This window comes from Azospirillum sp. P4_B5 (assembly GCF_056402275.1).
On record NZ_JBFUHT010000012.1, the window covers coordinates 1 to 56081 of the forward strand.

Sequence of the window (56081 nt, forward strand, 5' to 3'; positions counted from 1 at the left end):
GCGCTCCGCGGCGCCCGCCGCCCTGCCGCCCGAGGCGCCGCGGCCCGATGCCGACCTGGAGCGGCTGGAGAACCTGCAACTGGACCGCCAGGGCGAACCGGTCTGGTCGGTCGCCCGCACGGAAGGAGCGCAGATGCTGTGGGGCCAGGACTGCGTCGGTCCCGGCGACTCGCAATGGATGGTCGAATCCGTCCGCTCCTTCGGGCTGAACCCGGCCAAGAGCGTGCTGGACCTCTCGGCGGGGCTGGGCGGGCCGGCGCGCGGCATCGTCGACAGCTACGACACCTGGGTCACCGGCCTGGAGATGTCCCCCCTGCTGGCGAAGCTGGGGATGGAGCGGTCCAAGGCGCTGGGCGTGTCGAAGAAGGCGCCGATCGGCCATTACGACCCGGAGCATTTCAACCAGGCGGGCTCCTTCGACCTCGTGCTGGCCGACCGGGTGATGCACCGGGTGCGCGACAAGGAGAACTTCCTCGACCGCGTCTGCGACTGCGTCAAGCCGAAGGGCGGTGTGCTGTTGTTCGATTATGTGATCGAGGGCACCCCGTCCTCCTGGGAGAGCTGGAACGGCTGGCGCGACTCCGAACCGCTGGAGGTCTATCCCTGGTCGGCCACCCGCATGGCCGACGAGCTGACCCAGCGCAACCTGGACCTGCGCATTTCCGAGGATCTCACCCAGTTCCACCGCCGTCAGGCCGTGGAGCGGGTGCGCCGGCTGGGCGAGGCGCTGAAGACCGCGGTCCCCGAACCCCGCGTGCTCAAGGCGTTGGCCTGCGAGCTGGCGCTGTGGTGGTCGCGCCTGCGCGTGCTGGGCAGCGGGCTGCGCTTCTGCCGCTACGTGGCGATGCGCCCGACCTAAAAGCTCCTAATCGCAGGCCCGTGGTTCGATCTTGCGTTCCACCGCGAAGCGACGGGCCGACTCCGTCACCAGCTTGCGGATCAGGGCGCGGCGCGGCTCGATGGGGCCGGAGACGTCCAGCCAGCGCTCCCCGTCCCATTGCTGCACATGCAGCGGCACGATCCCCTCATGGTCGGCGCAGGTGATGCGCAGCGGCTGCATGAAGCCGTCCAGCCCCAGCGCGGCCAGCCGTTCGGCGGTCAGGTCCAGATGGTCGAAGCCCCAGGCCACCTGCGCCCCGGTCAGCGGCTTGCGCCCGTATTTGCCCTGCGCGGTGCTGATGGCCTCGACCAGGACGGCGGCGTTGAAGACCCCGCGGTTGTAGAGCACCGTGCCGATCTGGCCGGGATCGCCGGCCCCCAGCCCGCGGGCGTGGACCTGCTCGCGGATGGCGCGAATCACCGGCAGGTCCGCCCCGGCGGCGTGGTAGGCGACCGCCTTGTAGCCGACCGCGGCGGCGCCGACCGGCCGGACGTCCAATTCCGACCCGGCCCACCAGACGCCGATCATGCGGTCGGCCGGATAGCCGGCGGCGGCGGCCTCGCGCAGGGCGGTGGAGTTCTGCACGCCCCAGCCCCACAGGATCACGTAATCGGGCCGGTAGTGGCGGGCGATCTGCGTCCAGACGGCGCGCTGGTCCAGCCCCGGCGGGGCGACGGGGAAGCTGCGCATCTCGAAGCCCAGCGGGCCGCGCAGCGCCTCCAGCATGGGCAGCGGCTCCTTGCCGAAGGCGCTGTCATGGTAGACGTAGGCGATCTTCCGCCCGCGCAGCCGCTCCGTCCCGCCCAGCTCCGTGGCGCCCAGCTCCGTTGCGCCCAGCTCCGTTGCGATGTGGCTGATGGCGGCGTCGATGCCGGTCCAATAGCTGGCCGGGGCGTTGACCGCGTAGGGGAAGACCCGCCCGTCGGACACGTCCGCCCGCCCGTAGCCGGAGGAGAAGACCGGAATGCGGTCGGCGGCCCCGCGCTCGATCAGGGCGTAGGTGATGCCGGTGGACAGCGGCAGGACGGCGGCGGCGCCGGTCGGCCCCTTGGCCTTCAGCCGTTCGTAGCACTCCACGCCTCGGTCGGTGTTGTAGCCGGTGTCGCACTCTTCCCAGGCGATGGGCACGCCGCCGATGCCGCCGTCGCGCTGGTTGACCAGCGTCAGATAATCGGCCACCCCGTCGGCCAGCGGGATGCCGTAGGGCGCGTAGGGGCCGCTGCGGTAGACGAGGTGCGGGAAGAATTGCGCCCCTTGCGGCGACTCCGGGGCGGCCTCGGTCGGGGTGCACAGCACCACCACCGCCAGGGCCGCAACCGCCAGGGCTGGGGCGCGCCATGCCATTCCGTTTCCTCCACCCGTCGCACGCCGGGCCATTCCGCCCGTCCGCGTGGTTTTCGTTTCCCGCGATTCTAGTACGGACCGGCTCCTTTTCGCACGAAGAGAGCGCAGCCCCCACGCTTCCGCTTCCCTGCCTCTCGGAAGGAGCCCTTTGAAGGGGGGCGGGACCGGCACTAAATCAGGCGGTTGAGGCATGCGGAAACCATGGCCGCCGCCCGGCCAATCCGCCAATAACGCGAAGGAGGGGTACCGTGACGACGTTCACCGGTCAGGATTCGCTGAAAACCCGCCGCTCCCTGTCCGTCGGGAGCAAGAGCTACGATTATTTCAGCATCAAGGCCGCGGAGGACGCCGGACTGGGCGACCTCTCCCGGCTGCCCTATTCGATGAAGGTGCTGCTGGAAAATCTCCTGCGCTTCGAGGACGGGCGCACCGTGTCCACCGACGACGTGAAGGCGGTGGCCCAGTGGCTTCACGACAAGCGGTCCGACCGTGAGATCGCCTACCGCCCGGCGCGCGTGCTGATGCAGGATTTCACCGGCGTGCCGGCGGTCTGCGATCTGGCGGCGATGCGCGAGGCGATGGCCGCGCTGGGCGGCGATCCCAAGAAGATCAACCCGCTGGTCCCGGTCGATCTGGTCATCGACCACTCGGTGATGGTCGATTTCTTCGGCAGCCCCTCCGCCTTCGAGAAGAACGTCGAGCTGGAGTTCGAGCGCAACCTGGAGCGCTACGCCTTCCTGCGCTGGGGTCAGAAGGCCTTCGACAATTTCCGCGTCGTGCCGCCGGGCACCGGCATCTGCCACCAGGTGAACGTCGAGTATCTGGCGCAGGGCGTATGGACCGACAGCGACCCGGCGGGCAAGCTCGTCGCCTATCCCGACACGCTGGTCGGCACCGACAGCCACACCACCATGGTGAACGGGCTGGGCGTGCTCGGCTGGGGCGTCGGCGGCATCGAGGCGGAGGCGGCCATGCTCGGCCAGCCCATCTCCATGCTGATCCCCGAGGTCGTCGGCTTCAAGCTGACCGGGCGGCTGAAGGAGGGCACGACGGCCACCGACCTCGTGCTGACCGTCACCCAGATGCTGCGCAAGAAGGGCGTGGTCGGCAAGTTCGTGGAGTTCTTCGGGCCGGGTCTGGATCACCTGACGCTGGCCGACCGCGCCACCATCGGCAACATGGCCCCGGAATACGGCGCCACCTGCGGCATCTTCCCGATCGACGCGGAGACCATCCGCTACCTGACCTTCACCGGCCGCGACGCCGACCGCGTGGCGATGGTCGAGGCCTACGCCCGCGCCCAGGGCATGTGGCGCGACGCCGGCACGCCGGACCCCGTCTTCTCCGACACGCTGGAGCTGGACATGACGACGGTCGAGCCGTCGCTGGCCGGCCCGAAGCGTCCGCAGGACCGCGTGCCGCTGTCCCAGGCGGCCCAGAGCTTCGGCGGCGATCTGGTCGGCACCTTCAAGGCGGAGGACGCCGACCGCTCGGTTCCCGTGCAGGGCTGCGGCTACAACCTCGACCAGGGGGCGGTGGTGATCGCCGCCATCACCTCCTGCACCAACACCTCCAACCCGGCGGTTCTGGTGGCCGCCGGCCTGCTGGCCCGCAAGGCGGTGGAGAAGGGGCTGAAGTCCAAGCCCTGGGTCAAGACCTCGCTGGCGCCGGGATCGCAGGTGGTCACCGACTATCTGGCCAAGGCCGGGCTCCAGCCCTACCTCGACCAGCTCGGCTTCAACATCGTCGGCTACGGCTGCACCACCTGCATCGGCAACAGCGGCCCGCTGCCCGACCCCATCGCCGCGGCGGTGGAGGAGGGCAACCTCGTGGTCGCCGCGGTGCTGTCGGGCAACCGCAACTTCGAAGGCCGGGTGAACCCGCACACGCGGGCGAACTATCTGGCCTCCCCGCCGCTGTGCGTCGCCTACGCGCTGGCCGGCAACATGAAGATCGACCTGGCCAAGGACCCCATCGGCACCGGCCATGACGGCCAGCCCGTCTATCTGAAGGACATCTGGCCGACCAACCAGGAGGTTCAGGACGCCATCGACGCCTCGCTGTCGGCGGAGATGTTCCGCAGCCGCTACGGCAACGTGTTCGAAGGGCCGGCGCAGTGGCGCGGCATCCGGACCGCCGAGGGCCAGACCTACGAGTGGCAGGCGGGCAGCACCTACGTGAAGCTGCCGCCCTTCTTCGCCGACATGCCGAAGACTCCCGACGCGGTGAGCGACGTGCGGGGCGCCCGCGCGCTGGCCGTGCTCGGCGACAGCATCACCACCGACCACATCTCCCCCGCCGGGTCGATCAAGAAGACCAGCCCGGCCGGCGAGTATCTGCTGAGCCATCAGGTGCGCCCGCAGGACTTCAACTCCTACGGCGCGCGGCGCGGCAACCACGAGGTGATGATGCGCGGCACCTTCGCCAACATCCGCATCCGCAACGAGATGCTGGCGGGCGTGGAGGGCGGTGAGACCCGGCACTATCCCTCGGGCGAGCAGTTGCCGATCTACACCGCGGCGATGCGCTACGCCCAGGAGGGCGTGCCGCTGGTGGTCATCGCCGGCAAGGAGTACGGCACCGGCTCCAGCCGCGACTGGGCGGCGAAGGGCACCAAGCTGCTGGGCATCCGCGCGGTGATCGCCGAGAGCTTCGAGCGCATCCACCGCTCGAACCTCGTCGGGATGGGCATCCTGCCGTTGCAGTTCAAGGACGGGCTGACCCGCAACGACCTGGCGCTGGACGGCACGGAGACCTTCGACATCGACGGCATCGAGCAGGACCTGCGCCCGCGCAAGGACGTGACGATGACCATCACCCGCGCCGACGGTCAGACCCGGCAGGTGCCGCTGCTGCTGCGCATCGATACGGTGGACGAAGTCGAGTATTACCGGAACGGCGGCGTGCTGAACTTCGTCCTGCGCAATCTGGCGAAGTGAGGCCGGTAAAACTTTCGAAGACTTACAATGCGTGGAATCTCGACTGATTCTTGACTTGCATCCGAAAAAGAGGTAACTGAATCGAAGCGGTCGGGGGTGATTCCTCGACCGCCTTGATTCTGGGGAGCAATCCCCTCCGCAACCCGGCCAAAGGCGTGGCGTTCCTGCCAATGCCGCGGCGACGGACAACATGGGTTGGTTTCGCGCGATGCCGAACCTTGAGCATGTGATGAACGATCCGGATGCGCTCAAGGACTCTGTCGAGCGCATGATGGCCCATCAGGGCAGTCGTGGCGAAGTCCGCATCAATCATGGCATCCGGACGGCGCAGGAGTTGGAGGATTGGGTGCGCCAGTCCACCCACACGCCTGAAGACATCAATGCCTATCGCCGTCTGTTGGGGTTGGATTCGGACGCCAATGGCTGATCTCGCTTTACCGGAGTTTCCCTTCACCGATGAACTCCGGCGAAGGATTTTCACCGAATATGTGACGTTTCTCAGCGAGGCGTGCCGTGTGTTCGGCATGCCGCTCAGGCATCTGGAATACAGCGACCGGGAACTGGCGTTGGCCGTTGCGGAGGCGGAGATCGACCTGCGCGCGATGCTGGCGCGGCGCTCGAAGACGCATGGCATCACGCCCGGCAAGATTGCCGGCGTCCTGGCCTTCCGGCTGAGTCGGTTCAAGATCGTGCATTTCGATCCGGAGGGTTGGGACAATCCCAACCTGTATATGATCCAGGAAATGGCTGCGGTGTTCCTGGTGAAGCGCCTTTTCGTAAGGGGCACGATTCCGGAAATCAGCGTCCTTGAACTCAGCTATCAGCTTTCCCGGCGGCATGCCAATCAGGAAACCGCCGGATTGTTCTTCGATGCTTTCGCGACGGACGCTCGGCACGCGGCCTGAGACTGGTCCTCACTCTCCGTAGGTTTGATCGGGCGCGCGCAAAACCTCCTGAATGCTCTGCACGAGCAGGATGCTGCCGTGGGTCGAGAAATGCCCCTGGTCCAGGAAGTAGAAGCCCTGGTCGTCCCTGATCCGGCAGAGCGGAAGGGACTTGCAGGGATCGGGATCGCAGAAATAGTCGGAGGTGTCGACGAACTGCGCCCCCTGCGTCGCGGTGATCAGCGGCTGGTCGGCGGCTTGGCCGGTGATCGAATAGGCCCGCTCCGACTTCATGAAATAGGTGTGGTCGTAGGGGTTGCGGAAGCGGAACACCGGGCTCTGCCCCAGCACGACGATGCGGATGCCCCGGCTCAGCAAAGCCACCACGGTGTCATGCAGGCGGCGGAGATCGAGGGCGTTGGTGTCCATGTACCATTCCCACCGCGCCGCCATGATGACGATGCGGATGCCGTTGCGGTCGATGATCTCATCGACGCGGCTGTTGAAGTCCTGGCAGTTCGGACGGGCGTTGACGGACAGATCCTTGATGGGCGGGCAGCCGGATGCCGTGTATTGGACGATGTTGAAGGGCAGGGTGTCGGCGATGTTCTGAAGCCCCGGCACATAATGGGCGGCGAAGGAATCCCCCCAGAGCAGGGCGGTGGGCGCGTCCGCCTTCAGGGGGCCTATCCGGCAACCCTCCATGCCCGGCCACGCCTCGGGGGGCTGGTCGGTTTCGAGGAAGCAGGTGTGTTCCTTGTAGAGTTCCCGCCCTGAGATGTCCTGCGGCGCGTAGTCGGTGAAGCGCTGCGGCAGCCCGTTGGACAGATGGCCGAGCAGCCCGACCCCCACCAGCCCCGCCATGGCCCAGCCGGTCCGGGCGAAGACCGTGGACGGCCGGCGCCCCGACTCCGCCCCGGGATCCGCCCTGGGCTTGCGGAAGGGAATTTCGATCAGCCGCCAGGACAGCACGGACACCGCGGCGATGATCGCGAGAAGGACCAGCGTCTCCCTGGTGGACAGGTCCCGCCCCTTGTGGAAGCGCGCGAAGACCATCAGCGGCCAGTGCCAGATGTACATGGAGTAGGAGATCAGCCCGATGAAGACCATGGGGCGCAGGGTCAGCACCGTCCCGACCGCCGTCGGGCCGCCCCGCCCCGCGTGGATCACCAGCGCCGCCCCCAGGCAGGGCAGCAGCGCGGCGTAGCCCGGGAAGGCCGTCGCCTCCGTCAAGGCGAATACGCTGGCGACGATCAGAGCGGCGCCGAGCACAGAGGCCAGTTCCCGCGCCGCCCGGCCGCGGAAGTCCGGAACGGCACCGAAGGCGAGAAGGGCGCCCAGCAGCAGTTCCCACAGCCGGGGCGGCAACAGGTAGAAGGCCGCCACCGGATGATCCCGCACCAGGAACACGCTCAAGGCGAAGGACGCCGCCGCTGCCGCCCCCAGAACGGCAATCCATACCGAACGCCCGTACGGGAGCAAAGCCAGCAGGGCGAGGGGAAAGACGATGTAGAACTGCTGCTCCACCCCCAGCGACCAGGTGTGGAGAAGCGGGTTCATCTCCGCCGCGCTTTCGAAGTAACTGGATTTCAGATAATAGACGATGTTGGACGAAAACAGCGTGGTCGCCGCGAGATTCTGGGAAAAGCTCTTCAACTCCTGGGGTGACAGCAGGATCAGCGCGAGCACCGCGGTGACCGCCAGGGCCGCGAACAGGGCGGGAAGGATTCGGCGGATGCGGCGGACATAGAACTCGGCCAGGGAAAAGGTGCCGCGCTGCGCGTCGTTCAGAACGATCGAGCCGATGAGATATCCGGAAATCACGAAGAACACATCGACGCCGATGTATCCGCCGCTGAACAGGGAAAACTTCGCGTGGAACAGCAGAACCGAAAGGATCGATACCGCGCGAAGGCCGTCGATGTCGGGGCGGTACGTCATGGAACCCGCAATGCTTGGGTGGAACGGAAACGTGGGTCGGCGATCCCGAACCCGGTTCTACGGCGGGAGGCGAGCGGCGATGAGCGTGGGGATGTTCGGCTGCGTGAGGGACGGCAGCGTGCTTGCCCCCTGACAATCCAATGATGTGGAAAAGACGTCGCGCTATGAGCGTAAGATTGGCATTGTTGTCGCGTGGATTGCTTTAATGTTTTTAGGGTCCTTGATAAGAAAGTGCTCTTGAATTCGATGATATGTCATCGAGGCGGAGCGTTGAAGTGAATTATTGAATGAAATCCTTAGGGCGTCGGCACTTTGAATGGTCTAACAAGAATTCAAAGATAATCGGTGACCGATAGGGATAGAGAAAACAACCGTTATTGCGGGGGGGCGGCGGTCCGTCGGGTTTTTAGAATGTCTTTGTATGCGCGGTAAGATTGCCGGTCACGGCCCCGTCCTCTCCGCCCAGCCCGCCGCCCGAGCCGCCGCCCGAACCTCCGTCAGGTAACTGCGGCTGACCGGCACGCGCCGGCCGTTGCGCAGAACCAGCACCAGCTTGCCGTCCGGCTTGCGCTCCACCCCAGCGACGGCCGCCGCGGCGACCCAGTGGGAGCGGTGGACCTGCATGCCGTCCATCCCGGCCAGTTCGGCGATGGCGTCGCGCAGCCGCATCAGGATCAGGTCGCTGCCCGCCTCTGTGTGGACGCGGACGTAATGGTCCTCCATCTCCAGCGCCAGCAGGTCCCGGCCGAGCCGTGCGGGCAGACGGGCGAGGAAGGCGGGCTCCGCCCGCTCCGCCGGGGGTGGCGGTGCGTTGTCGGGAAGGGGCGGGGAAGGGAGAGCCGCAGGGCCGGCGAGAAGCCCACGGTCCCGCAGCTCAAGCCAGACCGGAATGGCGGACACCAGCAGGGTGACGAGGACGACATAGACGAACAGCTCCGCCAACCCCAGCGGGCTTAGAAAATCCATCCCGCGCAACGTCTTTTCAAGCAGCGCCACGGTCAGCGTCATCAGCGCCGCCACCGCCAGGATCACCCCGGCCACCATGGCGCGCCACGCCCCCGCCCGCTCCCGCAGCCGATGGCCGGCGGCCAGGGTCAGAAGCTCGAAGGCGAGACCGCCCAGCCCGATCAGCCCGCACCAGTAAGCCAGCCGCTGCGCCAGCGTCAGATCCGCGAAGGTGCCGAACGGACCCAGCAGGGTCAGCACCAGCGCGGCGGCCAGCAGCAGCGGCAGGCGCCGTCCCAGCAGCCGGCGGCGGTAGGGTGTGCGGGGCTGCCCCGCCGCGGGAGTTTCCGCCGCAGGAACGTTCATTGCCGGCGTGTCCGTCGCTTCACGCATCGCGAAACGCCGGTTCCGGCGTTTCGCGAAGCCGCACCCCACCGGTCCCGCAGCGGCGGTGGCCCGCCACCCGCCCGTTCAGGCATGGAAGGGGCCGCCGGTTCGGAAAGGCGACGGTTCGCCCACGGCGAAGGAAAGGGACAGGAAATGGGAGCCGCATGTCGGATCGGAATGGGGTTGGTCGGCGCGATGGCGTTGACCCTCGCGGCGGCGGGAGTCTGCGCGGGGGAGCTTCGCGCAACCATCGGCAACGTCAAGCCCCAACAGGGCAAGCTGTGGGTCGCGCTGTATGACGGCGCCGATGCCTACCGGGTGGAACGGCGTTTCGCCGGACAAATCCTGGAGGCGTCGGGGACGCAGGTGACGGCGGTCTTCGCCGGGCTGCCGGCGGGACGCTACGGAGTCGCGGTGTTCCAGGATCGGGACGGCGACTCGGTGCTCACCACCAATCTGCTGGGCGTGCCGGGCGAACCCTACGGCTTCAGCGGCGGGGCGATGGGCGGCACCTTCGGCCCACCGGCCTTCGATGCCTTTGCCCTGGCGGTGCCGGACCGCGGGACGGTGACCGCCATGGTGCCCCTGACGGACTGAGCCGCCGTTCCGGACAGCCGGAGCGGTGCCGTGGAAAACCTCTCAAGTGCTGGCGGAGCGGGCGGACTGTTCCAGCGACTTGATGTGGGACAGGCCGGGCAGGATTTCCGACTTCACGAATTCCATGCGCCGGTTCGGGCCGCCGCCGCCGCGGGCGAAGCGGGCTTTCCACAGGTCCATCTTCACCGCCAGACCGCACAGCACGCCGCCGATGGTGACGTGGTGGGACGCGATCAGTTCGCGGATGGAATGGAAGGTCTCGGCGTTGATGTCGCGCCAGAAGTCCTTGGACCGGTTGTCGAAGCTCTCGAACCGCCCGGTGATCGAGGTCGAGATGTCGGTCAGGTCGCGGCTGATCTCATCGAGCATGCGCATCTGCCGGGCGTCGCGCTTGACTTCGGTGGAGCTGCGGATCTCGGCCATCCAGGAGAGGAAGCGCTGGATCTCCGGGACGATGTCGTCCAGGCATTTCTTGAAATAGGCCAGCGACAGGAAGATGTCGCCGTATTCCTCAAGAAATTGCGGGATTTCGCCAAGCTCGATGTCCAGCCGGTCGGCCATCATGCGCAGGTTGCGCAGCGCCTCGTCCCGGTTGGGGTTGGAGAACATGCCGATGATGTCCTTCACGTCCTGGACCTGCATGTCCTCGGACCCGTAGACATATTCGACCAGCGGGCGCGTGAAGACGCGCATGTAGTTGGTCAGCTCCTCCTTCTTACGCTCGGACAGGGTCAGCGACTCGACGCTGTTGACGTCGATGTTCATCCGCCGCAGTTCGATGCGGGAGGTGTAGACGTCGAAGCTGGAGGCGGCGGCGATCTTCTCGATCTTGACGAGGTCGCGCTCCACCTCCTCCTTGTAGGACTCGAAATAGGCGGTGAGGTGGCGCGGCGAGACCTGCCCGCTGCCGGTCTGGACGTCGTGGAACATCTCGACGACGGTCTGCAGCCGCACGTTCTTGATCAGCCGGGCGTGCTGAAGACCCGGCGTTTCCAGCGGGATGGCCGACAGCGGCATGATGTGCAGCGCGTCGCGGGCCTCGTCCTCCCACTGCCTGCGCCGGCCTCCGCCCTGGGGCCGGGCCGCCTTGTCGCCCGCAACCTCGGCCACGGCCTCGCTGCTGTCTGCCCCGTCGTTCAAAGCAATCTCCCCGCAAGCCGGCGCCCATCCGCCCGCTTGGCCACTTTCGAGGTCCCCCTCAAGGATAGCGGGTTGAGGGGGGCAGGCAAGGGTTGAAGGGGGCGTCCCGGAGGAATGTCATAGCACCGCTCGTACAGAAACGAAAAGGGCCGGTCCGCGGTGGACCGGCCCTTTTGCAACCTTCCGTGGGGTTTTTCGGCCGGAGAGGTTTCGGCGAAACCTCCGGGCGTCATCAGCAGGACGCCCCGGGTGTCAATGGACGCTCAGCGGCTCCATGTCGTTCTGGCGGACGGTGGCGAAAGCCACGTCGCGTTCCGGAAGAACCGTCAGAGGCGTGCCGTCGGCGGCGTGGACGGAGAAGGCCGGGGCGTCGTCGACGGTCACCGGCCGCACATAGGCCACATGGTCCAGCCCGAAGGTGGCGAAGTCCTGGGGCGACAGTTGGCGCAGGAAGGCCGCGGCCTTGTCGGTATCGAAGCTGTTCATGACGCAGTCCTTTGGACGAATCGGTCGAGGAGGTGTGTGGGGCGGGCAATCGCGCCGGTTGGACGCTGAAACCGGTCAGGCGTCGCCGCGGTCGGGCGCGACGTCGATGGTCTGCGGTCCGGCGGTGCCGCTGGCGGCCTGGGCGGGCTGCTCGATCTTGATGGTGCGGACCTTCGGTTCCGGCAGGGGCCGTTTCAGATCGATGTTGAGCAGGCCGTTGTCGAGCGAGGCGCCGACCACCTCGATCCCCTCCGCCAGCACGAAGCTGCGCTGGAACTGCCGGGCGGCGATGCCGCGGTGCAGGTAGATGCGCGAGCGGTCGTCGGTCTGGCGGCCCCGGATGACGAGCTGGTTGTCCTCGATCTGGACCGACAGGTCCTCGGAGGTGAAGCCGGCCACGGCCAGCGTGATGCGCAGGCCCTCGTCCCCGATCTGTTCGATGTTGTAGGGCGGATAGCCTTCCGCGGAATTCTTGGCGATGCGGTCCAGCGTGCGCTCGAACTGGTCGAAGCCCAGGAGCAGCGGACTGTTGAAGAGCGAAAGACGTGTCGTCACGGCGCATCCTCCTCGAGAGGCGAGCGAGTTGCACATTGGGCCCGTTTCCGGCGCCCGGCTGGCTGGCGGCCCGAAAGGGAAGAATCGGCGCCGCTCCGTCATAGATTGGGGTAGGCCGCCCGGCGGTCAAGGTTCGCCGTTGCGGCAAAGCGCCCGCGCCCTCCGGCGGGGCAACCGGTGGCTCGGAGTCAGACGAGGGGATTGGCGGCCGGTGCTGTGAAGACGAAGCGCCGGCTGGACCAGTAATTCCAGGCGAAGGTGACGGCGGTCGCCGCGATCTTCGCGGCCAAGGGCGGAACGGTGGGCACCAGCAGTCCGACCACCAGCGTGGACAGCCCCAGCCCGACGAGGTTGAAGGCGAGGAACAGCGGCAGGCGGCGGGCCAACGGCGCCGCCTCCCGGTGCAGGCGGAAGGTCCAGCTGCGGTTCAGCAGGAAGCTGCACAGCACCCCGGCGCCGTAGCCCACGGCGTTGGCGGCCAGCACGGGCGCGCCGGCCAGCGACACCAGAGTCAGGAACAGCGCGAAATCCACCGCGGTGTTCAGCAGGCCGACCACGGCGAAGCGGATGGCCGTCCAGGGGACGGCCCGTCCCCGGCTTCCCGTGCCGCTCAACTGTTTGCCCCGCTTTTGGCCTCGATGCGGGAGAAGGCTCCGGCGGCCGCGGCGATGCCGGTTCCCAGATGCACCACGACGGGGTCCGGCACGGCCTGCACGCCGGCTTCGGCGGCCGCGGCCTGGGCGGCGGCGTGGGCGGCGACCTGGGCGGCCATGGCGTCCGGATGGCGGGCGATGCGGTCCACCACGAACAGCGGCCGCTGTTTCGTCTCCATGTAGAGCCGTCCCAGATACTCGCCCAGGACGCCGAGGATCAGCAACTGCGTGCTGCCCAGCACCAGCGAGACGACCATCACGCTGGTCCAGCCGGGAACCGTCGCGTGCTGGGCCCAGCTCACCAGCGCGTAGCCGAGCGCCAGCAGCGCGCACAGCGCGAAGAAGAAGCCGACGTAGGAGGCGGCGCGCAGCGGCTTGATGGAGAAGCTGGTGATGGCGTCCACCGCAAAGCGGATCATCTTGCCCAGCGGGTACTTGGTCTCGCCGACGGCGCGGGCCTGCCGGTCGTAGGGCAGCGGCTCCTGCTTCAGCCCGATCCAGCTCACCATGCCGCGGATGAAGCGGTGCTGCTCCGGCATGGCGTTCAGCACCTCCAGGGCGCGGCGGCTCATCAGGCGGAAGTCGCCGGTGTCCTTGGGGATCTCGATGTCGACCAGCCGGTCGAGCAGGCGGTAGAACAGCGCCGCCGTGCCCTTCTTGAACCACGTCTCGCCGTCGCGGGCCATGCGGGTGCCGTAGACCACGTCGGCCCCGGCGTCCATCCGGGCCATCATCGTCGACAGCAGCTCCGGCGGGTCCTGCAGGTCGGCGTCGATGATCAGGATGCGCTCGCCCCGGCAGACGTGGAGGCCGGCGGTCAGGGCGAGCTGGTGGCCGTGGTTGCGCGACAGCCGGACCCCGGTCACCGCCGCGTCGCCGCGCACCAGATCGGCGATGCGGCCCCAGGTGCCGTCGCGCGACCCGTCGTCCACCAGGATCAGCTCATAGCTCTCCCCGACCTCGGCGCGGCAGGCCGCCGACACCCGGCGGTGCAATTCGCCGATCCCCTCGGCCTCGTTGTAGCAGGGAACCACCACGGACAACCGCGGAGTCCCGGCAACGGCGTGCTGCATGAACCTTCTCCCGTCACCGCCTCCCGTCCGCGCCCCCGGCCCGATGGCCATCCTGCCGATGCTTTTCATGGCGTGAAACCCGAGGGAGAACCCCTTCGGGCGAGAGCGCAGTCTTCGGGCGACACCGGCGCGGTACCGCCGGCATCCCGCTTCCGCAACGGGATTGCAGGCCCTTTTGCCCCGTCGGAATTCGGTACTAACCCGGTCATGCCCCCGCCGCGCCGCGCCGACCGGCGGAAGTCCCCGGAACGTCACAGGCCTACGGCATTTGCGACGATTGCCGGTGCGAACGGGGTGCCTCGAAAGGCTTGGTGCGGTGCGGAACGCGGGGCTTTTCCCACCCCGGGGCGCCGCCGCTTCCCCACCCCGTACGGCGATGCCGGGCGGGTTGCCTCCGTCGGGCTGCCCAGAACGGGCGACCACCTCCGGCGCGGCACGTCCCTTGCGTGAACGCGGCGAGCGGGCGGAGCGAAACGGAGCGACATCCGCCCGTATGCCGAGAATGCGTCGCACGATGCGAATCCGCGTCGCGCCGCGCAGGCAAAATGCAAAACGGGACCGCCAGGGGGTTGTGATGGCCGGTGGGTTTGCGATGAACATGGTGTCTAGCGAATTGCTGGTCGGGCTGGCGCAGAACATCGGGCTGTTCGCGGTCGTGGCGGTCGTCTTCCTGCAGATCCGCGGCCGCGCCGCCGGCTGGCCGGCACCGGCGGCCAACGCCTTGCTGGGCCTGATGTTCGGCGGGGTGGCGGTGCTGGGCATGGCCGATCCGGTGCGGGTGGCGCCGGGCGTGTTCATCGACGCCCGCAACGTGATGGTCGGGCTGGCCGGTCCGTTCGGCGGCGCTCTGGCCGGGGCGGCGGCGGCGGCGGTGTCCGGAGCCTTCCGTTTCTGGCTGGGCGGGCCGGGAGCGTTGGCAGGGGTGACGTCGCTGGTCGGGGCCGGGCTGATCGGCATGCTGGTCGGGGCGGTGGCGCGACGGTCCGGGCGGTTCGGCAATCGGCATCTGGCCGCGCTGGCCCTGCTGGTGACGGTGATGGCGCCCCTCGGTTTCCTGCTGCTGCCGCCGGACATGGCCTACCGCATGTTCGAAACGACGCTGGTGCCGTTGAGCCTCGGAAACTTCTTCGGCACGCTGGCGCTGGGCACCTTCCTGCGCAAGGAGCAGGAGCGCTGCGATCTCCAGATCGCCCTCACCGAAAGCCAGCGCCGCTTCGCCGCGACGGTGGCGAACCTGCCGGGCGGCGTGTATCAGCGGGTGCTGACGGTGGACGGCCGGCTGCGCTTTCCCTATTGCAGCCCCGGCTTCTTCCAGGTGATGGGGCTGCCGCCGACCGAGCGTGTGACGCTGGAGGCGCTGAACCGCATCCTCCACCCCGAAGACCGCCCGCGCCTGTTCGCCTCGATCCATGCCTCCGCCGAGACGCTGGAGCCCTGGAGGCTCGAATACCGGATCCTCTGGCCGGACGGCGACATCCGGTGGATCAGCGTCTCCAGCCGCGCGGCGCGGCGCGACAACGGCGACATCGTGTGGGACGGCATCGTCACCGACGTCACCGAGATCAAGCGCAACGAGCAGGCGCTGATCCAGGCCCGCCTGGAGGCCGAGGCGGCCAGCCGCGCCAAGGCCGAGTTCCTGGCGACGATGAGCCATGAGATGCGCACCCCGCTGAACGGCATCCTGGGCTTCGCCCGTCTTCTGCTGGACGAGAACCTGACGCCCCGGCAGCGCCATCACGCCCACCTGGTGCGCGACGCCGGGCGGTCGCTGCTGACGGTGATCGAGGATGTGCTGGACTTCTCCCGCATCGAGGCGGGGCGGCTGGCGCTGAACGACACCTCCTTCGCCGTCCGCGACCTGATCGCCAACTGCGCGGCGGTGTTGCGGCTGGAGGCCGAGGCGAAGGGGCTGACGCTGCACGTCGCCGTGGCGCCCGACGTCCCGGACTGGCTGCGCGGCGATCCCGACCGGCTGCGGCAGGTGGTGCTGAACCTGCTGGCCAACGCGGTGAAGTTCACCGAGCATGGCGACGTCGGCCTGACCGTCGTGAAGACCGCCGACACCCCCACCGGTCCGCATCTGACGATCAGCGTCGCCGATACCGGGATCGGCATCCCGCAGGATCGGCAGGACCAGCTGTTCCAGCGTTTCAGCCAGATCGACCGGTCGCGCGGGGGCACCGGTCTTGGCCTTGCCATCAGCCGGCGGCTTGTGGAGATGATGGGCGGAACGGTCGGGGTGCAGAGCCAGGCGGGGGTCGGCTCCACCTTCTGGCTGTCGCTGGTGCTGCCCGAAGCCGATCCGCCCGCCGGGAACGACGCCCCCTGCGCGGCGGAACTGCTGGTCCACCGCCGTCCGGCGCGCATCCTGCTGGCCGAGGATCTGGCGATGAACCGGGAGCTGATCACGGCCATGTTGCAGGGGGCTGGCCACCGCGTGGACGCCGTCGCCAACGGGCGGCAGGCGGTGGAGGCGGTGTGGCGCGGCGCTTACGATCTCGTGCTGATGGACGTGCACATGCCGGAGTTGGACGGTCATTCCGCCACACGGGCGATCCGCGGCCTGCCGCCGCCGGTGGGGACCATCCCGATCCTGGCGATGAGCGCCAGCGCGCTGCCCGACGAGGTTCAGCGCTGCCACGACGCCGGCATGAACGGCCACATCGCCAAGCCGGTGGACCGCGCCGCCATGCTGGACGCGATCGACGGCGTGCTGGGCTGGGCCATCCCGGGCGGCCGGGCCGCCGAAGCAACCGACGGCGCGGCGGGAAGGGGCGCCATGCCCGAGACCTTCACGGTGGTGGAACCGACCCCGCTCCGTCAGCCGCTCGACCGTGTGATGCTGGCCCGGCTGTCCGACGAATTGGGGGAGGAGGCGTGCGCCCGTCTGGTCGCCGCCTTTCTCGACGAGCTGCCGCAGCGGATGGGCCGCCTGCGCGAGGGCCGCGAGTCCGGTTCCCCGCTGACGGAAGCGCAGGCGCTGATCGCACCGTCGGCCAATCTGGGGCTGGTCCGTCTGGCGTCCGCCTGCCGTGCGCTCAGCGCCGCCCTGCGCGCCGGTCGCCGGCACGAGGCGGAGGAACTGGCCGGCAGCGTTCTCGACGCCGCGGAGGAAGGGGCGGAGGCTCTGCGCGACGTGCTGTCCCGTGGCCGGGAGAGCAGCCGTTTCAAGTCCCTTGCGAAGGATATCGTCCAGACGCCATAATTCCCATGTGCGGCAACTTTCTCTCCTCCGGCGTGCGCCGGATCTGGCGGACACCGGCAATGGACGAAGCTTTTCTGACGGGGGAGGGCCCCGCCGCGGCCCCCCGCACGCGGCTGCGGACCCTGTTGACGACCATTGTCGGAGTGATCGCCCTGTTCGGAGTCGGCCTGTGGGGGGGCGCCACCTGGGCCGACCGCGACGAGGCGGTGAGCCATGCCCGTGACCGGACGCTGAACGCCGCCCGCCTGCTGCACGAGCATGTGCGCCGCACCGTCGCCACCGGCGATCTCGTTCTGCAGCGTGTCGACGACCGGCTTCGCGCGCGGGAGGTGGAGGCGGTCGGGCGCGACCTGCCGCTGTGGCAGGAACTGCGCGTCATGTCCGACGCCATGCCGGAGGTCAGTTCCATCTGGATTCACGACGCCGCCGGCAACGGGCTGCTGACCACGCGCCAGTTCCCGGCGCCGCCGATGAACAACAGGGACCGCGCCTTCTTCCAGGCCCACCGGAACGGCGAGACGTTCCACATCGGCGGGATGATCCGGGGCCGGCTGTCCGGCCGGCCGACCTTCACCATCAGCCGCCGCATCGGGACGGTGGAGAATTTCCAGGGCGTCGCCAACATCGCCCTGGACCTCGATTATTTCCGCTCCTTCTTCGACGGGCTGAACATCGGCCGCGGTGGCGCCGTCGCCGTGTACCGCGAGGACGGGACTCTGCTGTTCAGCCTGTCGGGCCAGGACACCGCCGCATCGCTGTCCGCGGCGCCCCCCGACATGCCTCCGGTGACCCGGCCGATGGACGAGGCGCCGCGGGCCATCGGCGGCACGATCTTCAGCCAGTCTCCGGTGGACGGATCGGAGCGGATCGTCGCGAACCTGCGGGTTCAGGATCTGCCGCTGATCGTGCAGGTCGGCGTGTCGCGGGACGAGGCGCTGACGCCCTGGCGCGAGCGCACGATCCACGGCGGCCTGCTGGTCCTGCTGGCGGTGGCCGCCTGCGCCGCGCTGGCCATGGCGGCGGCGCGCAGCCTGTCGCGCGAGGAGGTGGGGCGCCGCCGGCTGGCCGAGACGAACGCCGACCTGGACGCCACCGCCCGCAGCCTGGAACAGGCCAACCGCGCCTTCGCCGGGGCCAACCGCCGGCTGAACCTGATCCTGCAATCCGCCTCGGAGGGCATCTGCGGCGTGGATCGGGACGAGCGGATCACCTTCGCCAACCCCGCCGCCTGCGCGCTGACCGGCTACACCAACGAGGAGATGCTGGGCCGCAGCCTGCATGTGCTGCTGCACCACACCCGCGCCGACGGCACGCCGGCGCCGACCATCGACTGCCCGGTCTTCGAGGTTCTGCGCACCGGCGAGGCGCGGGGCGGCTCGGAGGACATCTACTGGCGCAAGGACGGCACCAGCTTCCCGGTGGAGTTCGCGGCCTCCCCCATGCTGGAGGACGGCCGGGTGGAAGGGGCGGTGGTCGTCTTCCACGAGATCGCCGAGCGCAAGCGGGCCGAGGAGGCGCTGCACCAGGCCAAATCCGTGGCCGAGGCGGCCAGCCGCGCCAAGAGCGAATTCCTGGCCAACATGAGCCACGAGATCCGCACGCCGATGAACGCCATCCTGGGGCTGGTCCATCTGCTCCAGCAGACCGACCTGTCGACGCGCCAGCGCGACTACGCCCAGAAGATCCGCGTGTCGGCGCAGTCGCTGCTCGGCATCCTCAACGACATCCTGGACTTCTCGAAGGTGGAGGCCGGCAAGCTGGAGCTGGAGCGGGTGGAGTTCCGCCTGGACGACCTGTTGCAGAATCTGGCGGTGATCGTCGGCGCGGCGGCGCAGGACAAAGACATCGAGGTTCTGTTCTCGGTCGGGCCGGAGGTTCCGCTCGACCTCGTCGGCGACCCCTTGCGCCTTCAGCAGGTGCTCATCAACCTCACCGGCAACGCCATCAAGTTCACCGAGGCGGGGGAGGTGGTGGTGTCCGTCCGCGCCGTCGAGGTGACGGAGGAGCAGGCGGTCCTGACCTTTTCCATCCGCGACACCGGCATCGGCATCGACGCGGAGCAGAAGGAGCGGCTGTTTCAGGCCTTCAGCCAAGCGGACAGCTCCACCACCCGGCGTTACGGCGGCACCGGCCTGGGATTGGCCATCTGCACGCGGCTGGTCGCCCTGATGGGCGGCGTCATGGATGTGACGAGCGAACCGGGCCAGGGCAGCGATTTCCATTTCACCGCCGTCTTCGGGAACGCCGTCTTCGGGCAATCCGCTTTCGAGAACGCCGGGCGGGCGAAGGAGCGTCCGCCGCGGTTCCGCGCCGCGCCGCGCGGCCTGTCGGTGCTGGTGGTGGACGACAATCTCACGGCGCGCGAGGTGCTGGGCGAACTGGTCGTCTCCTTCGGTTGGCGGGCCTCGCTCTGCGCGTCCGGGGCCGACGCGATCGCGGAGCTGGAGCGTGCGACCGCCGCCGAGCAGCCCTACGACATCGTGCTGATGGACTGGAAGATGCCGGGGATGGATGGGCTGGAAACCTCCCGCCGCATCCGCGACGACGGGTTGGTGAAGGCGCCGGTCATCATCGTGGTGTCCGCCTTCGGGCGCGAACGGATGGGCGCCGTGCCGGGGGGTGCGGGAACGCAGGATCTGGGCCTGAGCGGCGCGCTGGTGAAGCCGGTCACCGCCTCCTCGCTGCTCGACGCGGTGATCGACGCCTTTGGGCGCGGTGCGGAGGACGACTCGGCGGAAACCTTCCGGCTGCATCCCTGCGCCCCGGTCCCCGCCGGCCTTCTCCGCCCGCCGCATCTGCGTCCCCTGTTCGGGCACCGCCTGCTGCTTGTGGAGGACAACGGCATCAGCCAGGAGGTGGCCCGCGAGATCCTGGAACGCGCCGGCGCCCGCGTGACCCTGGCCGGCAATGGGCGCGAGGCCGTCGCCCGCGTCGAAGAGGCGAATCCGCCCTTCGATCTCGTCCTGATGGACGTGCAGATGCCGGAAATGGACGGATTCGAGGCGACGCGCCGGCTGCGCGCCCGGCCAGCCGGACAGGGGTTGCCGATCATCGCGATGACCGCCAGCGCGCTGCCGTCCGACCGGCAGCGCTGCCTGGACGGCGGCATGGACGACCACATCGCCAAGCCGATCGACGTGGAGCAGCTGTTCTCCGTGGTGACCCGCTGGCTCGGCCAGCCGGCGACGACCGGCATGCCGCTGCTGCCCAAGGCTGTGCCGTCCTATGCCCGTGGTGCGCTTCCCGCCGAATTGCCGGGCATCGACGTGAAGGACGCGCTGCACCGCCTGGACGGCGATGTCGGGCTGTTCCGCAAGTTCGTCACCGAGTTCGCCCGGACTTACGGCGGTGCGGCGGATGGCATCGCCGCCGCCCTGGCCACCGGCGACCTGCCGCGGGCCAAGGCGCTGGGGCATGAGCTGAAGAGCCTGGCGGGCAACATCGGCGCGCGGACGCTGTCCGCCGCCGCGGACGCGGTGCAGATCGCCGCCTTCCGCGGGGACGGGGCGGCGGCGGCGACGCAGTTGCCGGTTCTGCGCGCGGAGCTGGAGGCGGTGCTGGACTCCGCCGCGCGGCTGGCCGTGGCGCCGGGGCACGCTCCCGGCCACGGTCCCGGCCTCCCCCCTGGCCGTGACGGTCCGGCGATGGACATCGCGACGCTGGAGCCCATGCTGGAGCGCTTCGCCCGCCTGCTGCGCGACAGCAACTTCGCCGCCGCGGAGGAGTTTTCCGTCCTGGCACCGCCGCTGGCCGATTGGATCGACCCGGCGGCCATGAAGGCGCTCTCGTCGGCCGTCGACGGTCTCGATTTTACAAAGGCTCAAGGAATCTTGCGCAGGATCACCCAGGATCTCGGCCTATCCCTTCCAGCCGACTGATCCGCTTCACATCCGGAACCGTTTTTTGGGAACCGACCTCCAGGAACCGAACATGACCGACGCGCGCTCCAAGATCCTGGTGGTCGACGACATTCCGTCGAACGTGCATGTGCTGAGCCGCATCCTGAAGGATGACCACGACATCTATTTCGCGACCGACGGGGCGAAGGCGTTGGAGTTGGCGCAGTCCCGGCGGCCCGATCTCGTTCTGCTGGACATCATGATGCCGGGCATGGACGGCTACGAGGTCTGTTCCCGCCTCAAGGCCGATCCGATCACCCGCGACATCCCGGTCATCTTCATCTCGGCCAAGAGCGAGGTGGAAGACGAGACTTATGGGTTGGAGGTCGGCGCCATCGACTTCATCTCGAAACCGATCAGCCCGCCCATCGTCAAGGCGCGGGTGCGCAACCATCTGCTGCTGAAACGGCAGACCGACCTGCTGCGCACCCTGTCCTTCGCCGACGGCCTGACCGGGATCGCCAACCGCCGCCGATTCGACGAGGTGCTGCTGCGCGAATGGCGGCGCTGTGGACGCGTGCAGCTCCCGCTGTCGCTGATCATGCTCGATGTCGACCAGTTCAAGCCCTACAACGACCATTACGGCCATCAGGCGGGCGACGAGTGCCTGCGCGCGGTGGCCCAGTTCCTGGCCGAGCAGGTGATGAGGCCGGGCGACCTGATCGCCCGTTACGGCGGCGAGGAATTCGTCTGCCTGCTTCCCGAAACCGATGAGGACGGGGCGGTCCAGGTCGCCGAGCGCCTGCGCCAGACGGTGGCCGACCGGCGTCTGCCCCACGCGGTGTCCCACGTCGCCGACCACGTCACCATCAGCCTGGGCGTCGCCACCGCCCGGCCGACGCTGGACGACACGCCGGATCGGCTGACACAGCTTGCCGACGGCCTGCTCTACGAGGCCAAGCGCGCCGGCCGCAACCGTGTGTGCAGCGGCGGTGTGGAGGTTGCGGTATAAGGGGCCGACCTGAGGCATCACGGGGGCAGCCATGCGTTCGGCCAGAGCCGGAGACGACCGCGCGACCGGGAACCGGCGTCCTTCTTCAGCGATTCCCCTCGATGTACGCGGGCGCGGCTTTTCCAGCCGTGCCGCCCTGCCGGTCATGGAAGGCTGGATCGACGCCGCCGTCGACCCTCTGCCGCCGCGCGCCGTGGCTCTCGCCGACCTCGCCGCCGCGCTGGCGGAGGGAGTGGTTCTCGCCGAGCCGGTGACCGCGCCAGGGGATTGGCCGCCCGCCGACCGGGCCGCCCGCGACGGGGTGGCGGTGGCCTCCAGCGACACGCTGGGCGCCGGCTCCTACAACCCGGTTCCGCTGCCGGGCGCCGTGACGGTCGCGGCGGGCGAGACGATGCCGTCGGGAACCGACGCGGTCCTGCCCGTGGAGGCCATGCAGGCCGATGGTCCCTTCGTCGAGGCGCTGGGCAGCGCCGCCCCGGGCGACGGGGTGGAGCGGCAGGGGGAGGGGCTGCGCGGCGGGACGGTCCTGCTGAAGGCCGGGCATCGCTTGCGCCCGCAGGACCTCGGATTGCTCACCGCGCTGGGGATCGGCACGGTGCGTGTCGGCGCCCGACCGCGGGTGCGGATCGTGCTGGCCGGGGGGCCGCGGTCCGGACCCGAGACGCTGGGCGCCATGCTGACCGCGCTGGTGGCGCGCGATGGCGGCGTGGCGGAGTTGGTGGGGCCGCTGCCGGCGGACCGCGCCGTCCTGGCCGCCGCCTACGCGGCTCCCGGCGCCGACCTGCTGATCTCCGTCGGGCGCACCGGTGTGGGGGAGGATGACGTGGCCCCGCTGGCGCTGGCCGAGGCGGGGCAACTCGCTCTGCACGGCGTGGCCCTGCGTCCCGGCGATTCGGCGGCGCTTGGGACGGCCGGCGGCGTGCCCGCCGTGCTTCTGCCCGGTGAACCGATGGCCTGCCTGACGGCCTATGAGCTGCTGGCTGGCCGGGCGGTGCGCCGTCTGGCCGGTCGGGACTCCGCGCTGCCGCATCCGGCGGTCCCCGCCGTGGCGGTGCGCAAGCTGGTGTCGGAGATCGGTTGCACCGAGCTGTACCGCGTGCGCCGGACGGCGGATGGGATGGTCGAGCCGGTCGCCTCCCCGCACCGGCCGGGTCTGGCCGGGGCGGTGCTGGCCGACGGCTTCGTGCTGATCCCCGCGGACAGCGAGGGTTTTCCCGCCGGGGCGACCGTGACCCTGCGCTGTTTTGACGGTATAAGTCTCTGAACGGCATCGAGCGAGGGGGGAAGGGCGTGTCCAACCAGGACATCCGGCGATTCGGCATCCGGCGTTTTGTCGCCCAGGCGGCCCGGCAGGAGCAGTTTTTGGAGGTGGTGGGCCGCGACGAGGCCGAGGCGCGGTTCCGCCGCCATCTCGACCTGACGCCCAAGGGCGCGGAGACGGTGCCGCTGGGCGCCGCGCTGGGCCGCGTGCTGGCCGCCGACGTGGTGGCGGAGGTCGATGTTCCCGGCTTCGACCGGTCCTCGGTGGACGGTTTCGCGGTGCGCGCCGCCGACACCCAGGGGGCGGGCGAGGACACGCCGGTCGTGCTGCGTCTGAACGAGGAGGTGCTGTCCGCCGGGCGCGTCCCGGTGCTGACCGTCGCCCCCGGCACGGCCACCGTGCTCGCCACCGGCGGCATGCTGCCGCGCGGCGCCGACGCCGTGGTGATGGTCGAGCACACCGAATCGCATGAGGACGACGACGCCCTTCTGGTGGAGATCCGCAAGCCGGTGGTGCCCGGCGCCTTCGTCGCCGCCGCCGGGTCGGACATCGGGCGCGGCGAGACGGTGATGCGGCGCGGGCAACTGCTGACCTCCCGCGAGATCGGCGTGCTGGCGGCCATCGGGCGGGCGGAGGTCTCGGTGGTCCGCCGCCCCCGCGTGGCCATCCTGTCCACCGGCGACGAGATCGTCGCCCCCGGCGAGCCGATCCGGCCCGGCGCCGTCTATGATTCGAACGCCGCCATCCTCGCCGCCGCGGTCGAGGAACTGGGCGGGGAGCCGGTCCGGCTGGGCATCGCCCGCGACGACGAGGCCGAACTGGCCCAGCTGGTCGAGCAGGGGCTGGCCTGCGACGCGCTGCTGCTGTCGGGCGGAACGTCGAAGGGGGCAGGCGACCTGTGCCACCGCATCGTCAGCCGTCTGACCGACCCCGGCATCGTTGCGCACGGCGTCGCGCTGAAGCCCGGCAAGCCTCTGTGCCTCGCCGTAACGAAGGGCAAGCCGGTGGTGATCCTGCCCGGCTTCCCGACCTCCGCCATGTTCACCTTCCACGAGTTCGTCGCCCCGGTGCTGCGCGCACTGGCCGGCCTGCCCCCTGCGGCGAAGGAGAGCGTGGATGCGACGGTGCCGATGCGGCTGGGATCGGAACGGGGCCGAACCGAATATGTGATGGTCTCGCTGGTGCGCGGGGCGGACGGCGGGCTGGCGGCCTATCCGTTGTCCAAGGGCTCCGGCGCGGTGACCGCCTTCAGCGCGGCGGACGGCTTCATCGCCATCGACCCGCAGGCCGAGGCGGTGGAGGCCGGCACCCCGGTGTCGGTCCAGCGCATCGGGCGCGACACCCGCCCCGCCGACCTGATCGTGATCGGCAGCCATTGCGTCGGGCTGGACGCCATCACCGGCCGGCTGGTCGGGGAGGGGTTGACGGTCAAGGCGCTCAACGTCGGCTCGATGGGCGGCCTCGCCGCCGCCCGGCGCGGCGAGTGCGACGTCGCGGCCATCCACCTGATGGACCCGAAGAGCGGCGAGTACAACCGTCCCTTCCTGACCCCGGCGCTCGGCCTCGTGACCGGCTACCGCCGCCTTCAGGGCATCGTCTTCCGCAAGGGCGACGTTCGTTTCGAAGGCAAAACGGCCGAGGAGGCCGGTCTGGCGGCGGCGCAGGACCCCGATTGCATCCTGGTCAACCGCAACGCCGGCAGCGGCACCCGCATCCTGACCGACCGCCTGCTTGGCGCGGCGCGCCCCACCGGCTACTGGTCGCAGGCCAAGTCGCACAACGCCGTGGCGGTGGCGGTCGCCCAGGGCCGCGCCGACTGGGGCGTCGCCATCGACAGCGTCGCCACCCTCTACGGGCTGGGTTTCCTGCCCCTGCAGGCGGAGCATTATGACTTCGTGATTCCCGACGACCGCCGGGATCGGCTGGCGGTCCAGCGCTTCCTGGCGGCGCTGGCCGATCCGGCGGTGCGGGAGAGGCTGACGGCGCTGGGCTTCACCGTTCCGGAAGCGGAATAAACTCCGTCTCGCCGGGAACGGCGTCGAACCGCCCGGCTTTCCATTCGGCCTTGGCCTGTTCGATGCGCTCCTGGCGGCTGGACACGAAGTTCCACCAGATGTGGCGTGGGCCGTCCATCACGGCGCCGCCCAGCAGGATCAGGCGGGCGGCGGTTTCGGCCTCCACCGTCACCGCGTCGCCGGGGCGCAGCACCAGAAGCCGCCCGGACTCGAAGCGGTCGCCGTGGATCGTGACGGTGCCGTCGGCGATGTAGAGCGCCCGCTCCTCCGTCTCTGGGTCGATGGGCAAGCGGGCGCCGGCGTCCAGCGAGGCATCGACGTACAGCGTGTTCCACAGCGTGTCCATAGGCGAACGTACACCGTACGCCTCGCCCGCAACGACGCGCAGCCGCTTGCCCTCGCCCTCCACCACCGGCAACTCATCGGCGCCGAGATGGACGAAGGCGGGGTCGGTCTCCTCATGGGTCTTGGGCAGGGCGACCCAGGACTGGATGCCCGACAGCAGCCGGTCGCGGCCGCGCTCGTCGGTGGCGGAGCGTTCGGAATGGGCGATTCCGCGCCCGGCGGTCATCCAGTTCACCGCCCCCGGCCGGATCGGCAGGACGGTGCCCAGGCTGTCGCGGTGCAGGATCTCGCCGTCGAACAGATAGGTGACGGTGGCCAGCCCGATGTGCGGGTGGGGGCGGACGTCGATGCCCGCCCCGGCCTTCAGGATGGCCGGCCCCATCTGGTCGAGGAAGACGAACGGCCCGACCATCCGCTTGCGGACGGAGGGCAGGGCGCGCCGCACCTCGAATCCGCCGATGTCGCTGGTGCGCGGAACGACCACCGTTTCCAGCCAGCCGTCCGGAGACTCGGTCGATGTTGGGGCCGTCGTCATGCCTGTCCTCCCGTTCCCGAAGCCCGTTCCCAATGGTGGGTGCCACCAACAGGTGGGGACCGGCGCGGCGAATGGGAGGGGGAAAGCGGTCAGTGCTTGGGGGTGCCGCAGCCGCCGCTTCCGCAACCGCAGCCACCGGCCGGGGCGGTGACGTGGATGGCGCCGCGCGCCGTGGCCAGCAGCACGTCCAGCGGGATGCCGGTGGCCTTGGCGAGATCGTTCAGGCTGGCGCTGTCGGGCACGCCGACGCCGGGGTTGAAGACCGGGTGGATCTGCGCCAGCCGGCCCACGGCGTCGGGATCGACGGCGTTCAGCGCGCCCAGGGTGGTGTCGCCGGTCAGGGTGTTGGCGATCAGGATGTCGGCCATGGCGTGTCCGAAGCGGGAGGGAAGAGGAATCGGCGCAAGCCGACGGTGCCGCCCGACCAAAGAGCCTTCCTTGACGCCTGTCAAGACGGCGGCGCTGGAAAGAGCCGGCGGAAAAGGACCCGAAACGCCGAAGGGCCCGCGCGGTGCTGCGCAGGCCCTTCGGGTGTTTGGTGGAGCCAAGGAGGATCGAACTCCTGACCTCTACAATGCCATTGTAGCGCTCTCCCAGCTGAGCTATGGCCCCGAAACTCTGGGCGGCGAGCCTTGCGGCCGGCCTCGGTGGAGCGGGATATTGGTCAGGACGGGGGTCCGATGCAAGAGAAAAATTCAGCCCCGCCCACCTTTTTTCCGCCCCGCCGAACCCGTCCTTCCTAAAGGGGAGCGCGGATCAGCGCTCCTCCTCGTCTTCGCCTTCGACGTCGACGACCTCGTCCATGTCGTCCTCACCCAACTCCGAGGTGTCCTCGATCAGAACATCGTCCTCGTCCTCGGGCGTCTCGTCGGTTTCCTCGATGTCGTCGACGGTCACATCGTCCTCGACTTCGTCGAGTTCCGTCGACTCTTCCTCCTCGGTCTCGGTTTCCTCGTCCTCCGAGGAGACCACCGGGGCCTTCTTGACATCGTCGACCGGCGCCGGGCGCGCCTTGCGGGACTTCAGCAACGCCTCGGGATCGAACTGCGCTCCGCAGCTCGGGCACACCGGCGGGTCCTTGCGCAGATCGTAATAGCGCGCGCCACAGCTCGGGCAGATGCGCTTGACGCCCCATTCGGGTTTGGCCACGCCTCGTCCTCCGTCACGTTCCTAGGGAATGCCCAATTCGGGAATTGCAAGCCGCGCCCTTTGCCACGCCAGCGGGCGCTTGTCAAAAAAAAGTTCGCTGAATGTCGCCGTCGGCGTGGCGGGGCCGTCGGCCGGTGCCAAACTTCACCCTGCGGTGGTCCTCCGGGCCGCCCACTAAGGATACCATGATAATGGGGGAGGAACCCGATGCCGATCCTGCTGTCCCGCCGCTGGCGGGCGCTGCTGTCCGCCGGCCTGCTGGCGGCCTTGCCGCTGGCGGCCCTGGCCCAGACGGCGCCGTCGCTCGTCCCTGGCGCTGCGGGCGACGTGGCGCCGGAGCGCGCGACCGGACGCGGCAGCCGCAGCGTCGACACCGCCACACGGTACATGGTGGCCGCCGCGAATCCGCTGGCGGCGGAGGCCGGGCGCGAGATCCTGCGGGCGGGCGGCAGCGCGGTTGACGCGGCCATCGCCGTGCAGCTCGTCCTCAATCTGGTGGAGCCGCAAAGCTCCGGCGTCGGAGGCGGCGCCTTCCTGGTCCATTACGACGCCGCAACGAAGGCGGTGACCTCGCTCGACGGGCGCGAGACGGCGCCGGCCGCGGCGACACCGGAGCGTTTCCTGGGGGCGGACGGCAAACCGATACCCTTCTACGACGCGGTGATCGGCGGGCGGTCCGTCGGGGTGCCGGGCACGGTGATGCTGCTGGAGCACGCCCACCGCAAGCACGGCAGACTGCCCTGGCCCCGCCTGTTCGAGCGCGCCATCGCGCTGGCCGAGAACGGCTTCACGGTCAGCCCCCGGCTGAACGGCCAGCTGGCGATGGAGAAGCACCTGCCGGCCAACCCCGCGGCCCGCGCCTACTTCTACCAGCCGGACGGCACGCCCTGGCCGGTCGGCCATATCCTGAAGAACCCGGACTTCGCGGCGACGCTGCGGGCCATTGCGGAAAAGGGCTCCGCCGCCTTCTACGAGGGTTCCATCGCCGCCGACCTCGTCAAGGCGGTGACCGGCCACCCCACCAACCCCGGCGACATGACGGAGGCCGACCTGAAGGCCTACCGGGTCAAGGAACGGGAGCCGGTCTGCGGTCCCTACCGTGCCTACACCCTGTGCGGCATGGGGCCGCCCAGCTCGGGCGGGGTCGCGGTGCTGCAGATGCTGACCGTCCTGGAGAGCCGCGACATGGCCGCCACCCGCGGCGATCCGGCGCTGGCGGCGCACTGGATGTCGGAGGCCGGGCGACTCGCCTTCGCCGACCGCGGCCTTTATCTGGCCGACCCCGATTTCGTGTCGGTGCCAGTGAAGGGGCTGCTCGACCGCGGTTATCTGGCGAGCCGCGCCGCTCTGGTCGGCGAGCGGTCGATGGGCAAGGCCCAGCCGGGCGAGCCGCCCTTCAAGCATGGCCGCGCCTGGGGCTTCGCCGAGGCCGAGGAGCATGGCACCAGCCACATCTCCGTGGTCGACGGGGCGGGCAACGCGGTCGCCATGACCACCACCATCGAGGACGGCTTCGGCTCCCGCCTGATGGTGCGGGGCTTCCTGCTGAACAACGAGCTGACCGACTTCGCCTTCACCCCGACGGAGGACGGCAAGCCGGTCGCCAACCGGGTGGAGCCGGGCAAGCGGCCGCGCAGCTCGATGGCGCCGACCCTGGTCTTCCGCGACGGCGCTTTGGTGGCCTCGGTGGGGTCGCCGGGCGGCAGCAACATCATCAACTACGTGGGCAAGACGCTGGTCGCCCTGCTCGACTGGACCCTCGACCCGCAGGCGGCGGTGGATGCCCCCAATTTCGGCAGCCGCAACGGCCCGACCGAGCTGGAGCAGGGCACCGAGGCGGAGGGCTGGATCGCGGCGCTGGAGGCGCGGGGACACTCGGTCAAGGCGATGGAGCTGACCTCCGGCACCCAGGCAATCGTGGTGACCGGTCAGGGGCTGTCCGGCGGCGCCGACACCCGGCGCGAGGGGGTGGCGGTCGGCGACTGATCGCGGGAACCGCGCATCGCTCGCATCGCCCTTCCCGCTGTGCTAGGTACTCCGCCCTGGTCACATTCTTGTCTGGGGAGCCCTCCCATGCTGCAGGCGAAGCCGCTTCGCTCATCCTCCACCGGCGCGCTCGCCGGCACCATCCGCGTGCCGGGCGACAAGTCGATTTCGCACCGGTCGCTGATGCTGGGCGCCGTTGCGGTGGGCGAGACCGTCATCCACGGCCTGCTGGAAGGGGAGGACGTGCTGAACACCGCCGCCGCCATGCGCCTGCTGGGCGCCCAGGCGGAGCGCGGCGGGGACGGCGTGTGGCGCGTGCGCGGCGTCGGTCTGGGCGGGCTGGCGGAACCGGCGCAGGTGCTCGACATGGGCAACAGCGGCACGGCGGCGCGCCTGCTGATGGGCCTCGTCGCGTCGCACCCGATCACCTGCGTCTTCACCGGCGACGCCTCGCTGAACAAGCGCCCGATGGCCCGCGTGACCGGGCCGCTGGAGCAGATGGGGGCGCGCTTCGTCGGGCGGTCCGGCGGGCGGCTGCCGCTGACCGTGGTCGGCAGCGACCGCACCGTGCCGATCACCTACCGTCTGCCGGTGGCCTCCGCCCAGGTGAAGTCGGCGATCATCCTGTGCGGCCTGAACACCGCCGGCATCACCACCGTCATCGAGGCGGAGCCGACCCGCGACCACACCGAGCTGATGCTGCGCCATTTCGGCGCCACCGTGACGACCGAGCGGATGGAGGACGGCGCGCTCGCCGTGTCCGTCACCGGCCAGCCGGAGCTGACCGGGCGCGAGATCGTCGTGCCCGCCGACCCCAGCTCCGCCGCCTTCCCGGCGGTCGCGGCGCTGCTGCGCCCCGGCTCGGAGCTGCTGCTGCCCGGCGTCGGCATGAACCCGCGCCGCACCGGCCTCTACGACACGCTGGTCGAGATGGGCGCGAACATCGCCTTCGAGAACCGCCGCGACGAGGCGGGCGAACCGGTGGCCGACCTGCGGGTGAAGCACGGCCCGCTGAAGGGCATCGTCGTCCCGGCGGATCGCGCGCCCAGCATGATCGACGAGTACCCGATCCTTGCCGCCGCCGCCGCCTGCGCGGAGGGCACCACCGTCATGCTCGGCCTGAAGGAGCTGCGCGTGAAGGAGAGCGACCGCCTCGCCATGGTCGCCGACGGGCTGACCAAGTGCGGCGTGAAGGTCGAGGTCGGGGCCGACGACAGCCTGACCGTCTACGGCACCGGCAAGCCGCCGCAGGGCGGCGCCACCGTCGCCACCGCCATGGACCACCGTATCGCCATGAGCTTCCTGGTGCTGGGCATGGCCACGGCCGAGCCGGTGCAGGTGGACGACGGCGCCTTCATCGACACCAGCTTCCCCGGCTTCGTCGCCCTGATGAACGGCGTCGGCGCGAAGATCGCGGGGGCGTGAGGGCGATGGGTCTGGTCATCGCCATCGACGGTCCGGCGGCGGCGGGCAAGGGCACGCTGTCCAAGCGGATCGCCCAGGCCTACGGCTTCGCGCATCTCGACACCGGGGCGCTCTACCGCGCGGTCGGCGTCAGCGTCCTGCGCGCGGGCGGCGACCCGGCGGACGCGGAGGCGGCGGCGCAGGCCGCCCGCGCGCTGCGGCCGGACGACGGCATCCTGAACGACCCGGCCCTGCGCAGCGACGAGGCGGCGCAGGCGGCGTCCAAGGTCGCCGCGGTGCCGGCGGTGCGGGCCGCCCTGCTCGACTTCCAGCGGCGCTTCGCCGCGACCCCGCCCGGCGGCGCGCCGGGGGCGGTGCTGGACGGGCGGGATGTCGGAACGGTCGTATGCCCGAACGCCGATGCCAAGCTGTTCGTTACCGCTTCGGTGGAGGTGCGGGCCGAACGGCGACTCAAGGAGTTGCGGGAACGCGGGATTCCGGCTATACCGTCCGACGTCCTGGAGGACATGAAGGCCCGTGACGCGCGCGACAGCCAGAGGACGGTAGCACCGCTCCTGCCGGCTGCCGACGCTTTTGTGCTTGATACCTCCGCCCTCGACGCCGACCAGGCGTTCGCAGCGGCGACCGCCTTTATCGGAACGAAAACCGGTTTCGGCCCTAAGGTCTGAGCATCAGGGTCCGGGCGCTTCGGCCCTCCAAAGGAACATATGTCAACCAAGTCGCCGGGCGTGGTGCCCGGCGCGGTGGTCCCATCGGGGGCCGGCCCGTTTTGCCGCGGGACGGACCATGGCGGGATCGCTTTCGGCCAACCTTAGGAGTTTCAATGGCACAAGCTATGGCCCGGACCGGCGAGAAGGAAAGCTTTGCGGCTCTGCTCGAGGAGTCGCTCGGCACGGCCGAGTCCCTCGAAGGCTCGGTCGTCAAGGGCCGCGTCGTCTCCGTCGAGAACGACATGGTCACCATCGACGTCGGCCTGAAGTCGGAAGGCCGCGTCGCGCTGAAGGAATTCGCCGTTGCCGGCCAGCCGCCCGAGATGAAGGCGGGCGACACGGTCGAGGTGTATCTGGAGCGCATGGAAGACAAGAACGGCGAAGCCGTTCTGTCGCGTGAGAAGGCCAAGCGCGAAGAGGCCTGGGCGCTGCTGGAGAAGTCCTTCCAGGACCAGACCCGCGTCACCGGCGTCATCTTCGGCCGCGTCAAGGGCGGCTTCACCGTCGACCTGTCGGGCGCCGTGGCGTTCCTGCCGGGTTCGCAGGTGGACATCCGTCCGGTCCGCGACATCTCCCCGCTGCTGGGCACCCCGCAGCCGTTCCAGATCCTGAAGATGGACCGCTCGCGCGGCAACATCGTCGTGTCGCGTCGCGCCGTGCTCGAAGAGAGCCGCGCCGAGGCCCGTTCGGAGCTGGTGGCCAACCTCAAGGAAGGCCAGGTTCTGCAGGGTGTGGTCAAGAACATCACCGACTACGGCGCGTTCGTGGATCTGGGTGGCGTCGACGGCCTGCTGCACGTCACCGACATCGCGTGGCGCCGCATCAACCACCCGTCCGAGGCCCTGCAGATCGGCCAGACCGTCACGGTCCAGGTTATCCGCTTCAACCCGGAGACCCAGCGCATCAGCCTCGGCATGAAGCAGCTCGAGGCCGATCCGTGGGAAGGCGTGGAAGCCAAGTACCCGGTCAGCTCGCGGTTCAAGGGCCGCGTCACCAACATCACCGACTACGGCGCCTTCGTGGAGCTGGAGCCGGGGATCGAGGGCCTGGTGCACGTCTCGGAGATGTCCTGGACGAAGAAGAACGTCCATCCGGGCAAGATCGTGTCGACCTCTCAGGAAGTCGAGGTCATGGTCCTGGACGTCGATCCGCAGAAGCGCCGCATCAGCCTGGGCCTCAAGCAGTGCCTGGACAACCCGTGGGAGACCTTCCTCGAGAAGTTCGGCCCGGGCACGGAGCTGGAAGGCGAGGTCAAGAACATCACCGAGTTCGGTCTGTTCGTCGGTCTGCCGGGCGACATCGACGGCATGGTCCACATGTCCGACCTCGACTGGAACAAGTCGGGTGAGGAGGCCATCGCCGAGTACAAGAAGGGCGACCGCGTCAAGGTCAAGGTCCTGGACGTCGACGTCGAGAAGGAGCGCATCTCCCTCGGCATCAAGCAGCTCGCGAACGATCCGTTCGAGGCTGCCACGGCCGGCCTGAAGAAGAACGAGGTCGTCACCTGCACCGTCACCCAGGTCACCGACGGTGGCATCGAGGTCACGGTCGGCGAGGGCTACACCGGCTTCATCCGCAAGTCGGACCTGTCCCGCGACCGTTCGGAGCAGCGTCCGGACCGCTTCGCCGTCGGCGAGAAGGTCGACGCGAAGGTCACCCAGATCGACCGCGGCTCCCGCCGCATCTCGCTGTCCATCAAGGCCCGCGAGATGGAGGAGGAGAAGCAGGCGATGGCCGAGTACGGTTCGTCCGACTCGGGCGCCTCGCTGGGCGACATCCTGGGTGCGGCTCTGAAGCGCAAGCAGCAGACCGGCGAGGAGTAAGGCATTTCTCCCTCCCTCCCCCGCGCAAGCGGGGGAGGGTCGGGGAGGGGGCCCGCCTCTCGCACCTACGCCAAAGAAAAAGCCGCCGCGGTCACCCGCGGCGGCTTTTTTCCTTTTGCAGCGCGTCAGCCTCTCACCCCTCCTCGTCCTCCTTGATGAGGTCGCGGTAGGCGTGCCAGCTCGCGTGCCCAACCAGGGGCAGGGCGACGATCAGGCCCAGGAAGCCGGTCAGCAGCCCGGCGCCGGTGACCAGCACGATCAGCCCGGCCCACAGCGCCATGACGCGTGGGTTGCGCAGCACGGCCATCGCCGAGGCCAGCGCCGCGGCGAAGACGTCGGCCGGGCGGTCCATCATCATCGGCAGGGCGGTGACGTTGGTGATGAAGGCGAAGGCGGCGAAGGCGAAGCCCAGCGCCGTGATGAACACGGTGAAGACCAGACCGTCCAGGCTGAACATCTGCGCCACGAAATGATCGAGCGCGATGGCCTCGTGCGGGAAGAACAGGGCGAAGGCCACCACGTTCATCCGCGCCCAGATCATCACATAGAGCATCAGGATCAGGCCGGCGGTCAGGATATGGTAGGGGTTGGCCCGCCACGCGGTCAGCGCCCGCCACAGGCTGGGCCGGCGCCCCTCCTCGACGTCCTTGGAAATCCGGTAGAGGCCGAGCGCCAGGAGCGGGGCGATCAGCAGGAAGGCTCCAATCATCGGCGCGATCAGATAGGCCATCCCGGCCAGGACCAACCCACCGGTCAGGGCGAAGCCGATGGCGACGAACAGGGCGCCGTAGGCGAGGCTGACCCAGCCCGACGCCCGCAGGTCCAGCCAGCCCGCCCGCAGCCAGCCCAGCGCATGGGCGGTTGTGACGGTGCGGACGCGGTCCGCGTAGGGCAGGCCGGCCAGCGGGTCGGCGGGGCCGGTGTGATGGGCGTGCGTCATGGCGAACCTCCAACCGCGTCCCTTCAACCGCATCCGGCGACCGGGACCGTTCCAACCATCTCATCGGAAATGGTGAGTTCAAAGGCAATCCGTAAGACGGATTAATCACATTTCAGACCTTTTTCCTGGAGGCCATCGGGCAAGCCGGAGCGTTGCCGGGAAAAGGGTTCCGCCAGAAAGGCTTAGCTTGACGGTCACCGGACCCGGTGGCACGCTTGCGCGCAGGTCAAGGAGCGCGGTCCAAGGGCGCTCGAACCGGGGGAAACGGAATCGCCATGACCAAATCAGAGCTGATTCAACGGCTCGCGGAGCGCAATCCGCACCTGTACCAGCGCGACATCGAAAAGATCGTCGGCACCATCTTCGACGAGATCTCCGAAGCGCTCGCCCGCGGCGACCGGGTGGAGCTGCGCGGGTTCGGCGCCTTCTCCGTCAAGCGTCGCGACGCCCGCACCGGCCGAAACCCGCGCACGGGCGAAGCCGTCGAGGTGGGCGAGAAGGCGATCCCCTTCTTCAAGACCGGAAAACAGTTGCGCGAGCGCTTGAACACCGACGAATGATGTCCGTTCATTGACAGCCCGTCGCTGACTCATCGGCCCGGACCCGGCGCTGCCCCGCCAGACCACGGACACCCGACCACGGATACGAGGACCACACCCGTGCGTTTCATCGCCCTTATCATCGCCGTTCCCATCGCGCTGGCCGCGGTGCTGTTCGCCATCTCCAACCGTGGCCTGGTCACGCTGTCGCTCTGGCCGCTGCCCTTCACGCTGGAGGTTCCGGTCTACCTCGCCACGCTGGTGGCGCTGGTGATCGGCTTCCTGGCCGGCGGAGTCGTCGCCTGGAACGCCCAGCGCCGCCACCGCCGCCGCGCCCGCCGTTCCTCGGACCGCGTCTCCTACCTGGAGCGCGAGCTGAAGGAGACGCAGGCCCGCGCCGCCGCTGCGGAGAAGCGTCTGGCCGAGATGAACCGTCCGGTGTCCGGCACCGCCGGCCTGCCCGCGGTGACCGGGTCCGGCGCCGCCCTGCCGGCGACCACGGTCCACTGACCGCCCGCCGGCATCCCCTTCGGCCTCCCGTCCGGCTGGGGGGCGGGAGGGGGGTTCCGCTTTGCCGGACCTGTGGAGGGAGCCGCCGATGCGCACCGTCACCGGAGCCGAGCTGAAATCCGTCCTGCACTTCCGCATGCTGATCGAGCGCATGCGGCAGACCTTCCGCGCCGGGGTCGAGGTGCCGATGCGGCACCACCACACGGTCGAAACCTACGGCCAGAACGACGGCACGCTGCTGTTGATGCCGGCGTGGCAGGTCAACCAGTCCATCGGCGTCAAGGTGGTCACCGTCTTCCCCGACAACGGGGCGAAGGATCTGCCGGCGGTGCAGGGGCTCTATCTGCTGATGGACGGCAAGACGGGGATGCCCCAGGCGGTTCTGGACGGCACCGCCCTGACCAAGCGGCGCACCGCGGCGGCCTCCGCGCTCGCCGCTTCCTACCTCGCGCGGCCCGACTCGGAACGGCTGTTGATGGTCGGCACAGGGGCGCTGGCGCCCGAGCTGATCGAGGCCTTCGCCACCGTCCTGCCGATCAAGCATGTTCTGGTCTGGGGGCGCAGCCTCGAAAAGGCGAAGAAGGTGGCCAGCCGCTTCCACCGCCCGAAATTCCGCATCGAGGCCACCGCCGATTTGGAAGGGGCGGTGCGCGGCGCCCAGGTGATCTCCTGCGCCACGCTGGCAAAGGAGCCGCTGATCCGCGGCGAATGGCTTCAGCCGGGCGCCCACCTCGACCTCGTCGGCGGCTTCACCCCGGAGATGCGCGAGGCGGACGACGACTGCATCCGCCGCTCCCGCGTCTTCGTGGACACCCGCGAGGGCGCCTGCAAGGAAGCAGGGGACATCGTGCAGCCGATGAGGGCCGGCATCCTGACCGACGCGGACATCGCCGGCGATCTCTACGATCTCACCCGCGGCCAGCGCGCCGGGCGCCGCTTCTACGACCAGATCACCCTGTTCAAGTCGGTCGGCACCGCGCTGGAAGACCTCTGCGCCGCCCAGCTGGCGGTGGAGATGGTGATCCACAACGACACGATCCGCTGAGGCGTTTTTCCATCATGACTCTCCGCATCACCGTCGTCGGCGCCGGCATCATGGGGCTGTGCACCGCCTGGGCGCTGGCCCGCGCCGGGCACGAGGTCGCCGTCTTCGACCAGGGCCAGGTGCCCAACCCCTTCGGCAGCTCCGTGGACCAGCACCGGCTGTTCCGCCACGCCTACGGCGCCAGCGCCGGCTACGCCCGCATGGCCGACACCGCCTTCCAGGCGTGGGAACGGCTGTGGACCGACCTGGGCGAGCGGCTGCTGATCCCCAGCGGCACGCTCTGCACCGCCTCGGCGGAGGATGGGCGGCGCTGGCTGGCCGACAGCGTCGATGTGCTGGAGTCGCTGGGCCATCCCTTCCGCCGCCTGACCCCGGCGCAGATCGCCGCGGAGTTCCCATTGGTCGACGCCAGTGCGGTGGCGGAGGGGCTGCATCTGGAGTCGGGCGGCGTGCTGCTCGCCGGGCGCATCGTGGAACTGCTCAGCCATCATCTGAACGCGCTGGGGGTGACGGTTCACGCGCGTGCCCCCGTGACGGCCATCGACGCCGAGCGCGCCACGGTGACGCTGGCCGACCGCCGGACCATCGGCGCCGACGCCCTGGTGGTCGCCGCCGGGGCCTGGGTGACCAAGCTGCTGCCGGAAATGGCCGCCCGCCTGACCCCGTCGCGGCAGGTCGTTGCCTATCTGATGCCGCCGGAGGGCCTGCGCGGCGTCTGGGCGGCGGCGCCGATGCTGATCGACGCGGACGGCGAGAGCGGGGTCTACGTCGTTCCCCCGGTGGCCGGCACGACGATGAAGGCGGGCGACCACCGCTTTTCGCGCGTCGGCGACCCGGACACCGAGCGCGATCCCGATCCGGACGAGGCGCGCGACGTGCTGGACCGCGCCCGCCGGGTGCTGGCGGACGGCCACCGCTACAGCCTCGCCAACGCGGCGACCTGCTTCTACACGGTGACCGACGACGAGCGCTTCGTGGTCGAGTCGCTGTCCGCCCGCTGCTGGCTGATGAGTGCCTGCTCCGGCCACGGCTTCAAGTTCGCCCCGGCGCTGGGCGAGGCCCTGTCCGCCGCGATCGGCGATCCGGCGCGCGCAGCCGGGCTATCCCTCTGGGCCGCGGGACGCTGACCGGACGCACGGAACGGCGCCGTGTTCCCTCTGTTGGAAATGGGCAACCAAGGCAAACCGCCCCAATCCAAACAGACAGGGAGTAAGCCCCATGGCCGATGAACCGCGGAAAGTGGGTGTCTATGACACGGACGGGAACCGGACGGCGCCGGCTGGCTCGACCGGGATGAACTGGTGGGTCATCGCGCTCGTCGTGCTGGTGATCCTTGTCGCCCTGTTCATCTTCCTCTGAGCGCCGAGACGGCGGCCATGCCACAGGAACGGATACCGCCGGAGCGGACCGTCTCCGAGGAAGCCGTCCCTCTTTACGAGGAAACCCTGTCTGTCGGAAAGCGCACGGTCGAAACCGGCCGCTTGCGGATCACCACGGTCGTCCGCGAGCGTGAGGAAACCGTGGAACAGGATCTCGCCAGCGAGGCGGTGGAGGTCCTTCGCGTTCCGGTGGGTCGCCCGGTCGAGGCCGTGCCGGAGCCGCGGTACGAGGGCGACGTGCTGATCATTCCGATTCTCGAAGAAGAACTGGTCGTGACGAAACGGCTGGTCCTCAAAGAAGAACTGCACATTCGCAAACAGGCGACCCGGCGCACCGAGCGCGTCACCGAGACGTTGCGCTCCGAAGACGCCGTCGTCACCAGGGACAACACTGCGCGCGCCGACGCGCAGCGGTCCGAAACATTGCCTTCACAGGAGTAGGCTGATGAACAGGAAAACCATCGTCGCGCTGTATGACGATCTGTCCAGTGCCGAACGCGTGCTTGGCGAATTGCAGGCCCGGAACCTGCGCCAGGACTTCACTATGATGGGCGCCGACAGCGCCAATCTGGGAACCGCCACCGAGGGCCGGCTGGAAAGCTGGCGCCACGCCGCCGATTTCGGGGAGGACTTGAACTTCAACGCCCGCGACAAGCGCCTGTCGATGCTGACCCGCATGGGAGTGACACGGGACGACGCGGAGATTTTTGCGGAGGGCATACGCCGCGGCGGCGTTCTTCTGGTCGGCCGCGTGGAGGACGCGCAATGCGACGAGGCCTTGGCCATCGTCGAGCAGCATGGCCCGGTGGACATCGCCGACCGCGGTCGGAGTTATCGGGAAACCGGCTGGACCGGTTACGACGCCTCCGCCACGGATTACGACCACACCCAGGCCACCGAGGAGCGCACGCGCTACAGCCCTGGCCTGGGCGCCGCCGCGGCGTCCCTGCGTGACGTCAACACCGAAGGCACCGTGGGGCGGGTCGAAACCGACACCATCCGCAGCACCGAAACCACGCGCCATGCCGGGGCGGTTGGATCGGGCGACGAGCAGCGCATTCCTGTGGTCGAGGAGCGGCTGAACGTCGGCAAGCGGGAGGTGGAGCGCGGGTCCGTCCGCGTCCGCAGCTACATGACCGAGACACCGGTGGAGGAACAGGTCCGCCTGCGCGATGAAAAGGTGACGGTCGAACGCCGCCCGGTGGATCGTCCCATCAGCGACCTGCCCCCCGAAGCCTTCCAAGAGCGCACCATCGAAGTGAGCGAGACGGACGAGGAAGCGGTGGTCGAGAAGACCGCGCGGGTCCGGGAGGAGGTGGTGATCCGCAAGGAGGCCGAGGAGCGCGCGCAGACGGTGTCCGACACGGTCCGCCGGACCGAGGTGGAGATCGACGACTCCCGCGTCACCGGCGCCGACCGTCCGGCCGACCTTCCTTCGGACCGCGACCGTATGCCCGGCGACCGTCCGGTGGACCGTGGGCTTGACCGCGATCCAGACCGGAAGATTTGACCTCAAGCGGCCCACGACCCTCCCGTGGGGTGCCTGCGGGAGGGATAAGGCATCTGCGCGCCCCGGAAGTCTGGTGATTGCCGCCGGCCCTTGTTAGGCTGCGCGGCATCACCACCTTCCAGGGTTCGGAGAGCCGTTTTTCCATGAGCACGCCCAGCATCGCGCCCGCCTCGCGCATTTTTTGCGCCGTCGACACGACCGACCTCGACACCGCCCGCGACCTCGGCCGGCGGATCGCGGGGGTGGTCGGCGGGATCAAGCTGGGGCTGGAGTTCTTCATCGCCCATGGCCCGGCGGGCATCCGTGCGGTGATCGGCGAGGATGGCCCGCCGCTGTTCCTCGACCTCAAGCTGCACGACATCCCCAACACGGTGGCGGGCGGCATCCGGGCGGCACTGCCGCTGAAGCCGGCCTTCCTGACCATCCACACCTCCGGCGGCCCGGCGATGATGCGCGCGGCGGCGGAGGCCGCGGCCGGCGCGGGCGCGGACCGTCCGAAGATCCTCGCCGTCACCGTGCTGACCAGCCTGGACGCCGCCGACCTCCAGGCCGTCGGCCAGAGCGTCCCGGTGGCCGATCAGGTGAAGCGGCTGGCGCTGCTCGCCAAGGAGTCGGGGGTGGACGGCGTCGTCTGCTCCCCCGCCGAGGTGGCGCTGATCCGCGAGGCCTGCGGGCCGGACTTCATCCTGATGGTGCCGGGCATCCGCCCCGCCTGGGCCGCCGCCAACGACCAGAAGCGCGTCATGACTCCCGCCGAGGCGCTGGCCGCCGGGGCGGACCATCTGGTCATCGGCCGCCCGATCACCGGCGACGCCGATCCGGAAGCCGCCGCCCGACGCATCGTTTCGGAACTGTAAGGACGCTTTCCAATGCCCGTCAGCGTGAAGATCTGCGGCCTCACCGAGCCCCTGTCGCTGCACGCCGCCGTGGCCGGCGGGGCGCGCTACGTCGGCTTCGTCTTCTACCCGCCGAGCCCGCGCTCCATCGCACCGTCCATGGCGGCGGAACTGGCGCGGCTGGTGCCCACGGGCGTGCGCACGGTCGGGCTGTTCGTCGATCCGGAGAACGACTTCCTGGAGCATGTGGTCAGCCAGGTCCCCTTCGACCTGATCCAACTCCACGGCAAGGAGAAGCCGCGCCGCATCGCCGAGGTGAAGGCCGCCTTCAACATCCCGGTGATGAAGGCGATCAAGGTCGGCGGGCCGGAGGATCTGGCCGCCGCGCTGGAGGCCGCCGAGGTCGCCGACCGGTTGCTGTTCGACGCCAAGCCGCCGGCCAAGGTGTCGGCTTTGCCGGGCGGCAACGGCATCGCCTTCGACTGGACGCTGCTCGCCGGGCGGAGCTGGCCGAAGCCCTGGATGCTGTCCGGCGGGCTGAAGCCGGAGAACGCGGCGGAAGCCGTGCGGACGACCGGCGCCACCGCGCTCGACGTGTCGTCAGGGGTGGAGGACCGCCCGGGCCACAAGGACCCGGAGCTGATCCGCCGCTTCCTGGACAGCGTGGCCGGGCTGTGACGCCGCGTCGCGGATAGGCATTTGAATAAAATTTGATGTTGCCGTGGGGCTTTCCCTTTTGGCGGACGGGCACAACTTAATCGCACGACCGGGTTGCGGACGGGCGTTATGACTTCGTGCGATACTGTTGGCATCCGCCGGCCGCGACCGATGGATGTGTCCGAAGGGAAGCCGTGCAAGCCCGATGACCAGCTCGTCCGACACACGCTCGCCATCCGACAGCCTCGGCCTCGTCCTCGACGAGCATTTGCGATGGGTCGGGCAGTGGCACCGCGCGGTATTCTTCCGCGGCGGGCAGGGGGGCGAGCGGGTGTCGGCGCCGGCCTCCTTCGCGGCGTGGTGCGTGGCGGTCAACGCCGACGATCTGGCTCACCAGCCCGCCGTGGAGAAGCTGGTCACCCTGCATGAGCAGATGCACCGCAAGGCCAAGCTGCTTCTGCTGAAGGCGGCCGGCGGCGAGAGCCCCAGCGAGGCCGACTATGAAGGAGTGATCGCCCGTTTCGAGGAATTCGTCCTGCATCTCCGCCGGGTCGAGCGCGCTTTCGGTGCCGCGGCGAGCGGGCTGGACCCGCTGACCGGCCTGCGCACCCGCCGTGGCATGCAGGAGGCCTTGGAGCGCGAGCACAACCGCTTCCGCCGGAACGGCCCGGCCTTCTGCGTCGCCATCTGCGACATCGACCGCTTCAAAGGCATCAACGACACCTTCGGCCACGACATCGGCGACCGCGTCCTGGCCGCCACCGCCGCCGCCATCAGCCGGGGCATTCGCAGCTTCGACGAGGCCTTCCGCATGGGCGGGGAGGAGTTCCTGATCTGCCTGAAGGAAACCGGCCTTGCCGAGGGCTTCCGGGTCATCGAGAGGCTGCGCGGCGAGCTGGCGCGGACTCCGGTGGTGCTGCCCGACGGGCGGCGGATCGCGGTCACCGCCTCTTTCGGGCTGGTCGAGGCCGGAGAGGAACTGCCGGTGGAGGAGATGGTGGTCTGCGCCGACCGCGCCCTCTATCAGGCGAAGAACAGCGGCCGCAACCGCGTGGTCCGCTATGGGGTCGACCAGCCGGAGGGTGTGGCGGGACGGTCGGCGCTTCCGAACCGACGCTGATTTTCGTTTTCCGAACGGTGCATCCGGCGGCATCGCGTAAGGGCGGCTTGGCCGAAGCGGGTCCGCCGGGTTAGGATCGGGGTCTATACAGGCCGCGGCACGAGATCCATGCGCACCAACACCGAATTCCCCAACCTGTTCATCCTTGACCACCCGCTGATCCAGCACAAGCTGACGCTGATGCGGGCCAAGGAACGCTCCACCGGCGGCTTCCGCACCCTGCTGCGCGAAATCTCGCTGCTGATGGGCTATGAGATCACCCGCGACCTGCCTTTGACGACCGAGCGGATCGACACGCCGCTCCAGCCCATGGACGCGCCGGTGATCGCCGGCAAGAAGCTGGCCATCGTGCCGGTGCTGCGCGCCGGCCTCGGCATGGCCCAGGGCCTGCACGAGCTGGTGCCGTCGGCGCGCGAGGGGCACATCGGCCTCTACCGCGACCACGACACCAAGATGCCGCACGAGTATCTGGTGAAGCTGCCCGAGGCGGAGGGCCGCCTGTTCATCGTGGTGGACCCGATGCTGGCGACCGGCAACTCTGCCGTCCACGCCTGCGACGTGCTGAACCGTCACGGTGTGGACGACGAGAACATCCGCTTCATGGCGCTGGTGGCGGCGCCCGAGGGTATGCGCGTCTTCGCCGCCGCCCACCCGCGGGTGAAGGTGTTCACCGCCTCGCTCGACAGCCATCTGGACGAGAACGCCTACATCGTCCCCGGCCTGGGCGACGCGGGCGACCGCATGTTCGGCACCAAGTAACCACAAACGGCGGCCGCATCCCTGTCATACCGTCAGGAGAAAGGGGTGCGGCATGTTGTCATTGCGAGTTATTCGCACAGTGTGACACCATAGGGGTCCCGTTCGACACATCCCTATGGGCGTAACCGGCCTTGACGACGGACACCTTTCAAACCCCCGGCCCGACACCGGGCGGCCCGGTTCAGGCCGCCGGCTTCCGTTCCTCCCTGTGGGCCTCGCTGTGGCATCGCGTCGGTTTCAGCGGCTGGACGCTGGCGACGCTGGTGATCGCGGCGCTGGTCGCCCTGCCGGTGATTGCGGTGATCAGCCGCGTCTTCGTGCCGACGGACGGGGTGTGGCAGCATCTGGTCGAGACGGTGCTGGCGGAGTATCTGCTGAACACCGTACGCCTCGTCTTCGGGGKGGGGCTGGGCACGCTGGTGATCGGGGTGGGCACCGCCTGGCTGGTCACCATGTGCCGCTTTCCCGGCAGCCGTACGCTGGAATGGGCGCTGCTGCTGCCGATGGCGGTGCCGGCCTACGTCATGGCGTACGTCTACACCGACCTGCTCCAGTTCGTCGGCCCGGTGCAGACCGCGCTCCGCGAGGCCTTCCACTGGTCGCGCCGGGATTACTGGTTTCCCGACATCCGTACGCTTGAAGGTGCCGCGTTGATGATGACGCTGGTGCTCTACCCGTACGTCTATCTGCTGTCGCGCGCCGCTTTCCTGGAGCAGTCGGTCTGCGTGCTGGAGGTCAGCCGTACGCTCGGCCGCGGGCCGTGGCGCAGCTTCTTCACGGTGGCGCTGCCGCTGGCCCGCCCCAGCATCGTCGCCGGTCTGGCGCTGGTGTTGATGGAGGTTCTGGCCGATTTCGGCACGGTGCAGTATTTCGCCGTGAACACCTTCGTCACCGGCATCTACCGGACGTGGTTCGCCATGGGCCAGCCGGTGGCGGCGGCGCAGCTGGCCGCCGTGCTGATGCTGTTTGTCCTGGTGCTGGTGCTGATGGAGCGCTGGTCGCGCCGGCAGGCCCGCTACCACCACACCACCACCCGCTACCGCCGCCTGCCCAAGCATGAGCTGAAGGGCTGGCGCGCCGCCGCCGCCATGGCGGCCTGCGGGCTGCCGCTGCTGCTCGGCTTCCTGCTGCCCGCCGGGCTGCTGGTCCGCATGGCGGTCACCGCGGGGGATCAGGCCTTCGGGCCGGTGTTCCTGACGCTGGCCCGCAACAGCTTCACGCTGGCGGCTCTGGCCGCCGTGCTGGCGGTGTCGCTGGCGCTGGTCCTGGCCTACGGTCAGCGGCTGCGCCCGACGCCGCTGCTGAAGGGCGCGGTGCGCGTCGCCGCCATGGGTTACGCCATTCCCGGCTCGGTGATCGCGGTCGGCGTGCTGATTCCCTTCGCCCATCTCGACAACGCCGTGGACGCCTTCTTCCGCCAGACCTTCGGCGTGTCCACCGGCCTGGTGCTGAGCGGCACCATCGCGGCGGTGCTGTTCGCCTATCTGGTCCGCTTCCTGGCGGTGTCCTTCAACACGATCGAGGCCAGCCTGGGCAAGATCCGCCCGACGATGGACTTCGCCTCGCGCGTGCTCGGCCACACGGCGGGGCGGACGCTGATCCGGGTGCACGCGCCGATCATGTGGGGCAGCCTGCTGACCGCCGGCCTGCTGGTCTTCGTCGACGTGATGAAGGAACTGCCGGCGACGATGATCGTGCGGCCCTTCAACTTCGACACGCTGGCGGTGCGCGTCTACACGCTGGCCTCCGACGAGCGGCTGACCGAGGCCGCCACCGGGGCGCTGGCCATCGTCGCGGTGGGCATCGTGCCGGTGATCCTGCTCAGCCTGTCCATCAGCCGCTCCCGCCCTGGCCAGACCGACGAGTGAGGCTGTTGCCCCCGCCGCAACAGTGTTGAGCGGTGCTGGGGCTTTATCCGGCGGACTGGAAAGAATACCTCTCTCTCAGCGATGTTGCCTGAGGAGAGCGTCCGATGACCGCCGAAACCGTCCGTCCCGTCCTGACCGCCGTCGAAGGCATGGAAGCGTCCGACGGGGCCGGCGTGCGCATGACCCGCATGGTCGGCACGCCGCGCCTGCGCATGCTCGATCCCTTCCTGATGCTGGACTATTTCGGGTCCGACACGCCGCAGGACTATCTGGCCGGCTTCCCCGACCACCCGCACCGCGGTTTCGAGACGGTCACCTATATGCTGGCCGGCCGCATGCGCCACTGGGACAACCACGGCCATGAGGGCGTGATCGAGACCGGCGGCGTGCAATGGATGACCGCCGGGCGCGGCGTGATCCATTCCGAGATGCCGGAGCAGACCGAAGGGTTGATGAAGGGCTTCCAGCTCTGGATCAACCTGCCGGCGCGGCTGAAGATGAGCGACCCGGCCTATCAGGAGTTCGCCGCCGACCGTATCCCGGTCGAGACGCGCGAGGGCGGGACCACGGTGACGGTGATCGCCGGCACCACCGGCAACGGCACCGCCGGCCCGGTGCGCAGCGGCCCGACGGAGGCCCGCTACTTCGACGTCAGCCTGCCGGCGGGTGCCGCCTTCTCCGAGCCGGTGCCCGCGGGTCATACGGCGGCGCTGGTGGTCTTCGAGGGATCGGTGGTGGCGCCCGGCAGCTCCGTCCGGCTGGGCGGGCCGCGGGTGCTGGTGCTGGGCGAGGGTGACCGGGCGGAGATCACCGCCGGCCCGTCCGGGGCGCGCTTCCTGCTGCTCTCCGGCCGACCGATCGGCGAGCCGGTGGCCTGGGGCGGCCCCTTCGTCATGAACAGCCGCGAAGAGGTGATGCAGGCGTACCGCGACTACGAAGAGGGCAAGTTTTAAAGCCACAAAAACGAAAAGGGCGCGTCTCCACCGCTGGGACGCGCCCCTTCGTTACGCCGGACGGTGGCTTACTTCCAGCCGGCGCGATCCATGATCTTCAGAGCCTCGGCGTTGTTCTTGCCGTAGACGGCGGCGTTCAGCGGGTCTTCCTTGAACTTGCCCCAGGTGACCAGAACCGGCGCGGTCTCGGCCCCGGCGACGATCGGGTACTCGTAGTTCTTTTCCGTGAACATCTTCTGGGCCTCGGGGCTGACCAGATACTCCAGGAACTGGATGGCCTGCTCCTTGTTCGGCGCGTTCTTCATGACGCCGGCGCCGGAGACGTTGACATGGGTGCCGCGGTCGCCCTGGTTGGGGAAGATCACGCCCAGCTTCTCCGCGATGGCCTTGTCCTCCGGCTTGGCGGAGGAGGCGATGCGGGCGAAGTAGTAGGTGTTGGTCACGGCCACGTCGCCTTCGTTGGCGGCCACGCCCTTGATCTGGTCGGTGTCGCCGCCCTGCGGCTTGCGCGCCATGTTGGCGACGACGCCCTTGGCCCACTCCTCGGTCGCCTTCTCGCCGTGGGCGGCGAGCAGCGAGCCGACGAGCGACTGGTTGTAGACGCTGGTCGAGGAGCGGACGAGGACGCGGTCCTTCCACTTCGGGTCGGCCAGCTCCTCGTAGGTCTTGATCTCGTCCGGCTTCACCGAGGCCTTGTTGTAGACCAGGATGCGGGCCCGCTTGGAGATGCCGAACCAATGGCCTTCCGGCTCGCGCAGGTGGGCCGGGATGGCCTCCTCCATGACCTTGGAGCGGGTCGGCTGGAGCAGACCGGCCTCCTGGGCGCGCCACAGGCGGCCGGCGTCCACGGTGATGAACACGTCGGCGGGGCTGTTGCCGCCTTCGGTCTTCATCCGCTCGATCAGCTCCTCTTCCTTGCCCTCGATGACGTTGATCTTGATGCCGGTCTTCTTGGTGAAGGCGTCGTAGAGGTCCTTGTCCACATCGTAATGGCGCGCGGAGTAGATGTTCACCTCGGCGGCGCTGGCGAGACCCGTCATGGTCAGCAGCGTGGCGGCGATGGTGGCGGCAAACACGCCGCGCGATCCGATGTGCATCCTCGTGACTCCCGAATTCTTGTCGGTTCACGCCCGCAATTGCGAAGCGTTCTCATGCGCCGACTTGACCATTCGGGGGGCGGGGTGTCAAGCGTGAACGATAACCGTTCTCAATATTCAAAAAGGATGCGGAGCGGAACGATCATCGCGGACTAAGACGCCAACCAAAGGTGTAAAGGCTTGTTCGTCTTTGGGGTATGCCTATAATCCGTTCGCGGTGCCCGCCGTCGGGCGGGATCGCGAGCGGCCGATCGGGGCGACAATTGGGGAGCGTCAGGATGCGTTGGACAGGTCTCTTCGCTTTTGGTGCGGCGCTGCTGTCCGCGCTGGCCGCCACGCCGGCCTCTGCCGTCGACTTCTCCAAATCCGCCGCCGAGTACGGCCCGGAAGGCGCCTGGACCAGCCGCTGCGAGATCGACCGCATGACCGACACCAAGGTCTGCCGGCTGATGAACTACCGGCTGTTCGACGACGGCAAGGAGGTCGGTTTCGTGGCGCTGAGCGTCATCCCGACCGGCAACGACTACCACCTGTTCCTGACGACCAGCCAGGGCATGATCGACAACTGCGCCATCCGCGTCGACCGTCAACCGCGCATCGAGACGCAGATCGCCACGCTGAACATGTGCATGTTCCCGAACTTCGTGTCGGGCCGCGTCGTGGACCAGTTCCGCAACGGCTCCACGGTGCTGGTCCGCGTGAACTTCCTGCGCGCCGGCAAGCGCGACATCGACTTCCCGCTGAACGGCTTCTCGCGCAACTTCGAAGAGATGCAGCGCAGCCTGCAATGACCGGACGAACCGGACGACATTAGTAAAAACGGCGCGGAGTGATCCGCGCCGTTGTCGTTTCCGGACCTGTCTTCGGCCTCACCGCCAGCCGCTGCGGCCCCGGCGGTCGTCCTCGTCGAACAGCTCGGCCAGCTTGTTCATCATGGTGCCGCCCAGCTGCTCGGCGTCCACGATGGTGACGGCGCGGCGGTAGTAGCGGGTCACGTCGTGGCCGATGCCGATGGCCACCAGTTCGACCGGCGAGCGGGTCTCGATGTACTCGATCACCTGCCGCAGGTGCCGCTCCAGATAGTTGCCGGCGTTGACCGACAGGGTCGAGTCGTCCACCGGCGCGCCATCGGAGATCACCATCAGGATTCGCCGCTGCTCGGGCCGCCCGATCAGGCGGTTGTGCGCCCACATCAGCGCCTCGCCGTCGATGTTCTCCTTCAGGATGCCTTCGCGCAGCATCAGGCCGAGATTCTTGCGGGCGCGGCGCCAGGGCTGGTCGGCGTCCTTGTAGACGATGTGGCGCAGGTCGTTCAGGCGGCCCGGATTGGCGGGCTTGCCGGATGATATCCAATGCTCTCGCGCCTGCCCGCCCTTCCAGGCGCGGGTGGTGAAGCCCAGCACCTCCACCTTCACCGCGCAGCGCTCCAGCGTGCGGGCCAGGATGTCGGCGCTCATCGCGGCGATGGAGATCGGACGCCCGCGCATCGAGCCGGAATTGTCGATCAGCAGCGACACCACCGTGTCGCGGAAGTCCATCTCCTTCTCCTTCTTGAAGGAGAGGGGGAGGACCGGGTTCACCACGATGCGGGCGAGACGGGCGGCGTCGAGAATGCCGTCGTCCAGATCGAACTCCCAGGACCGCTGCTGCTTGGCCAGGAGGCGGCGCTGCAGGCGGTTGGCCAGCTTGGAGATCACGCCTTGGAGATGCACGAGCTGCTGGTCCAGCATGTGGCGCAGCCGGGTCAGCTCTTCCGGGTCGCACAGATCAGCGGCGCCCACCACCTCGTCGAACTGGGTGGTGAAGGGCTTGTAGGCGTTGGGATCGGGCTCGTTGCGGCGGCTCGCCTCCGGGCGCCAGGGCTGGCCGGGGCCGGCGGGCTCCTCCGCCCCCTCGCCCTGGCCCATCTCGGTGTCGCCCTCCTCGCCGGTGCCCTCTTCGGCCTGCTCGCCCTGGTCGGACTCCTGCGTCTCCTGCGAGGTCAACGATTCGGCCTGGCTCTGGGTGTCGTCCTCGCCCTGGGTCTGGCCCTTGTTCGGCTCGTTCTCGTTCTCGCCGGAATCGCGCTCGTCCTCCTCCGGCTCCTGCTGTTCGTCGGGGTCGCTGCCGACCTCCATGTCCAGCTCGGTCAGCAGCTTGCGCACGGCGCGGGCGTAGGCGTCCTGATCGGCCATGTGGCCGGCGAGTCCGTGCAGATCCTTGCCCAGCCGCTCCTCGATCCAGCCGCGCCACAGGCTGACCGCGTGCTCGGCGGCGGGGGGCGGGGCGGCGCCGGTCATCGCCTCGCGGGCGATCAGGCGCAGCACCTCGGGCAGGGGAACCTGCTCGCGCTCCTCCAGCCGCTCGAAGCCCTGCTTGTGGTAGCGCTCGTCCAGCGCCGCCTCCAGGTTGGCGGCCACACCGGGCATGTGGCTGGCGCCCAGCGCCTCGCAGCGGGCCTGCTCCAGCGCGTCGTAGGCGGCGCGGGCGCTGTCGCCCAGCGGCATGCGCTGGAGATGGATGGCGTTGTCGTGGAAGCGCAGCCGCAGCGACACCGCATCCGCCGCGCCGCGCAGCGTGGCGACGTCGTGGGGGTTCAGGTCGCGCGCCGGGGTGGGGATGCGCACGCGCAGGCCGGCGACGCCGGGCGGCTCGGTGGAGAAGCCCACCTGCACGTCGGCCCGGCGGGAGAGGGCCCGCACCGCGGCAGCGGTGGAGCGCTTGAAGGCCTCGACGGGGTTTTCACGGTCGGTCATGGCGGGCTGTCAGCTCAAAATCTGGAATTCCGGCAGCCGGGCTGCCTTGCGGTCGAACGTCAGGGTGGTGGAGCAGCCGGCGTCCTGGTTCCCAATTGCCATCAACGCGTCGGAAAAGTCGGCCCCGTTGTTGCGGTAGCGATCCAACGCGCATTGCGCGGCTTCACGATCCTCTATGCACAGGTCACCGTTTTCAAGGAAGGCTTCGATAAACCTGGAAATTTCGGCGCGCGGCTGGTCGTAAACGCTTTCCATGACCCAGACGAATTCGACCAGCGCAATGCGATTGACGAAGCACCGCTTGCCATCAGCGACAATCCGACGAACCGTTGTCCGGACGAGTTCCGCCTGCTCGGCATCGTCCTTGATGACGAGCCTGACCAAAGCGTTGGTGTCGACTCCGATCATCCTTTAAGAAACCTTTGGGCGGCCCGTCGGCGAACGGCTTCATTCATTTCCTCGACCGAAACGGACCGATGAATGGTTCCTCCCATCCCGATCAGATCATCGATGGTCTTTCGGGCCTGGGCTTTCCCGCTCGACGCGGCGGCCGAGCCTGTCATGGCGTCGGCAAGTTCGAACGGTGTTCCGCTGAAGGGGTCTGGTCCGCTGGGTTCGGTCTGTCCGCGCTTCTGGTCTAGAACGCACCTTCGGAAGTAGGCGGCGATGAACACGCGGGCTGCCGAGGTCAGGGTGACCTCCGCATTGTCCGCACCCGGGCCGTGGCGCCGGAGTTGCTCCTCCAGCCGGTCCTTGATCTGGGTGCAGAGCGTGTTGACGGTGAGCCCTTCGCGCCGCGCGATGTCTTCCAACGCGTCCCACATGGCCGGCTCCAGCCGCATGCTCGTGCGGTGCCTGCCGACCATGATGGACCGGCTTGCCAGCGGCTCGTTGCTTCGTGAAAGGGCGGCGATGTGGTGGTGTACAGGATCGACATCGATTCGTGCGCAATCACCTGGCTTTAAGCCAAGCTGGTCGCGCACGGCTTTCGGCAGCATCAGTTCGCCGTCTGGGCCGACCACAACGTAATCCATGAACCCCATCGCCGTCTCCGCCTCACACCAGGTTGGCCTGAACCCCCGTCTCCGGCAACTCGGTGCCGAAGCAGCGCTGGTAGTATTCGGCGACGGTCGGCCGCTCCACCTCGTCGCACTTGTTCAGGAAGGTGATCCGGAACGCGAAGGCGATGTCGTTGAAGATGTTGGCGTTCTGCGCCCAGGTGATGACCGTGCGCGGGCTCATCACGGTGGAGATGTCGCCGTTGATGAAGCCGGCGCGGGTCAGGTCGGCCAGACGCACCATCGACGCCACGGTCTTGCGGCCGGCCTCGCTGTCGTATTCCGGGACCTTGGAAGCGACGATCTTCACCTCGGCGTCCACCGGCAGGTAGTTCAGCGTCGCCACGATGTTCCAGCGGTCCATCTGGCCCTGGTTGATCTGCTGCGTGCCGTGGTAGAGGCCGGTGGTGTCGCCCAGGCCGACGGTGTTCGCCGTGGCGAACAGGCGGAAGGCCGGGTGCGGGCGGATGACGCGGTTCTGGTCGAGCAGGGTCAGCTTGCCTTCCACCTCCAGCACGCGCTGGATCACGAACATCACGTCGGGGCGGCCGGCGTCATACTCGTCGAAGACCAGCGCGCAGGCGTGCTGGAGCGCCCAGGGCAGGATGCCTTCGCGGTACTCCGTCACCTGAACGCCGTCGCGCAGGACGATGGCGTCCTTGCCCATCAGGTCGATGCGGCTGATGTGGCTGTCCAGGTTGATGCGGATGCAGGGCCAGTTCAGGCGGGCGGCCACCTGTTCGATGTGGGTGGACTTGCCGGTCCCGTGATAGCCCTGGACCATGACGCGGCGGTTGTAGGCGAAGCCCGCCAGGATCGCGAGCGTCGTGTCGCGATCGAAGCGGTAGGCTTCGTCGATGTCCGGCACATGCTCCGTGCGCTGGCTGAAGGCCGGCACCTGCATGTCGCTGTCGATGCCGAACACTTGACGCACCGACAGGGTGATGTCGGGAACGTGATCGAACAGGGCCGAGCTGGCCTGGGTGGCTCCTTGAGAAGGCATGGGAGGTTCTTATCGTTCCAACGTGTCTGTTGTCGGGGCCGCCCGGCCAATCTGGTCCGGCCAACCGTCGGGGTTACGCACCATAGCAGGCTTTCAGCGTGTTGTAGGCCTGATTGATCTCCTTCAACTTTTCTTCGGCCGCCTTGTCCCCGCCGTTGGCGTCGGGATGGTGGATTTTCACCAGCTCGCGGTAGCGCGCCTTGATGCGCGGGAAATCCACCGGCGGGGCGAGGTCGAGGACGACCAGCGCCTCCTCCTCCGCGTTGCGGGCGGCCTGCCGGCGCTGCTTGCTTTCCTCGGACTGGTCCTTGCCGGCCTCGCGCCCGAACTCGAAGCTGAAGCCGTGCATCGCGCGGTCGCGCAGGAACTTCTCCTGCACCCCCCAGAAGCCGAGCGGCCAGCTCGGCCGCTGCCAAGTGGTGTCGCGGCGGACCTCGGCCTCGATCTGCTCGGGCTTCATGCCGGCGTAATAGTCCCAGGCGCGGTTGTATTCGCGCACATGGTCCAGGCAGAACCAGTAGTAGTCGTTGAGCTGCCGGCGGCTCTTCGGCGCGCGGTACTCGCCCTCGCCGGCACAGCCCGGATGATCGCAGGCGCGCACGGCGGTGCGCGGCTGGTCGTAGCGGCTGAAGTCATGGCGGGTGCGTGGCTTGCTCATGTGCGAAGTATGGGAAGAGGCATCCTTTCTGGCAAGCGCACGCAAGGGGGCGGTGCCGGACTGCGGAAAATGGCCGGTCTGCGGCATTGGCGTCTTGACGGGAGCGGTGCCGCGCCGTCACCTCAATCCCAAACCCGACCCAGTCCAGACCCAGTGAGGACCCCTATGGAATACGCCACCCGCATGCGCCGGAAGCTGACCGACGCGCTGGCCCCCGAGCGGCTCGACATCCAGGACGATTCCGGCCGGCACGCCGGCCATGGCGGCGCCCACCCGGAAGGCGAGACGCATTTCCACGTCACCATCGTCTCCGCCGCCTTCGCCGGAAAGTCGCGCGTGGAGCGGCAGCGGCTGGTCTATGGCCTGCTCGCCCAAGAAATGGCGGAGCGCGTTCACGCCCTCGGCCTGACCACGCTGACTCCTGAGGAGGCTCGCTGACAGCAACGCCGACAAGAACGCCCGGCCGCCGCCCGTGCAGCAAGGGAAAAGTGCCACCTGCAAATGCATACATACGCATGCAACTACTAGAGGTTCTTTTCCGTCTTCAAACATAATTGGAGTGCTGCCGTGGTTGCAATTCTCGCTGTATTTAGTAGAGTGCGGCGCATGCAACCAATCAATGCGCCGTGGGCGATGCACTTTTCGCGCGTCGTCCGGCGGGTTCGTGGAGAGGGCGGCGTATGGCGAAGCGCGGGCCGAAGAAGCGGTTAACAGTGAATCCCAACGCGTGTGTGGAACCGCTGAAGAGCATGAACATCATGATTGCCGGGCGCCGCACGAGCATGCGTCTGGAGCCGACCATGTGGGACGCTCTGGAGGACATCGCCCGCCGCGAGGGCCTGACGGTCAACGGCCTCTGCACGCTGATCAAGGACCGGCTGGACGAGCAGATCCGGCGGCGCGGCCCCGGTGGGGACAACGCGGAGGTCACCCTGACCTCGGCGGTCCGTGTCTTCATCGCAGCCTATTTCCGCCGGGCCTGCACCGAGGATGGCCACGTCAAGGCCGGGCATGGCGGCGGCGATCCCTTCGTGGGCACGCCCTTCGACCTGCCGCCGCTCGACGAGCTGGACCGGCCCGAAAGCGGGGCCGGCACCACGGCATCGGCTTTGCCGCCGGCGGCAAAGCGGGCAAGGACCAGTCGGCCCCGACCGGAGTCCCGGCCGACCCGGCCGCCGCCTCAGTCCGCGGCGTCGCGCGGACGGTCGCCGGTGTAGTGGTCTGGCCAGTTCTTTCGCACGACCTCGCCGTTGCTGTCGAAGATGTGGCAGGTGTTCAGAAGCACCGGGCGCTTGGTGCGCAGCATGTCCTCCTTGCTGCCCGCCTCTCCGCCGGCCGCCCTGGCCTTGTCGGCCTGCTCGCGCGCCAGGATGGGATAGATGGTCTGGAAGGCGGTGGTGGCGATCGGCCCCAGAAGCTCCACCAGATGCGTGCAGCCCTGGATGCCGCCCAACCGCTCCTTCACCGTGCGGGTCCAGCCCGGACCGATCTTCAGCCCGACCAGCCGCTGGAAATTGGGGGTGACGGAGCCGCAGGTCCGGTAGGGACTCTTCTCCGTCACCGCTTCCACCGCATGGACGGTCAGGTCGTTGTCCACCGTCAGGCGAAGCCACATGCCGTGCACCGGGTCGCCGGGCAGGATCTGGCCGCGCTGTTCGGTGTGGAAGGCGTAGCTCTTCACATCGGTCAGATGGCCTTCGACATCCCACAGCCCATCGGTCCGCCGATAGCCCCGGCAGGTGACTTCCCGGGTGTGGATCGGTTCGCGCGCGGCGGGTTCGGACAGCGGCATGGGGCTCTCTGACGTTCGGCCTAGTTCGGACGGCCTGATTGTTGGGGCGTACCCAGGAATATCGGTGGGGCCAGCGTTCAGGTCAAGCCGGCTCCGCCGCATTGCAGCATTACGTGTTCGGTGATCAGGGCGGAGCGCTGGCGGAGTAGTTCGATCCGAAGATGAAGGCCTCGCGGTCGCGGATCTCGTCCTCCAGATGGGCGCGGACCACGGCGAACAGGTCACGGATGGAGACGATGCCCATCACCGTGCCGTCCGACTCGCCGTTCGCGGTGACCGGCAGGTGGCGGTAGTGGTGGCGCTCCATCAGGTCCAGCGCCTCGTAGGCGTGGGCGTCCGGCCCCAGCGTGTCGGGAGAAGCGGTCATGACCTCGGCCAGCCGGGTGGCCGCCGGATCGCGCCCTGCGGCGACGACGCGGGCCGCAAGGTCGCGCTCGGTGAAGATGCCCTTCAGCGACCGGCCGCCTTCCGCTTGGTCCTGGGTGACCAAGAGGGCGGCGACGCGGCGTTCCGCCATCAGAACGGTGGCGTCGTGGACACTGGCCTCCGGGGACAGGCAGACGAGCTGCTGATCCTTGATGACGTCGGGGATGAGCTTGCGGTTCGGCATGTCCCTTCTCCCTTTATGGGTCGGCATTCCGCTGCGCCTTGGACGCGAATCGGAACTGTCGAGAAGTCTGACAGTTTGCCACCCCAACGGTCAAGGGCTTATGGTGCACCGCATCAGGCCGCGACGGCATCCTCCAGTAGCGCCCGCACCACCGCCGGATCGACGTCGCGCCGGGTGAAGGCGTCTCCCAGCGCGCGCACCAGCACGAAGGCGATGCGCCCGTCCTTGACCTTCTTGTCCTTGGCCATGGACAGGATCAGCCCGTCGACGTCCCACTCCACGCCTGGAATGTCGGTGGGGCGGACCGGCAGGCCGACGCGGGCCAGATGGGCGCGCGCCTTCTCGGCGTCCGCCGCCGGGCACAAGCCCAGCCGCACCGACAGGTCGAAGGCCAGAACCATGCCGATCGACACCGCCTCGCCATGCAGCAGGCGGGAGCCGAAGCCGGTCGCCGCCTCCAGAGCGTGGCCGAAGGTGTGGCCGAGATTCAGCAGGGCGCGGTCGCCGCTCTCCCGCTCGTCCGCGCCGACGATGGCGGCCTTGGCCCGGCAGCTTTCCGTGACGGCGTGGCGGCGGGCGTCGCTGTCGCCGGCGACCACCCGCTCGCCGTTCGCCTCCAGCCAGGCGAAGAAGCCGGGCAGGCGGATCAGCCCGTACTTCACCACCTCGGCGTAGCCGGCCAGCACCTCGCGCCGCGGCAGGGTGTCCAGCGTGGCGGTGTCGGCGATGACCAGACGCGGCTGGTGGAAGGCGCCGATCAGGTTCTTGCCGTGCGGGCTGTTGATCCCGGTCTTGCCGCCGACCGAGCTGTCCACCTGGCTCAGCAGCGTGGTCGGCACCTGGATGAAGTCGATGCCGCGCAGCGCCGAGGCGGCGGCGAAGCCGGTGATGTCGCCGATCACACCGCCGCCGAGCGCCAGCAGGACCGCCGACCGCTCGATCCCGCGCGCCAGGACGGCGTCCATCAGCCGTTCGAAATGGGCGAAGTCCTTGGTCTTCTCGCCCGCCGGCAGGACGATGGCCTGGGTCGGCTCGATGCCGGATTCGCGCAGCGTGCGTTCCAGCGTCGGCAGGTGCAGCGGAGCGACGTTCTCGTCGGTGACGACGATGGGGGCCTTGCCCCTGGTGATCGCGGCGATGCGCGGTCCGGCGCCGTCGAGCACCCGATCGCCGACCAGGATGTCGTAGCTGCGCGGGCCGAGGTCGAGGCGGACGGTGTCGGTGCCTGCGGGGATGTCTGAAGCGGGGGTGTCTGAGGTCATGGCGGAATCAGGGCTTGTCGTGGTGGTGGTGCGCCGGGTGGCGGTGATGATGATGGTGCGCGTGGGGCAGGGTGATGCCGAAATGCGCCTCCAGCGCCTCGATCACCTGTTCCACGGTCGCCTCCGGCGGGCGCTCGTCGCTGATCACCGTCAGGTCGGCATCCGCATAGACGGGGTAGCGGGCGGTCATCAGCCGGCTCAGGATCTCTTTCGGGTCGCCGGCGTTCAGCAGCGGGCGGTGGGTGCGCCGCGCCGTGCGGGCCAGCAGCACGTCCAGCTCGGCGCGCAGCCAGATCGACAGGCCGTGGGCGCGGATGGCCGCGCGCGTCTCCGGGTCCATGAAGGCGCCGCCGCCGGTCGCCAGGATGTGCACCGGCTGTTCGGTCAGCAACCGGGTGATGATCCGCCGCTCCACCGAGCGGAACACCGCCTCGCCGTCGCGGGCGAAGATTTCCGCGATGGAGCAGCCCGCCGCCGTCTCGATCTCCGTGTCGGCATCGACGAAGGGCAGGTGCAGCCGCGCGGCCAGCCGTCGCCCGATCGCGCTTTTCCCGGCGCCCATCAAGCCGACCAGCACCACCGTCTTCGGCAGAATCTTCGAAGGGGCTTGCGGTTGTCCCT

General features: G+C 68.9%; 52 protein-coding genes and 1 tRNA gene (1 of these 53 running past the window's edge). 30 read left to right on the plus strand and 23 right to left on the minus strand.

From position 1 onward, the window contains the following. On the plus strand, positions 1-859 hold an 859-nt coding region (locus AC1DVI_RS11475), incomplete at its 5' end, for a class I SAM-dependent methyltransferase (RefSeq protein ID WP_476958081.1). Positions 860-865: 6 nt separating this feature from the next. Here AC1DVI_RS11475 and AC1DVI_RS11480 read toward each other — a convergent pair. After that, positions 866-2224, minus strand: coding sequence for an ABC transporter substrate-binding protein (locus AC1DVI_RS11480; RefSeq protein ID WP_476958082.1), 1359 nt, complete (start codon positions 2222-2224; stop codon positions 866-868). Positions 2225-2472: 248 nt separating this feature from the next. On the opposite strand from AC1DVI_RS11480, the gene acnA reads away from it, so the two are divergent. The 3 genes from acnA to AC1DVI_RS11495 all read left to right on the plus strand — a co-directional run bounded on the left by acnA (position 2473) and on the right by AC1DVI_RS11495 (position 6068). Then, the gene (gene acnA / locus AC1DVI_RS11485; RefSeq protein WP_476958083.1) at positions 2473-5163 is read left to right on the plus strand and encodes an aconitate hydratase AcnA; all 2691 of its coding nucleotides are present in this window, start codon (positions 2473-2475) and stop codon (positions 5161-5163) included. A gap of 190 nt (positions 5164-5353) precedes the next feature. Further along, positions 5354-5590 (plus strand): hypothetical protein, encoded by a 237-nt coding sequence (locus AC1DVI_RS11490; protein WP_476958084.1) that lies wholly within the window; start codon positions 5354-5356, stop codon positions 5588-5590. After that, positions 5583-6068, plus strand: coding sequence for a hypothetical protein (locus AC1DVI_RS11495; protein WP_476958085.1), 486 nt, complete (start codon positions 5583-5585; stop codon positions 6066-6068). Before AC1DVI_RS11490 ends, AC1DVI_RS11495 begins: the two co-directional genes overlap by 8 nt. 9 nt (positions 6069-6077) lie before the next feature. On the opposite strand, the gene AC1DVI_RS11500 is transcribed toward AC1DVI_RS11495, so the two are convergent. Both AC1DVI_RS11500 and AC1DVI_RS11505 read right to left on the minus strand, forming a co-directional pair. Then, a complete protein-coding gene (locus AC1DVI_RS11500; protein ID WP_476958086.1) occupies positions 6078-7988 on the minus strand; it encodes an acyltransferase family protein in 1911 nt (636 codons plus the stop codon). A gap of 441 nt (positions 7989-8429) precedes the next feature. Further along, positions 8430-9299 carry a LytTR family DNA-binding domain-containing protein gene (locus AC1DVI_RS11505; RefSeq protein WP_476958087.1) on the minus strand — a complete coding sequence of 290 codons (870 nt, stop codon included), beginning with the start codon at positions 9297-9299 and terminating at the stop codon, positions 8430-8432. Between the two features lie 216 nt (positions 9300-9515). Here AC1DVI_RS11505 and AC1DVI_RS11510 point away from each other — a divergent pair, with 216 nt between their 5' ends. Then, positions 9516-9917, plus strand: a complete 402-nt coding sequence (locus tag AC1DVI_RS11510; RefSeq protein WP_476958088.1) for a DUF2141 domain-containing protein — start codon at positions 9516-9518, stop codon at positions 9915-9917. Between the two features lie 42 nt (positions 9918-9959). Here the strand turns inward: AC1DVI_RS11510 and AC1DVI_RS11515 are convergent, their stop codons facing one another. The 5 genes from AC1DVI_RS11515 to AC1DVI_RS11535 all read right to left on the minus strand — a co-directional run bounded on the left by AC1DVI_RS11515 (position 9960) and on the right by AC1DVI_RS11535 (position 13824). Next, on the minus strand, positions 9960-11057 hold the full coding sequence (locus AC1DVI_RS11515) for a hypothetical protein (protein WP_476958089.1): 1098 nt from the start codon (positions 11055-11057) through the stop codon (positions 9960-9962). A 252-nt stretch (positions 11058-11309) separates the two neighbouring features. Beyond that, on the minus strand, positions 11310-11543 hold the full coding sequence (locus AC1DVI_RS11520) for a DUF1150 family protein (protein WP_149164107.1): 234 nt from the start codon (positions 11541-11543) through the stop codon (positions 11310-11312). A gap of 75 nt (positions 11544-11618) precedes the next feature. Next, entirely contained in the window at positions 11619-12098 is a 480-nt protein-coding gene (locus AC1DVI_RS11525; RefSeq protein ID WP_014239222.1) for an Hsp20 family protein, read from the minus strand. Between the two features lie 188 nt (positions 12099-12286). Next, the gene (locus AC1DVI_RS11530; RefSeq protein ID WP_476958090.1) at positions 12287-12712 is read right to left on the minus strand and encodes a GtrA family protein; all 426 of its coding nucleotides are present in this window, start codon (positions 12710-12712) and stop codon (positions 12287-12289) included. After that, the gene (locus AC1DVI_RS11535) at positions 12709-13824 is read right to left on the minus strand and encodes a glycosyltransferase family 2 protein (RefSeq protein WP_476958091.1); all 1116 of its coding nucleotides are present in this window, start codon (positions 13822-13824) and stop codon (positions 12709-12711) included. Before AC1DVI_RS11535 ends, AC1DVI_RS11530 begins: the two co-directional genes overlap by 4 nt. A gap of 592 nt (positions 13825-14416) precedes the next feature. Here AC1DVI_RS11535 and AC1DVI_RS11540 point away from each other — a divergent pair. Genes AC1DVI_RS11540 through AC1DVI_RS11560 form a run of 5 tightly spaced genes read left to right on the plus strand, consistent with a single transcriptional unit; the run spans position 14417 to position 25156 of the window. Further along, on the plus strand, positions 14417-17029 hold the full coding sequence (locus AC1DVI_RS11540) for a hybrid sensor histidine kinase/response regulator (RefSeq protein ID WP_476958092.1): 2613 nt from the start codon (positions 14417-14419) through the stop codon (positions 17027-17029). Positions 17030-17088: 59 nt separating this feature from the next. After that, on the plus strand, positions 17089-20907 hold the full coding sequence (locus AC1DVI_RS11545) for a response regulator (protein ID WP_476958093.1): 3819 nt from the start codon (positions 17089-17091) through the stop codon (positions 20905-20907). A gap of 52 nt (positions 20908-20959) precedes the next feature. Next, positions 20960-21880 carry a diguanylate cyclase gene (locus AC1DVI_RS11550; RefSeq protein WP_476958094.1) on the plus strand — a complete coding sequence of 307 codons (921 nt, stop codon included), beginning with the start codon at positions 20960-20962 and terminating at the stop codon, positions 21878-21880. Positions 21881-21911: 31 nt separating this feature from the next. Continuing rightward, complete coding sequence (locus tag AC1DVI_RS11555; RefSeq protein ID WP_476958095.1) at positions 21912-23144, plus strand: molybdopterin-binding protein; 1233 nt, start codon at positions 21912-21914, stop codon at positions 23142-23144. 26 nt (positions 23145-23170) lie between these two features. Next, on the plus strand, positions 23171-25156 hold the full coding sequence (locus AC1DVI_RS11560) for a molybdopterin biosynthesis protein (RefSeq protein ID WP_476958096.1): 1986 nt from the start codon (positions 23171-23173) through the stop codon (positions 25154-25156). On the opposite strand, the gene AC1DVI_RS11565 is transcribed toward AC1DVI_RS11560, so the two are convergent. The 4 genes from AC1DVI_RS11565 to AC1DVI_RS11580 all read right to left on the minus strand — a co-directional run bounded on the left by AC1DVI_RS11565 (position 25134) and on the right by AC1DVI_RS11580 (position 27185). Next, the gene (locus AC1DVI_RS11565) at positions 25134-26036 is read right to left on the minus strand and encodes a pirin family protein (protein WP_476958097.1); all 903 of its coding nucleotides are present in this window, start codon (positions 26034-26036) and stop codon (positions 25134-25136) included. The two genes, AC1DVI_RS11560 and AC1DVI_RS11565, sit on opposite strands and share 23 nt — an antisense overlap. Positions 26037-26125: 89 nt before the next feature. After that, a complete protein-coding gene (locus AC1DVI_RS11570; RefSeq protein ID WP_119508056.1) occupies positions 26126-26404 on the minus strand; it encodes a hypothetical protein in 279 nt (92 codons plus the stop codon). 168 nt (positions 26405-26572) lie between these two features. Beyond that, positions 26573-26648: transfer RNA gene (locus AC1DVI_RS11575), tRNA-Ala, on the minus strand. Positions 26649-26792: 144 nt separating this feature from the next. Beyond that, entirely contained in the window at positions 26793-27185 is a 393-nt protein-coding gene (locus tag AC1DVI_RS11580; protein WP_149164117.1) for a TIGR02300 family protein, read from the minus strand. Positions 27186-27392: 207 nt separating this feature from the next. Here AC1DVI_RS11580 and ggt point away from each other — a divergent pair, with 207 nt between their 5' ends. The 4 genes from ggt to rpsA all read left to right on the plus strand — a co-directional run bounded on the left by ggt (position 27393) and on the right by rpsA (position 33129). Further along, on the plus strand, positions 27393-29171 hold the full coding sequence (ggt, locus tag AC1DVI_RS11585) for a gamma-glutamyltransferase (RefSeq protein WP_476958098.1): 1779 nt from the start codon (positions 27393-27395) through the stop codon (positions 29169-29171). An 87-nt stretch (positions 29172-29258) separates the two neighbouring features. Beyond that, positions 29259-30596, plus strand: a complete 1338-nt coding sequence (aroA, locus tag AC1DVI_RS11590; RefSeq protein WP_476958099.1) for a 3-phosphoshikimate 1-carboxyvinyltransferase — start codon at positions 29259-29261, stop codon at positions 30594-30596. A 5-nt stretch (positions 30597-30601) separates the two neighbouring features. Further along, positions 30602-31264, plus strand: a complete 663-nt coding sequence (gene cmk, locus AC1DVI_RS11595; RefSeq protein WP_476958285.1) for a (d)CMP kinase — start codon at positions 30602-30604, stop codon at positions 31262-31264. A gap of 155 nt (positions 31265-31419) precedes the next feature. After that, on the plus strand, positions 31420-33129 hold the full coding sequence (gene rpsA / locus AC1DVI_RS11600; protein WP_476958100.1) for a 30S ribosomal protein S1: 1710 nt from the start codon (positions 31420-31422) through the stop codon (positions 33127-33129). 133 nt (positions 33130-33262) lie between these two features. Here rpsA and AC1DVI_RS11605 read toward each other — a convergent pair whose 3' ends face one another. Next, a complete protein-coding gene (locus tag AC1DVI_RS11605) occupies positions 33263-34069 on the minus strand; it encodes a DUF2189 domain-containing protein (protein ID WP_476958101.1) in 807 nt (268 codons plus the stop codon). Between the two features lie 275 nt (positions 34070-34344). Here AC1DVI_RS11605 and ihfB point away from each other — a divergent pair, with 275 nt between their 5' ends. The 13 genes from ihfB to AC1DVI_RS11670 all read left to right on the plus strand — a co-directional run bounded on the left by ihfB (position 34345) and on the right by AC1DVI_RS11670 (position 45245). Further along, positions 34345-34629, plus strand: a complete 285-nt coding sequence (gene ihfB / locus AC1DVI_RS11610) for an integration host factor subunit beta (protein WP_014239239.1) — start codon at positions 34345-34347, stop codon at positions 34627-34629. A 99-nt stretch (positions 34630-34728) separates the two neighbouring features. Then, the gene (locus AC1DVI_RS11615; RefSeq protein ID WP_476958102.1) at positions 34729-35118 is read left to right on the plus strand and encodes a lipopolysaccharide assembly protein LapA domain-containing protein; all 390 of its coding nucleotides are present in this window, start codon (positions 34729-34731) and stop codon (positions 35116-35118) included. An 88-nt stretch (positions 35119-35206) separates the two neighbouring features. Further along, on the plus strand, positions 35207-36163 hold the full coding sequence (lhpI, locus tag AC1DVI_RS11620) for a bifunctional Delta(1)-pyrroline-2-carboxylate/Delta(1)-piperideine-2-carboxylate reductase (RefSeq protein WP_476958103.1): 957 nt from the start codon (positions 35207-35209) through the stop codon (positions 36161-36163). A 14-nt stretch (positions 36164-36177) separates the two neighbouring features. After that, entirely contained in the window at positions 36178-37290 is a 1113-nt protein-coding gene (locus tag AC1DVI_RS11625) for an NAD(P)/FAD-dependent oxidoreductase (RefSeq protein WP_476958104.1), read from the plus strand. Positions 37291-37381: 91 nt separating this feature from the next. Beyond that, positions 37382-37522 carry a hypothetical protein gene (locus AC1DVI_RS11630; RefSeq protein ID WP_175426405.1) on the plus strand — a complete coding sequence of 47 codons (141 nt, stop codon included), beginning with the start codon at positions 37382-37384 and terminating at the stop codon, positions 37520-37522. 17 nt (positions 37523-37539) lie between these two features. After that, positions 37540-37983, plus strand: a complete 444-nt coding sequence (locus AC1DVI_RS11635) for a YsnF/AvaK domain-containing protein (RefSeq protein ID WP_476958105.1) — start codon at positions 37540-37542, stop codon at positions 37981-37983. Between the two features lie 4 nt (positions 37984-37987). Further along, a complete protein-coding gene (locus AC1DVI_RS11640; RefSeq protein ID WP_476958106.1) occupies positions 37988-39052 on the plus strand; it encodes a YsnF/AvaK domain-containing protein in 1065 nt (354 codons plus the stop codon). Between the two features lie 143 nt (positions 39053-39195). Then, positions 39196-39909 carry an orotidine-5'-phosphate decarboxylase gene (gene pyrF, locus AC1DVI_RS11645; RefSeq protein ID WP_476958107.1) on the plus strand — a complete coding sequence of 238 codons (714 nt, stop codon included), beginning with the start codon at positions 39196-39198 and terminating at the stop codon, positions 39907-39909. 12 nt (positions 39910-39921) lie between these two features. Further along, positions 39922-40566 (plus strand): phosphoribosylanthranilate isomerase, encoded by a 645-nt coding sequence (locus AC1DVI_RS11650; RefSeq protein ID WP_476958108.1) that lies wholly within the window; start codon positions 39922-39924, stop codon positions 40564-40566. Between the two features lie 184 nt (positions 40567-40750). Further along, on the plus strand, positions 40751-41665 hold the full coding sequence (locus tag AC1DVI_RS11655) for a diguanylate cyclase (protein ID WP_476958109.1): 915 nt from the start codon (positions 40751-40753) through the stop codon (positions 41663-41665). 108 nt (positions 41666-41773) lie between these two features. Continuing rightward, a complete protein-coding gene (gene upp, locus AC1DVI_RS11660) occupies positions 41774-42424 on the plus strand; it encodes a uracil phosphoribosyltransferase (protein ID WP_476958110.1) in 651 nt (216 codons plus the stop codon). 131 nt (positions 42425-42555) lie between these two features. Further along, the gene (locus AC1DVI_RS11665; protein ID WP_476958111.1) at positions 42556-44292 is read left to right on the plus strand and encodes an ABC transporter permease; all 1737 of its coding nucleotides are present in this window, start codon (positions 42556-42558) and stop codon (positions 44290-44292) included. 104 nt (positions 44293-44396) lie between these two features. Beyond that, positions 44397-45245, plus strand: a complete 849-nt coding sequence (locus AC1DVI_RS11670) for a pirin family protein (RefSeq protein ID WP_476958112.1) — start codon at positions 44397-44399, stop codon at positions 45243-45245. Positions 45246-45313: 68 nt separating this feature from the next. Here the strand turns inward: AC1DVI_RS11670 and AC1DVI_RS11675 are convergent, their stop codons facing one another. Next, on the minus strand, positions 45314-46342 hold the full coding sequence (locus tag AC1DVI_RS11675; RefSeq protein WP_476958113.1) for a Fe(3+) ABC transporter substrate-binding protein: 1029 nt from the start codon (positions 46340-46342) through the stop codon (positions 45314-45316). Positions 46343-46620: 278 nt separating this feature from the next. On the opposite strand from AC1DVI_RS11675, the gene AC1DVI_RS11680 reads away from it, so the two are divergent. Beyond that, a complete protein-coding gene (locus tag AC1DVI_RS11680; protein ID WP_094301712.1) occupies positions 46621-47133 on the plus strand; it encodes an invasion associated locus B family protein in 513 nt (170 codons plus the stop codon). 78 nt (positions 47134-47211) lie between these two features. Here the strand turns inward: AC1DVI_RS11680 and cobT are convergent, their stop codons facing one another. The 5 genes from cobT to AC1DVI_RS11705 all read right to left on the minus strand — a co-directional run bounded on the left by cobT (position 47212) and on the right by AC1DVI_RS11705 (position 51796). Next, entirely contained in the window at positions 47212-49077 is a 1866-nt protein-coding gene (cobT, locus tag AC1DVI_RS11685; protein WP_476958114.1) for a cobaltochelatase subunit CobT, read from the minus strand. A 9-nt stretch (positions 49078-49086) separates the two neighbouring features. Then, a complete protein-coding gene (locus AC1DVI_RS11690; protein WP_476958115.1) occupies positions 49087-49485 on the minus strand; it encodes a PIN domain-containing protein in 399 nt (132 codons plus the stop codon). Further along, positions 49482-50120 (minus strand): ribbon-helix-helix domain-containing protein, encoded by a 639-nt coding sequence (locus tag AC1DVI_RS11695; protein ID WP_476958116.1) that lies wholly within the window; start codon positions 50118-50120, stop codon positions 49482-49484. Before AC1DVI_RS11695 ends, AC1DVI_RS11690 begins: the two co-directional genes overlap by 4 nt. A 13-nt stretch (positions 50121-50133) precedes the next feature. Further along, complete coding sequence (gene cobS, locus AC1DVI_RS11700; RefSeq protein WP_014239256.1) at positions 50134-51138, minus strand: cobaltochelatase subunit CobS; 1005 nt, start codon at positions 51136-51138, stop codon at positions 50134-50136. A gap of 73 nt (positions 51139-51211) precedes the next feature. Then, positions 51212-51796, minus strand: coding sequence for a J domain-containing protein (locus AC1DVI_RS11705; RefSeq protein WP_149164134.1), 585 nt, complete (start codon positions 51794-51796; stop codon positions 51212-51214). A gap of 165 nt (positions 51797-51961) precedes the next feature. Between AC1DVI_RS11705 and AC1DVI_RS11710 the strand changes: the two genes are divergently transcribed. Further along, a complete protein-coding gene (locus tag AC1DVI_RS11710; protein WP_014239259.1) occupies positions 51962-52234 on the plus strand; it encodes a BolA family protein in 273 nt (90 codons plus the stop codon). Positions 52235-52545: 311 nt separating this feature from the next. Then, positions 52546-53013, plus strand: coding sequence for a ribbon-helix-helix domain-containing protein (locus tag AC1DVI_RS11715; protein WP_476958117.1), 468 nt, complete (start codon positions 52546-52548; stop codon positions 53011-53013). Here the strand turns inward: AC1DVI_RS11715 and AC1DVI_RS11720 are convergent. The 4 genes from AC1DVI_RS11720 to AC1DVI_RS11735 all read right to left on the minus strand — a co-directional run. Beyond that, positions 52977-53588: a DUF2889 domain-containing protein gene (locus tag AC1DVI_RS11720; RefSeq protein ID WP_149164136.1), complete on the minus strand. Its 612-nt coding sequence runs from the start codon at positions 53586-53588 to the stop codon at positions 52977-52979. The two genes, AC1DVI_RS11715 and AC1DVI_RS11720, sit on opposite strands and share 37 nt — an antisense overlap. Before the next feature lie 124 nt (positions 53589-53712). Beyond that, a complete protein-coding gene (locus tag AC1DVI_RS11725; RefSeq protein ID WP_149164137.1) occupies positions 53713-54198 on the minus strand; it encodes a CBS domain-containing protein in 486 nt (161 codons plus the stop codon). A 113-nt stretch (positions 54199-54311) separates the two neighbouring features. Next, positions 54312-55460 carry a 3-dehydroquinate synthase gene (aroB, locus tag AC1DVI_RS11730; RefSeq protein WP_476958118.1) on the minus strand — a complete coding sequence of 383 codons (1149 nt, stop codon included), beginning with the start codon at positions 55458-55460 and terminating at the stop codon, positions 54312-54314. A gap of 7 nt (positions 55461-55467) precedes the next feature. Continuing rightward, positions 55468-56081, minus strand: the 3' portion of a protein-coding gene (locus AC1DVI_RS11735; RefSeq protein ID WP_476958119.1) for a shikimate kinase. 22 nt of this gene lie beyond the right edge of the window; only the last 614 of its 636 coding nucleotides appear in the window; its start codon lies off the right edge, out of view; it ends in the stop codon at positions 55468-55470.

What these genes read in the sequence shown, in the direction of transcription:
- AC1DVI_RS11480 (WP_476958082.1), bottom strand. Translation starts at nt 2,224, where the DNA reads ATGGCATGGCGCGCCCCAGCCCTGGCGGTTGCGGCCCTGGCGGTGGTG.
- AC1DVI_RS11490 (WP_476958084.1), top strand. Translation starts at nt 5,354, where the DNA reads ATGGGTTGGTTTCGCGCGATGCCGAACCTTGAGCATGTGATGAACGAT.
- AC1DVI_RS11495 (WP_476958085.1), top strand. Translation starts at nt 5,583, where the DNA reads ATGGCTGATCTCGCTTTACCGGAGTTTCCCTTCACCGATGAACTCCGG.
- AC1DVI_RS11500 (WP_476958086.1), bottom strand. Translation starts at nt 7,988, where the DNA reads ATGACGTACCGCCCCGACATCGACGGCCTTCGCGCGGTATCGATCCTT.
- AC1DVI_RS11505 (WP_476958087.1), bottom strand. Translation starts at nt 9,299, where the DNA reads ATGAACGTTCCTGCGGCGGAAACTCCCGCGGCGGGGCAGCCCCGCACA.
- AC1DVI_RS11510 (WP_476958088.1), top strand. Translation starts at nt 9,516, where the DNA reads ATGGCGTTGACCCTCGCGGCGGCGGGAGTCTGCGCGGGGGAGCTTCGC.
- AC1DVI_RS11520 (WP_149164107.1), bottom strand. Translation starts at nt 11,543, where the DNA reads ATGAACAGCTTCGATACCGACAAGGCCGCGGCCTTCCTGCGCCAACTG.
- AC1DVI_RS11535 (WP_476958091.1), bottom strand. Translation starts at nt 13,824, where the DNA reads ATGCAGCACGCCGTTGCCGGGACTCCGCGGTTGTCCGTGGTGGTTCCC.
- AC1DVI_RS11540 (WP_476958092.1), top strand. Translation starts at nt 14,417, where the DNA reads ATGAACATGGTGTCTAGCGAATTGCTGGTCGGGCTGGCGCAGAACATC.
- AC1DVI_RS11545 (WP_476958093.1), top strand. Translation starts at nt 17,089, where the DNA reads ATGGACGAAGCTTTTCTGACGGGGGAGGGCCCCGCCGCGGCCCCCCGC.
- AC1DVI_RS11550 (WP_476958094.1), top strand. Translation starts at nt 20,960, where the DNA reads ATGACCGACGCGCGCTCCAAGATCCTGGTGGTCGACGACATTCCGTCG.
- AC1DVI_RS11555 (WP_476958095.1), top strand. Translation starts at nt 21,912, where the DNA reads ATGCGTTCGGCCAGAGCCGGAGACGACCGCGCGACCGGGAACCGGCGT.
- AC1DVI_RS11565 (WP_476958097.1), bottom strand. Translation starts at nt 26,036, where the DNA reads ATGACGACGGCCCCAACATCGACCGAGTCTCCGGACGGCTGGCTGGAA.
- AC1DVI_RS11570 (WP_119508056.1), bottom strand. Translation starts at nt 26,404, where the DNA reads ATGGCCGACATCCTGATCGCCAACACCCTGACCGGCGACACCACCCTG.
- ggt (WP_476958098.1), top strand. Translation starts at nt 27,393, where the DNA reads ATGCCGATCCTGCTGTCCCGCCGCTGGCGGGCGCTGCTGTCCGCCGGC.
- aroA (WP_476958099.1), top strand. Translation starts at nt 29,259, where the DNA reads ATGCTGCAGGCGAAGCCGCTTCGCTCATCCTCCACCGGCGCGCTCGCC.
- cmk (WP_476958285.1), top strand. Translation starts at nt 30,602, where the DNA reads ATGGGTCTGGTCATCGCCATCGACGGTCCGGCGGCGGCGGGCAAGGGC.
- rpsA (WP_476958100.1), top strand. Translation starts at nt 31,420, where the DNA reads ATGGCACAAGCTATGGCCCGGACCGGCGAGAAGGAAAGCTTTGCGGCT.
- AC1DVI_RS11605 (WP_476958101.1), bottom strand. Translation starts at nt 34,069, where the DNA reads ATGACGCACGCCCATCACACCGGCCCCGCCGACCCGCTGGCCGGCCTG.
- ihfB (WP_014239239.1), top strand. Translation starts at nt 34,345, where the DNA reads ATGACCAAATCAGAGCTGATTCAACGGCTCGCGGAGCGCAATCCGCAC.
- lhpI (WP_476958103.1), top strand. Translation starts at nt 35,207, where the DNA reads ATGCGCACCGTCACCGGAGCCGAGCTGAAATCCGTCCTGCACTTCCGC.
- AC1DVI_RS11625 (WP_476958104.1), top strand. Translation starts at nt 36,178, where the DNA reads ATGACTCTCCGCATCACCGTCGTCGGCGCCGGCATCATGGGGCTGTGC.
- AC1DVI_RS11630 (WP_175426405.1), top strand. Translation starts at nt 37,382, where the DNA reads ATGGCCGATGAACCGCGGAAAGTGGGTGTCTATGACACGGACGGGAAC.
- AC1DVI_RS11635 (WP_476958105.1), top strand. Translation starts at nt 37,540, where the DNA reads ATGCCACAGGAACGGATACCGCCGGAGCGGACCGTCTCCGAGGAAGCC.
- AC1DVI_RS11640 (WP_476958106.1), top strand. Translation starts at nt 37,988, where the DNA reads ATGAACAGGAAAACCATCGTCGCGCTGTATGACGATCTGTCCAGTGCC.
- pyrF (WP_476958107.1), top strand. Translation starts at nt 39,196, where the DNA reads ATGAGCACGCCCAGCATCGCGCCCGCCTCGCGCATTTTTTGCGCCGTC.
- AC1DVI_RS11650 (WP_476958108.1), top strand. Translation starts at nt 39,922, where the DNA reads ATGCCCGTCAGCGTGAAGATCTGCGGCCTCACCGAGCCCCTGTCGCTG.
- AC1DVI_RS11655 (WP_476958109.1), top strand. Translation starts at nt 40,751, where the DNA reads ATGACCAGCTCGTCCGACACACGCTCGCCATCCGACAGCCTCGGCCTC.
- upp (WP_476958110.1), top strand. Translation starts at nt 41,774, where the DNA reads ATGCGCACCAACACCGAATTCCCCAACCTGTTCATCCTTGACCACCCG.
- AC1DVI_RS11670 (WP_476958112.1), top strand. Translation starts at nt 44,397, where the DNA reads ATGACCGCCGAAACCGTCCGTCCCGTCCTGACCGCCGTCGAAGGCATG.
- AC1DVI_RS11675 (WP_476958113.1), bottom strand. Translation starts at nt 46,342, where the DNA reads ATGCACATCGGATCGCGCGGCGTGTTTGCCGCCACCATCGCCGCCACG.
- AC1DVI_RS11680 (WP_094301712.1), top strand. Translation starts at nt 46,621, where the DNA reads ATGCGTTGGACAGGTCTCTTCGCTTTTGGTGCGGCGCTGCTGTCCGCG.
- cobT (WP_476958114.1), bottom strand. Translation starts at nt 49,077, where the DNA reads ATGACCGACCGTGAAAACCCCGTCGAGGCCTTCAAGCGCTCCACCGCT.
- AC1DVI_RS11690 (WP_476958115.1), bottom strand. Translation starts at nt 49,485, where the DNA reads ATGATCGGAGTCGACACCAACGCTTTGGTCAGGCTCGTCATCAAGGAC.
- AC1DVI_RS11695 (WP_476958116.1), bottom strand. Translation starts at nt 50,120, where the DNA reads ATGGGGTTCATGGATTACGTTGTGGTCGGCCCAGACGGCGAACTGATG.
- cobS (WP_014239256.1), bottom strand. Translation starts at nt 51,138, where the DNA reads ATGCCTTCTCAAGGAGCCACCCAGGCCAGCTCGGCCCTGTTCGATCAC.
- AC1DVI_RS11705 (WP_149164134.1), bottom strand. Translation starts at nt 51,796, where the DNA reads ATGAGCAAGCCACGCACCCGCCATGACTTCAGCCGCTACGACCAGCCG.
- AC1DVI_RS11710 (WP_014239259.1), top strand. Translation starts at nt 51,962, where the DNA reads ATGGAATACGCCACCCGCATGCGCCGGAAGCTGACCGACGCGCTGGCC.
- AC1DVI_RS11715 (WP_476958117.1), top strand. Translation starts at nt 52,546, where the DNA reads ATGAACATCATGATTGCCGGGCGCCGCACGAGCATGCGTCTGGAGCCG.
- AC1DVI_RS11720 (WP_149164136.1), bottom strand. Translation starts at nt 53,588, where the DNA reads ATGCCGCTGTCCGAACCCGCCGCGCGCGAACCGATCCACACCCGGGAA.
- AC1DVI_RS11725 (WP_149164137.1), bottom strand. Translation starts at nt 54,198, where the DNA reads ATGCCGAACCGCAAGCTCATCCCCGACGTCATCAAGGATCAGCAGCTC.
- aroB (WP_476958118.1), bottom strand. Translation starts at nt 55,460, where the DNA reads ATGACCTCAGACACCCCCGCTTCAGACATCCCCGCAGGCACCGACACC.